The sequence below is a fragment of the Pontibacter aydingkolensis genome (assembly GCF_019443125.1).
Taxonomy (GTDB): domain Bacteria; phylum Bacteroidota; class Bacteroidia; order Cytophagales; family Hymenobacteraceae; genus Pontibacter; species Pontibacter aydingkolensis.
The window spans coordinates 1-57,671 of record NZ_JAHYXK010000010.1 but is presented as its reverse complement, the minus strand read 5'-3'; the positions used below and the strand labels follow the sequence as shown (position 1 = coordinate 57,671).

The following is a 57,671-nucleotide window of genomic DNA, read 5'->3' as shown; positions in this document are numbered from 1 at the left end:
ACGTGGAGAAAGCACAGGAGCACCGCATCTACGAGAACGAAGAGATCAAGAACATGATCACGGCGCTGGGCGTTAGCTTTGGTACTGCAGATGGCGAGAAGGCCCTGAACATGGAGAAACTGCGTTACCACCGTGTTATCATCATGACGGATGCTGACGTGGACGGATCACACATTCGTACGCTTATACTTACGTTCTTCTTCCGTTATATGAAAGAGCTGATCGAGAATGGTTATATCTACATTGCACTACCTCCGCTTTATTTAGTGAAGAAAGGCAAGGAAGAGCGTTATTGCTGGAGTGAGCAGGACCGTCTTGATGCGATCCAGGAGCTTGGCAAAGGCAAGGAGGAGAGTGTTGGCGTACAGCGTTACAAAGGTCTTGGTGAGATGAACCCGGAGCAGCTCTGGAACACGACCATGGACCCGGATACCCGTAGCTTAAAGCGTGTAACAATTGAGTCTGCTGCAGAAGCAGATCACCTGTTCTCGATGCTGATGGGTGACGAGGTAGGCCCACGTCGCGACTTTATCGAACGCAACGCCAAGTATGCACGCGTAGACGTATAAATCAAAGTATAAAATTCATACTATAGAGAAGGCCAGCTACACCAGCTGGCCTTTTTTTATAAGGATTTGCAGGGTTTAAAGATGGACGGGACTTTCTGCAACACAGTATTTACCTCACCCCAGCCCTCTCCTAATAACAGGAGAGGGAGCTTTTGCCTACTGCTTCTGCTGTCATTGCAATAGCTGCTATCTTCTTATTTATCATCTTGTAAAGATCTTGGTAGAAAGGGGTTAAACTGAATCTACAGAGCTATATTCTTGCTAAAGTAATGCCAGAGCTCCCTCTCCTGCTTTTAGGAGAGGGCTGGGGTGAGGTAGTACAGCAGAAGTCACGAAGAAAAAATCTCAAAAATCAATTTAATCCCCTTAATCTGTAGTCAAAACACTATGGATGCTTAACTGTTGGCTGTATATTTACTACAAGAGCATGATTAAAATTTATCCTTTGCTAGCGAAAACAAAATTTAAACATGCTCTAACAGTTAGTGTTAAACACAAAAGTTAATACCTAAATGATAACAACAGATATATGCATCGTAGGGGCAGGTCCGGTGGGCTTGTTTGCCGTGTTTGAAGCAGGTTTGCTGAAGATGCGCTGCCACGTGGTGGATGCCCTTCCGGTAGTAGGAGGCCAGCTGGCCGAGATATACCCTAAAAAACCTATTTACGACATACCAGGCTTCCCAAGTATAGTTGCCGGTGAGCTGGTAGATAACCTGATGAAGCAGATAGAGCCATTCCACCCGACCTTTACGCTGGGCGAACGTGTAGAAACGCTGGACAAGCAGGAGGATGGCTCTTTTGTAGTTAAAACCTCGGAGGGTACTGAAATTTCCTGTAAGGTGGTGGCGATAGCCGGTGGCCTGGGTTCGTTTGAGCCGCGCAAACCTGCCATCGAAAGCCTGGAAAGTTTCGAGGGCAAAGGTGTTTCGTATATGGTGCGCGACCCCGAAGTGTTCCGCAGCAAACGGATTGTAGTAGCCGGCGGCGGCGACTCCGCCCTCGACTGGACCATATACCTGGCCGGCCTGGCCGAAGAGCTTACGCTGGTGCACAGGGGCTCCACTTTTAGAGGCGCTCCGGAGTCTGCTGAGAAGGTGCTAAGTATGGCTGAGGAAGGGCATATAAAGCTGCTGCTGAAATCTAACGTAACTGATGTGCATGGCAACGGAAAACTGGATGCTGTTACGGTACTCATCGACAACGAAACAGAGCACAAGATCGAAGTCGATTACTTCATTCCGCTCTTCGGGTTGGTGCCAAAGCTTGGCCCGCTGGAGAACTGGGGACTTGAACTGGAGAAAGGCGCCATTGTGGTAAACACATTAGACTACTCGACCAACATAGAAGGCGTGTTTGCCATTGGCGATATTAACACCTACCCGGGTAAACTGAAGCTTATACTTTGCGGCTTCCATGAGTCGGCGTTGATGGCGCAGAGTGCCTACAACATTATTTACCCGGACAAGAAGTATGTATTAAAGTATACCACCGTTAACGGTATACAGGAACTTACCTGATGGAAGATACTATAAACATAAACGTAGAGCTGCAAGATGGCAGCCGTGTAACCCTGGAAGCCCCTACTGATATGGGCCTGTCGGTGATGGAGGTGATGAAAGCCAATGAATTGAACGTGCCTGCCATTTGCGGCGGCATGGCTATTTGCGCCACCTGCCACGTGGAGGTGTTGCAAAGCGGCGAACTCCCAGAACCCAGCGACGACGAAGCTTATATGCTGGAAACCCTGCCACACGCTACTGCTACCAGCCGCTTATCCTGCCAGTTAAAGGTAAAACCCGAACTCGATGGATTGGTAGTAAGGCTGATGCCAGAAGCGTAAAGTATAAACTGTTCAAAGTATAAAATAGCCATACCTTAATTGGGGTGTGGCTATTTGTTTTGAGAGAAGTATAATTAATTTATACTATATTAGAGTTAAAGTATTTTATGCAGGGTATAATGACACCACACATAGTGCAGATAGTGGGAGTAGGTACTCCTGTTAGCCGAAAGTTAGGTGGTATTACTTATTAATCTTAAGGATAAAGGATAAATGAAATTCACTCAATTGCCGATTAAACTTCAGAAAGCTTTTCTACTATTAGCCTTAAGTATTCTCTTTATATCCCATCCAATCAATGCACAACAGCATGAAACAATTACTCCCTTACACGAGTTCTTTCAAACAAACTACGATAGCACCATCATTTACCACAGTTGGTCCAATTGGTATAACGCACCGAACTATCTGATAGTAGCAAAGCAGAAAGATAAACTCTATTTCTTCACCTACACAAGCCCTTACAAGAATTTGCGTGGAAGGTATTTCCCAGGGAATCTTTTACAGAAATTCATGGAAGAAGAATATAAGTTTAAAAGAACGGTGCCTGACACAAACCGCTATTTACTATCTAAGGACATATTGCAGGCAGAATTAAGCAACAACTGGAATGAGTTGAAGGCAGCGAATTTGTGGAAACTGAAAGACGATAAGTATAATCTGAAGTCTACTGGCAATTGTATGATTGAAGACGGAAACACCAACACCTTCCATCTGATTAGCAAAAGAGATATTAGAATTTTAAACTTTTATGAGCCTGACTATTGGGAAGAGTGTTTGGGTAAAGACATCAACAGGCAAAAAGCAATAAAAGCAAGGGTTACGTTTAAGGGTATTTCTAGAGAAGATTAAGAATAGTAAGATCAAAATCGCCTAACAAAGTTCAGAGCCTTAACCCTTGCTCTGCATCAAGCTTCGGCTGGAAGAGTACCGTTAACCCAATGTCATCAAAAAACAACACACCTACAACTCATCCAGCGGTATTGTTCTAAGCTCCTCTACGGGCCAATCGGCCTGTTGCGCACCTGCAGTGTAGGCACTTTCTAAAAAGCTTAGCAACACTTCTCTTGGCTTATCCATCAGGCGCAGCTCCTCATAGTTTAGCATGGCCATGGGGCTACCGTTAGCGTCTACCCACTGGGCTTGTTTTGGCTGCAGCGTTTCAAGTTCGATGCCTGGCGGCGAGGGGTAAGTGTACGAGTAAAAAGCAGGGAACCGGACCTGGTCATCGCCGGGCCAGAACCCGAAACTGATCACCTCATGGGAGTAAGCGTCTTTTTCTACTACGCTGCCATTTACCGGCACAGGTATACTTTTACCAGAGAAGCGTGTAACTGTCAGGTCCATGTGGTGCCAGTACAGGTGCACGGGGCATGTTTTACCGTAAAAGCGTCCGCTAAACTCCTTTAACACCTGGTCTATAGTCACCATGGCACGCCAGTACCGGTTAACCTGTTCGGGGTTATAGGTGGCATGTTTCCGGTCTTCGGCAAATGGTATTTTACTTTTAAGGTCGTAAGGTTTGGCTAAGATCTCTACTTGTATGCCCAGAACAGCCAGGGCTTTCATCACAGAAGTATAAAAATTAGATACACTTAAACCGTCCTGCAACGCAAAACTTTCTGCTGCTCCTGTGCTGGTGCGTATCGTTAACTGGTGATCTATAAAGTCGAAATCGATCTCGAAAGTGTAAAATTTGTAGGGGATAGGGCCGGTACCCATTCCGCGAGAGGTAACATACAGCGTAATATTCCACCAGTGGTTGCGGCGCGGCATCAGTTGCAGCCTGATCTTACCTATTATCTGAAAGTATAAAAGTAACGTGTCTTTGGTAGGTTCCCATTCTTCCAGCGGCAGTGGCGGGAAATCCGGATTTTTTATCTCTGTTGTGTTTGCTGTAGCCATAATTCTGGAGCCATGTGCTTTGCCTTTATGGTACGAGGATAAGCCGCTTTTTGTGTTTCAGAGTTTACCTGCGGGTTAGTCGGGTTAAGAGATTTGCCAGGGTACGTAAGCCGGGCATATACAGCAGTCCGGATAAATAGTAGGATTTGCTGTTGAGTTTAGTTCTATACTTTTCGAAAGGGCTGGCAGTTGTTTCGTTATCCTCATTCATGGCTGCGGCATTATCTGAAACGTTGCTGAAGGTGGCTTTATACTTTTTAGAAAAAAGCAGATTATAAGGCATAAAAAGGCAGATAATGGCAACTGATGCTACCACAAAGTATATCTGGAAAAACAGCATATTCACGGTATGGAATATCAGCAGCAACAGGCCCATCCAAGGGCGGGTTGGCTGCCTGGATGCGGTAAATATGCTGGCAGATTGTATGTACAATACAACTAAAAAGCTTACCTGCCAGAAAAGCACATACTCAGTAAACAGCGGTGCCAGTGTAAAATCCAGGTCCAGGCTACGGTGACCTACAACTGCATTAACGAGCGCCGCCTGGGGGTGCAGCCAGTGTATGTCTCCGGAGTTTGTGATTAGTTTGTAAAGCAGCGAAGGGATCTTCCAGAGTCCGGATAAAGTATAGGTGAAAAGCAAGCCAGCATAAAACCAGTTTATATTTTGGTGTAAGTATACAGATGCATGTGGCAGCGATTTTTTACTTAATGGGATAAAAGTAAGCAGCAGGTGTGCCAGTAGATACAAGTGGTTAATATGGCTCAGGAAACCATATCCCCAGAGTGCCAGGTTTAGCCAGAGCAGGCCCAGCGCCAGAAGCGCCTGACAGAGTGTGTGGTTCTTTTGCCGAAGCAACTGATAAAGGTTACAGGCAGCCACCAGCGCAACTACAGTATAGAATAAAAGCGGAGCCGGCAGGGCAGGCATTACCAGGCTTGGCAGGGCATGATCGTACCAGAAAATTTTGCTTGGGCGCTGCCGCAGAAACTGGTATTTGTTTATAGTCCAGTAAAGCCATACAAACGTAAACAGGCGAAGTGCCTGCACCGCATAAAAGAAGTTGAATGTGTTGCGCAGTATAGCTTCCTGTTTATCCGGTGTTAACTGCTTTTTTAGTGTATCAGAAACGGATAACAGTAAGCGTGTCATAATGCTGTGGGTTACGGACGTATTCTAGTGGCTGGTAGGTTTCCTGCACAATTTTATAGGCAGATGCAGGAGGGGATATGTATTTTACAAAAGTAAGAAGGCGAGTATGGAAAGCAGCACTATCTGCCAAAGCGTGCTGGGTTAAACTATTCAAAGTATAAATGTACTCGTCTTTCGTATAGCTTTCAGAGCCGGAGATAACAGGCTGGCGCTGCCAGGCTGTATCGCCAATGGGTAAAGTATAAACTCTATACTCCTGGTAGTGATTTTTGCTACCAAGCGGTTGGGTAAAAAGCTTCCAGTTGGCAAAAGGGTAAAACTCTCCCAGGCCCATCATGCCCGTAAAATAAGTAAGAAACGAGCCAGCCATACTTGCTATCACCAACCACCTGGTATACTTTAGGCGCCGCTTAAAACCAAACTGCATAGAATATAATTACCTGAACCAAGGAAAAAGCCGAAACGAAAGTAGTAAAAAATTATCCAGCTGCATAACATTAAATAATTGCCTCAGTATAGAGGAATACCTATACTTTCTCGTTATATTTTGTGTTTAGTCGTAACTTAGGCTTTTTAACGTAAACCGAAGCCCTAACCATAGGAAACATGCTTATCAACAAGGTTTCTGACCAGATAAAGAAAAGTAAATACATAAGCCGCGACCTTAGCTGGCTGCGCTTTAATTACCGTGTGCTAGACCAGGCGCGCGATACGAACAAGAGTTTTTTCGACAGGCTTAAATTTCTGGCCATCACCTCGTCTAACCTGGACGAGTTTTTCATGATCAGGGTGGGCAGCTTGTACAATTACCTCGATTACGGCAAAGAGCGCCTCGACTATTCGGGGCTGCGCGAACTGCCGTTCCGTAAAAAACTGCTGGACTACGCGCACCGCTTCGTAAACGACCAGTATCTTACCTTTAACAGCGAAATAAAGCCGCTTTGCGAGAAGCACGGTTTTGATATACTGAAGATAAGTGAACTAACGGAGATAGAGCAGAAAAAGGTAGACTCATACTTTAAAAACACCATCTACCCGATGCTTACGCCGATGGTGTTTGATAACTACCATGGCTTTCCGTTGCTGATGAACCAGCTGCTTACCTTTGGCGTGGTAACCCGCACCACTGAAGAGCAGAAGGCCCAAGACAGGGTAACATTTGTGCAGATACCGCAAAACCTGGCGCGCTTTTACGAACTCAACCGAAAAGATAAGATCGTTTTTGTGCCGATTGAGGAGATCGTGCGCTGGAAGATCAAAAAGCTTTTCCGCAACGTGGATATCGTGTCGGTAAACTTGTTCCGAATAACTCGTAACGGCGACTTTACCCTGGAAGAGTCTGACGACCTGGAGGCAGACTTTGTACAGGAGATCAAATCGAAGCTGAAGACCCGTAAAAAAGGCCGCGTGGTAAGGTTGGAGATTGAGCGCAACCCGTCGCAGTTTATGCTGAAGGTGCTTAAAGAACGCTGGACTATTGACAACGCCAACATCTTTACGATAAACAACCTGATAGACCTGCGCTGCCTGTGGCAGATCATCAACCACCGCCAGTTCAAGGACAAAGGTTTTAAGCAGCCATCATCGGTGTCGCCGCTCAGCCTGCCCAGCGATGGCGTGGATATGTTTGAGTACCTGAAAGACCACGACGTACTGCTGCACCACCCATACAATAGCATGGAGCCTGTGGTAAGTTTGCTCGAACGTGCCGCTGAAGACCCGGCTGTGCTGGGCATCAAGCAAACTATTTACCGCCTGGCAGACCAAAGCAGGGTAACTGCCGCTTTACTAAAGGCCGCGGAAAACGGCAAGCACGTATCGGTACTGTTCGAGGTAAAGGCAAGGTTTGACGAAGAGCGTAACCTGCGCGAAGGCGAAAGACTGGAGAAGGCTGGCTGCTTTGTGATCTACGGTATCAGTAAGTATAAAACGCATACCAAGATGATGATGGTCATCCGGAAAGAAGGAGAGAAGGTAACGCGTTACGTGCATATTGGCAGTGGTAACTACAACGAGCAAACGGCCAGATTATACACCGACGTAAGCTTGCTTACGACCAATGAAGTGTATGCTCACGACGTGTCGGAGTTCTTTAATGTAATTACTGGCCACTCCAGACCGAACGATTACAAGTACCTGATGACCTCGCCAAAGGATATGCGTCACGACCTGATCGAGCTGATACGCCACGAAGCCAAGAATGCGAAAAAAGGCCTGAAGAGTGGTATCGTGATCAAAATAAACTCACTGGAGGATAAGGAGATCATCGATGAGATGTACAAAGCCTCAAAGGCTGGTGTGCCCATTAAACTGATCGTCCGCGGTATCTGTTGTCTGCGCCCTGGCCGCGAAGACCTGAGTGAGAATATTACGGTTAAAAGTATTGTGGGTGAGTACCTGGAGCATGCGCGTTTATACTACTTCCACAACAACGGCGAGCCCAAAGTATACGGCGGCAGCGCCGATTGTATGGTGCGCAGCTTTGACCGCAGAATAGAGGCTCTTTTTCTGATTGCTAATGAGGAGCTGAAACGAGAGTCCATCAATATACTATACTATAACCTGCTGGATAACCAGAACTCCTACATTATGCGCGAAGATGGCACGTATGTTAAAAAACGCGCCCTGGCTAACGAGGAGGTAGTGGATGTACATAAGATATTCTACAGCAAAAGCTACGTGGAAGCCCTGGTGGCAGAGCTTGTGTAGTTTGTATAAAGTATAAACCAGAAGCCGGAGCAAGTATACATTTGCTCTGGCTTTTTTGTTTATGATAGCTGGTGTTTTGGGGTCTCAAGGTAATCTTATCTTTTTAAAAGAGTACTTCACCCATTTGTCATCCTGGAAGGATCTTGATAGAAGGGAGGTTAAGCCAATACTACCAGTAACCAGGATCCTTTCAGAATAACAGCATTAAATCTTCCTCATTTTTAGAGTGCAGCAAAGTGATACAAGTGGTGAATTATAATTCACAAACACGATCAAACTGCTCCAAAATTTCGGCAAAACCATACTGTATTTCTACGTATATTTACGAGCATATCATTCACGTTAAACCCCCGGATTATTGAAGTTAGCTGCTATTGATATAGGTTCTAATGCTGTCAGATGCCAGATATCAAGTGTACTGAACCAGAACGGAACCGTGATCTTCAAAAAGGTAGAATACATCCGCTACGCCATCCGGTTTGGCGAAGATGTTTTTAACACCGGTTACATCGGCGATTACAAAATAGAAAAGTTTATTAAGCTGCTGCGCGCCCTGCAGTTGCTGATAGATGTGCACGATGTAGACCACTACATGATATGCGCTACCTCCGCCATGCGCAACTCACAGAATGCCCCTCAAATTCTGGAGCGAGTATACCAGGAAACCGGCATGGAAATTAACGTGATAGACGGTGTTGCCGAAGCTGAACTGATAAACAAGGTTATCTATAATTTCCTTGATGAGCGCAATTACCTGCACATTGACGTAGGTGGCGGCAGCACCGAATTTAACATCTATGTGAACCGCGAAAAAATGGCGTCGCAGTCGTTTGAGCAGGGTACGATCAGGCACATGCACGGCAGAGACTCCGAAGAACTCTGGAACAGCATGCGCAACTGGATAGAAACCAACTCAAAGAAATACCACTTATCACGCGCTATCGGTACAGGCGGAAACATAAACAAGATCTACGAAATAGCCGGAAAAGCAGGAGGGAAGCCGATTTTCAGAAAGCAGATAGAGGAGGTGGCAAGCCAGATAGCAAGTATGAGTATGGAAGAACGCATTAACCAGATGCTGCTAAACCCAGACCGTGCCGACGTTATACTTCCAGCCGCCGAGATTTACTTGTCTGCTATGAAGTGGGCCAAACTGGAAAGTATGATCGTGCCTTCTGTTGGTTTAAAGGATGGTATACTGCATGCCCTTTATGAACGCAATCACCCTGAACGATTTGTGATAGGCGGGATTGGGTAAAGTATAACGGTGGCTTTGTTCGTAGGGACAGGTCGCGACCTGTCCGCAGATCGGCCTATAGATGAAACAACCTCAATCAGGCGTTTTAAATTCTCAAGAAGTTATAGGATTGCCAGAAGCACCTAGTCCAACCACCCCCGCCCCTCCTTATCCAAGGCGGGGAGTCTGCTACTACTTTAGCAAAAGTATAAGCTCTGTTGCTGAAGCTTAACCTCCCTTCTGCCAAGATCTTTGCAAGATGACAAAGAGAAATGGCTAACTATTGTCATGTAAGAAAGAGGAGTAAGTAAAACTCCCCGCCTTGGATAAGGAGGGGCAGGGGTGGTTGGACCAAATGCAACATTAATCACAATCTACCTCTACAATAGTAAACTTTTCTGTACCCAACCCAACGCGCCATTCTCAGCCTTTACAAAAGTATAACCATTGTAGCCACCCAGCACAGCAACACTGCTTCCCGGGTTTAAACTGTCTTTTGCAGGGGCGTCTATACTTGCATTGTCCAGCAGATCAGTTTGAGTAGCCAACTTTTCATATTTGATAGGTTTGGTGGTAACCTCTATTAAACTGCCGGCTATATAAGCTTCTGTTCCGTTTGGCAAAACAACCCTATACCAACTGGCTGTAGCCCCGGTTACCAATAAAGGCGTATACTGTGATAATCGCCTGTAAACTCCCGATTTAACAGATGGCTGCTGGCGCACATTAGCCGACCTGGCCGCAACCCTTACCCAGTTTCCGATTTTTGAGGCATCTGCTTGTACCGGCGGCACAGGAGTATTGCTGGCGTGCAGGTAAGGGAATGGGTTTGTAGGCCCCTGACCGTAGCGGTAAATGCCAAAGTGCAGGTGTGGGTTGGTTCCCTTTGCATTACCGGTATTGCCCACAAAACCCAGCGTATCACCGATTTGTATGCGCTGGCCTGCCGTAACTGCCTGGCTATCGAGATGGGCATAATATAAGTTTTGGCGGCGTTCATAGTCTGCCAGCCATACTACCTTACCACCTCTGGGAGTAGTGCCTACCCGTGACACAATCCCTGGGCTAGAAGCCACAACGGGTGTACCGCGTTTGGCAAATACATCAACGCCTTCGTGCAGGCGCGCGCCGTTATCGCGTGGGTCGCCCCAGATACTGGCAATGTTACGGCTGGTTTTACCTGCCACCGGAAAAGCCAAGGTAGGCTCCGATTTTATGGTTAAAGTATATTGGCCACTACGCAAAAGTTCAGGCTGCACCCGAAGTACATGCTGGCTATCATCATCAACTTCATAAACCAGGTAACTTCCCGTTGTATCAGTGGTTGCCACATGGTTTGTCGCAGTATTTTCTACTTCAAACATATCCATAAATATCTGCATGTCCTTACGGGCCTTTACCTCCAGGTTAACCACAATTCGTTCGCCGCGCTTTGCATCTATCTTGTAACCTAAAGCCCTTGGTTTGTCTGCAGAAAAGTAACCGGTTTCTTTATAAGGCAGCGTGATGGTAAGCGAGTCTTGCAGTGCTTTTTCTCCGGCCCGCAGCCAATCTTGCCCGAGCCCGGTCTGGTCTAGTTTCGCATCTTTTATTTTAACAACATACCCCTCGTAAGGTGTCTGGTTCTTAAACACTGTACGCAAGGTTTGTGGTGCACCACAGCTGGTAGCCAATGCCAGAATCAGAAAGAATAAGAATAGGTTAAGATGATCTCTTTTAATAGGGTACATGTAAAGATTTTAGTTTGATTTTATTGTAACACAGGTAGATAAACAAAAACAGTGCCTTTTATAGCTTATGCTTTTCATTTGTAAGGTGGCAGGGAGCTATTAATTCATTTATCTAACCGGGCAGGCGCCAATGCGTAAAAAGGGTAGACTAAAAAGCTAAATATATGAGAAAGCCCAGATTAAGATACATACGAAGAAGGTTAGCGAAGGGCGTACTTCCATTGTTTGCACCACTTGCACTTACGCCTTTGGCAACACCTGTAGGGGTTACATCATCGGCACCTTACAACGATATAAAGCGCACCAAAGCCCGCATTACTAACTATAAAGTGATGAAGTTTAACCAGGTTGCCTTTAACCTTTACAACCACATGCATCTGCAGGAAACAGGGCTAAGGTTCGAGGTGTTCGACAAGGCGCTTACCGGCTACTACAACATGAAGCACCGCAACGAAGTTTCTGAAAAGCCTATACTTACCATCGTGGATTTTACAAAATCATCGAACGAAAAAAGGCTCTGGGTAGTAGATCTGGACAAAAAAGAAATACTGCACAATACTTACGTATCGCATGGGCGTAACTCAGGAGAAGAGTTTGCTGAGCACTTCTCTAATGAGAACAAGTCTTTTATGAGCAGCATAGGCTTTTACGTTACCCAGAACACCTACATCGGCAAGCACGGTTTGTCGCTAAAGCTGGAGGGAATGGACAAGGAGTTTAACTCCAATGCAAAAGACCGCTGTATTGTAATGCACGGAGCCGAGTATGCTACAGAAGAATTTATTGAGCAGGCAGGCAGGCTGGGCCGCAGTTTAGGTTGCCCCGCCATACCCATGGACGAACACGAGGAGATCATCGGTTCAGTGGTTGGTGGTACAGCTTTGTACATACACGCCGCCCACGACGCCTATACTTCGCAGTATCTGGACCACGTAACCGCTATGGCAGAACTTATAAATGAAAACAAGAAGGATATTCCGCCTACTGAACCCGCCACTTAATACTGCAACCTACACTTGGCTGCTGCTGCGCCTGCGGCTTTTTATTGTCGAGTAAAAGATCCAGGGCCTGCGCCAGGTCTTCGCCGGTAACAGGTACGTTGTTGTTTGGCCTGGAGCCATCGAATTGCCCATGGTACGCTAAGCGCTTGTTGCCGTCATACACAAAAAACTCTGGAGTACATGCTGCCATGTAATGGCGTGCCACCATCTGGGTCTGGTCGTACAGGTACGGAAAAGGAAACTGCATCTCATCGGCCAGCATCTTCATCTCCTCTGGCCCATCCTGGGGCTGTAACTGCACATCGTTGGAGCTGATGGCTACAAAACTTATCCCTTTCTCCTGATACTTTTTAGCCATCTCCACCAACTCTGGTAGAATGTGCTTTACATAAGGGCAATGGTTACAGATAAACATGATAACAGTAGCCTTAGTTGAGGCCACATCGTCAAGCGACACGAGCTTATCTGAGACTGTATCTAACAGAGCAAAATGATGGGCTTTTGCACCTAATTCTATCTGGGTGGTGGAGTGTGCCATAGTTCTGGGATTTGAGAGCATGTTTAAAATTCATACTTTGCGCTGCAAACTGCCCATAAAAGAACCTGACTTCACCTTTTTCTCGCCACGTAGCGCTGCTATGGGACTCTAAAAACGTTTCGCCAGAACCCTTTCTGTTCAATTTTCGCTAGCAAAAACGAAATTTAAACATGCTCTAGTCGGATGTACACCCTAAAGTATATTTTTATATCCACATTCCCAATACCTGGCTACAGATTATTAATGCTGGTTTTTTCGGGGTCGCAACGTCCATACAAAGCTGTCATTTCGTACAGGTGTTTTATCTGCTGCTGGCCAAACTGGTTTTTCTGCAGGCGCCACTCCCAATTGCCTTTTGATGTAGAGGGTATGTTCATCACAGCGTCGGCACCCAGTCGCAGCACATCCTGCACCGGAAGTATAGCCAGTTGGGCTACAGAGCCCAGTGCCAGGTGCATCATTACATCGGCTACGTTGTTTGCGTTAAGCTTGTGGTTACTGTATTCACTCAGCCTGTGCTTGTCTTCTTTGCTGGCCACTTTTTCGTACCAGCCACGGGTGGTGGTGTTATCGTGGGTGCCAGTGTATACAATACTGTTTACCGTATGGTTGTGCGGTGCATAGGGGTTCGTAGAGATATCATCCCCAAAGGCAAACAGCAGTACCAGCATGCCCGGCAGGTCAAACTTATGCATCAGGTCGCGTACCGGCTGGTCTATCTCGCCGAGGTCTTCGGCAATAATAGGCATTGGGTGATGCTTTTCTTTGATTAGCTTTAAAATCTCCATTCCCGGACTTTTAACCCACTTGCCGTTTATCGCAGTTTTCTCATCGGCAGGTACTTCCCAATAGGCAGAAAATGCACGGAAATGATCTAAGCGAAGTAAACCGAAGAGTTGCAGGTTGTGTTCGATGCGCTGCAGCCACCAGTCAAAATTATGTTTTTCCAGCGCCTCCCAGTCAAAAACAGGTGTGCCCCATAACTGGCCAGTTTTGCTGAAGTAATCAGGCGGCACACCAGAAACAGCCAGTGGTTTGCCATCTCTGTCCAGCTTAAAGTATTTAGGGTGCGCCCACACATCGGCGCTGTCGTGGCTAACGTAAAAGGGCATGTCTCCTAAAAAAGTTATTCCTTTTTTGTTCGCGTAATCTTTTAACTTTTGCCACTGCCTGTAAACCAGAAACTGCAGGTATTCCTCAAATTCTATTTGTTCGTCTAGGTCCTCGTCCAGTTCCTGCATGGCCTCTTTCTCACGAAACTTAATCGCATCGGGCCACTCTACCCAGCTTTTATGGGAAAAATGTATTTTGTAGGCAGCGAAACGGGCAAAGTCGTCGAGCCAGCTGCGATGCGTTTTCTGAAACAGCGTAAAATCTTTCCAGATGGTATCCGGCAGTTCGGACTTAAAGAAGTGGTAAGACTTTTTCAGGAGGGTAACTTTATACTTTACCACTGCTTTGTAATCTACACGATTTTCTGAAAAAGTCTTGTCTGTTTCTAGGTCTTTATCATGCAAAAGGCCATCTTTCACCAAAAGCTCTGGGCTGATGAGTAAAGGGTTACCTGCAAATGCTGAGTGGCTGCTGTAGGGCGAGTTGCCGTACTCATGCTCGGTAGGGTTTAGTGGCAGAATCTGCCAGTAACGCTGGCCTGCCTCCACCAGCAAATCGCAGAAGTTATAGGCTTCCGGACCGAGGTCGCCGATACCAAAACGGGATGGGAGAGAGGTAATGTGAAGTAGCAAACCGCTGCTGCGCTTAGGTATGATCATGATGCTGATGCCGTTAAAAAGACTACCGGGAAAGTTTTGAATAGCTCTGCCAAAGGAATTGTTCCGTTGCCCTGCCAGGTGTCTTTGCCAAATACAAAGTCCCACTGTGATGGTGCATTTTCTGGCAACTCAATGGCTGTGTCTTGCCATACTTCGGTGCCAAGCGGAAGGTTGCCTTCTGTAACAAGTTTAGTAAGCAGTAGCGGCACTACCACTACAGCCCATTGCGTTTGGTAATGGCGGGCAAAAGCCAGCGCATGGTTTTTATACTTACCTGTAACGGTTAGCGGAATATATTCTCCGTTGCTAAAAAGCTGTTGCAGGTTGCGCCTTGTATTAAGTGCCTTGTAAATCAAGTATAACTTAACCTGGCCGCTTTCCCAGTCGTGCATTAGTTCGCGGTGCAGTTCGTAGCTGTTCTGGTTTTCCTGTTGCCGGATGCGCAGCAGGTAATGCTGCCGTAGCCGGTAATCCACAGGCCGACGGTTGTCGGGGTCTACCAGGCTAAGGTCCCAAAGTTCGGTGCCCTGGTAAATATCGGGTACGCCGGGGCAGGTAATCTTCAGCAGCGTCTGGCAAAGGGCGTAAATCCAGCCGTAATGTGCTATTTTTCGAAAGAACGGCAGGAACGAATCCATAAATTCAGGATCCTGTTGCAGCAGATGTTTTACAAGTTCCTTAACAGCGTTTTCGTAAGGTTCGTTAGGCTCGGCCCAGTCTGTTTTAACCTTCGCTTCCCGAAAGGCTTTTTCAAGGTAGGTCTGCAAACGATCAACCAGTTTATAGCCTGCCTCGCCCTCCGATGGCAGCACGCCCAGTATCGTCTGGAAAATAAAGTACAGGTCGTTTTCGGTTGGCTTGGAAGTATACTTCCTGCTGATTTTTATCCAACGCTGTACATGTTCTTCCCACTCTTCTGGCAACTCGCTAAGTACGTTAAGCCGCATGCGGGCACCTTCGCCGCGCTTGGTATCGTGGGTAGCGGTGGCATTTAATGAGTGCGGATATACCCTTTGCCGGTACAGCATGCGCTCATGAAACTCGTCTGTTTCCAGGTGAAAAATGTCCGGACTGTTCCCCACTTCGTTCAGCGATATCAGGCGGTTGTAGTTGTAGAAGGTAGTATCTTCCACACCTTTGGCTGCCAACGGCCCAGTAAACTGCTGGCTGCGCATTACAAAGTATAACTTATGGTGCCTAGTGTCTGCAGTATCCTCGGGTGTCAGGGTAAACAAAGTATAAAGATGCTTTAACTCTGTCTTTAGTTTAGAGGCCTGCTCATATGCCTCGTTAAAAGCTCTGTCTATCACCTCCATCTCGTGGCCAGATAGCGGCAGGCGGTTGCCATAGATACAGTATACAGGAAAAGCTGCGAGCAAAACAGCCAGTGCCTCACGCCATACTTCTGTATTATCCAACGGAATAAGTTGGCGTTCGTGCAATACGCGCAGCAGGTTGTCCAGTTCACCCTGCATGTAACTTTTAAGGATGAACATTTTCTTGTTGTACACCAACTGCTCGTAGTTTGTAGGCGCGTTGGGTACCAGCCTACGGTAAATCTCGGTTAGTTTGCGGCGGCCGCTGCCAGACGTATACAGGTTGCTTACCCAGGCCAGAAAATCATAGCCACTGTTCCCCTGTATCGGCCATCGCTCCGGAAGCTGTTCTTCGCCTTCCAGTATTTTCTCTACAATAATATACTTATCCGGTCCGGCGAGTGCGCGTAAACGTTTCAGGTAAGTACTGGGGTCGAACAGGCCATCCACATGGTCTACGCGCAGGCCCTGCACGTAATTGTTATGGCAAAGCTGCTGTATAAACTGGTGATACTGCTCAAACACATCCTGGTTTTCCATGCGCAGGCAGATCAGGTCGTTTACCGTGAAAAAACGCCGGTAGTTAATCTTGTTCTCTGTTTCCTTCCAGTGGCAAAGTATAAAATGCTGCTGGACCAGCAACTGCCTTAGCTGTTCATCGTCTTTGTTTATTTGCCCGATCACCTCATCCAGCGCATTTCGCAGCAGCTCTGTAGTATAAAGTTTCTTCTTGTAATTTGTCCAGGAGGCTGGGTTAATCGTTTCCTCTTCCTCGAAGCGCTGCAACTCACCCAGAAACTGACCGGCCAGCGGAGTAACACCCGGCTCACTGGAGCTTTTGAGCGCTTGCTGCAGTAAAGTATGGTAGCTTGCCAGGCTTAGCAGGTATTCATTCTCAAAGTATTTTATCTTTAATCCTGCTTCGCTTAGCTCAAGTTTTAGCTGTTTTTCTTCCAGTACCTTCTCCAGCGTATCACCTAAAAAAGGCACCATTATCTGCCCGGCAAAGTCAGGGTGCTTAAAATCGATGTCGAAGAAAGTATAAAAGCCAGACTGGGGGCCTTTCTCCAAAACATCCATCAGCCATACATTTTCATGATGATAGGCCATGTGGTTGGGCACGATATCCTGTAGCCACCCCATGCCCCTGCTTTTTAGCTCTTGAGCTATTTCCTTTAGTTCTTTCTGCGTACCAACCGCAGGGTTAATGTTGTATGGTGCAGTAACATCATACCCGTGCTCACTGCCAGGCCGGGCACAGAAAACGGGGGCAGCATAAATGGTGCTTACGCCTAACTCGTGCAAGTAAGGCAGCAAGTGCAGCGTTTGTTTTAATGTGAATGCAGGCGATAACTGCAACCGATACGTAGCCGACGGAATGTATGCCATGCTTATACTTTCAGGTTAAGGTTATCGTAAAGTTTCTCGAACTTCTGGCACCAGTCAGCAGCTTCTTTGTCTCCATTCTCGCTACGTTGTTTCAGGTCCATGTAACCATTTTGCTGCATGTAGAACGCAATGTTCTGAGCCTGCCAATAATCTGCATCCAGTTTAGATCCTTCCAATACATCCAGCAGTTCTATGAGTAGGTTCATGGTATCCATATCCTTTGGCTCTCTTTGGATCTTCTCCATCATATCATCCACGCGTTTTGTAACTGCAAACTCAAGTTGGCTGTAGTTTAGCCTCACGCGCATGCGTTTCACCTCTTCCAGCAGCCTTTGTATTTCTGTTGGGTTTGGTGTGTCGCTTTCAAACTCACGCAGAAGCTTAGTGTTTACAATGTAGTCTACTGTTGTTTGCAATGGGCGCGGCAGTTTCATGCCAATGGTTTTCATGGCCGAAATAAGTGGGTAGTTGTTATCGTAGAGCTGCTGGAAATCATTTTCTACACCCTGCATGGTGGTGGCCAGCACCTGATCGAGAATTCTTTTCTGATCATCTTTAAACAAGTGCCAGAAGGAATAACTATGCGACTCAAAGTGCTTATCCAACAACATAATCACTTCACTTACATTGCCTTTTTCAAAAGCTGACTTCAATTCTTCTTTCATACTTTCATAGCTGTCAGCGTTCATAAATTCGCGCACACCGCCAAACAACTGATGGTCACCGAGGTGAAGTGCTGCAAAGGATATGGTTACTTCTTCCCAGGTAATTTTCGATTTTATAGTAGCACGCCCGGTTAATAGCTTTTGCTTTCCAGCCTCATATAGTTCGTATGCCTCTGAGGTTGCCTTAAAGCTGTACAAATCATGTTCGTTGCCAGTCTGGTTTTGGAAAAGCGAGGAGATAGCATAGTGTGCACCTACGCGCAACAGGTCGATTATGGTTGGGGCCACGTACCTGCGGTAAGCTTTAGCGGCGTTGCCCTGGTCTTTCAGGTTGCTCTTCGCTTTTTCTAACAGTTCCAGGAATGTTTGTTCATAATCGTGTCCGCTGATCTCTTTGGCGAGTTGTAAGGCACGGGCAGCATAGAATACATCCTGCATTGTTTCTATACCAGTGATCTCATCAAAAAACCAGCCGCAGCTTGTGTAAATAAGCAGGGCATGGTATTGCATTTCCATCAGCTTCAGGAACCGTATTTTTTCCTCCTTGCTTAGTTCTTTGGAAGTATGGCTTCTGATAAAATTTTCCACGTTTTCTTCAGAGCGGTCCATGATCACCTGGATATAATCATTGCGGGCTGCCCACGGGTCTGCGCCCAGTGCTCCTAACTCCTTAGCGTAAAGCGGGGCCAGTTCCTCTCTTAGCCAGTCAAAAGCTTCCCGAAGTGGTTTCCGCCACTCCTGGTTCCAGTTAGCGTGTCCGCCTGTATTACAGCCACAATTGCTGCGCCAGCGCTCCACACCATGGGCACAACTCCACGAGGTAGCCTCGATTATCTGTGCCTCATAGGTTGGGGGGTGTTTCTCGAGGTATTCGCCGTAAACAGTTATCTGTGCCAGTTCTTTTTCCTGGATGTGGTGGATGGCGTAAGATAGCGCCATTTCCCCGAACCGGTGGTGGTGGCCATAGGTCTCCCCGTCGGTAGCGATGTGCATTAGTTGCGGTTCTTTGCTTTTCTCATCCAGAGCACCCACTAACCTGTTAGCCAACGACTCACCGCTGTTCAGCAGCTTCTCGAACGCAATGCCCTGCGAAACCGGCGCATCATAAAAGAACAAAACGATCTCTTTACCTGAAGGCAACTTGCATAAGTATGGTCTTCGTGGGTTTATATTGGCTCCTTCAGCATTTTGCCACTCTTTGTCACCGATCTTACGAAACTGCTTTGCCTGGTAAGGAGAGAGTATGGTAAATTTTATACCATGGTCTGCCAGCACTTCCAGGGTGGGGGTGTCGGCAGCGGTTTCGGCCAGCCACATGCCTTCCGGGTCTCGGCCAAAGCGTTTCTTAAAGTCATAAATTCCCCAGATCACCTGCGTGTGCTTGTCGCGCTCATTTGCCAGGGGCATAATTATGTGGTTATATACCTGTGCCAGCGCAGACCCGTGACCGGAGAAATGCTCCATACTTTGCTTATCGGCCTCTAAAATAGACAGGTACGTTTCCGGCTCTTTTTTCTGCATCCACTCCAGCAGGGTAGGACCGAAGTTAAAGCTCATTTTGCTGTAATTGTTCGTGATATCTACAATCCTGTCCTTTTCATCTAAAATGCGGGAGGCGGAGTTGCGGGCATAGCACTCGTCGGTAATGCGTTCGTTCCAGTCGTGGTACGGTGCAGCAGACTCCTGCAGTTCTACTTCGTTTAACCATGGGTTATCGCGCGGCGGCTGATAAAAGTGCCCATGTATGCAAATATATTTGTTCATACTATTTCTGTTCCTGAAGTATAAGTATAGATTCGGCTGGAAGTGTTACCTCGCTTTGCCCCTGTAGTTCCTGCGGCAACTCATGCCCCGGGCCACCCCACATAGGGTCAGCGGAGGATAGCAGTACTATCCAGTTTCCTTTAAAATTTTCCTGATTGAGTTTTACTTTTTTGGGTGCGGTACTTATGTTAAATAAGCAGTATGTATACGGCGGTTTCGAGAAATGGATAAGGTGCAGTACCTTTTCGTGTTCGTCCATGTAAGCCTGCACCTTGTTTTTGTCAGGTGTGGAAAGGGCAGGGGACGACTTCCGGAGCAGGATCAGGCGTTTGTAAAACTCACGCAGGTGCAGCTGCCTCTTTCCGGAAGTATAACTGTGTTGCAGCCTGGATTTTTTGAATGTGTCTTCACTTTGCGGGTCGGGTGCCTCACCCTGCCAGGCAAACGACGAGAACTCTTCACGACGACCTTTGCGCACTGCCTCTATCAGGTCTTTGTCGCTGTGGCTCACAAAGTATAAAAACGGATTCTCCTCGCCATACTCTTCACCCATAAACAGCATAGGCAGGTAAGGAGAGAGTATAACTAATCCGGCCACCACCTTCAGCATCTCATAGCTTACCAATTGCGTAAGCCGCTCACCGAGCATGCGGTTGCCTACCTGGTCGTGGTTTTGGGAACAAACCACAAACTGGTGCGCCGGATTGTGTACCGTAGAGCTGCCAAAGGTGCGCTTCCGGTGTTCGGAATACAAACCATCGTACACAAAGGCGTGTGTCATTACTTTAGCCAGCTGTTCTGCTGTGCCAAATCCAACATAATAGCCATCCTGCTCGCCGGTTACCATCGCATGAACTACATGATGAAAGTCGTCGTTCCACTGTGCAGCAAGGCCATAACCGCCCCTTTCCACAGGATTTATCAGGCGTACGTCATTCAGGTCACTTTCAGCTATAAGTATAAACTGCCGCCCTTCCTTTTCATCCAGCTCGTGCACATGCTCCTGCAGCTCCTGCAAAAAATGCCTGGCGCTATTGTCGAAAATGGCATGTACAGCGTCCAGCCGAAGCGCGTCAATATGATAATCCCTGAACCACATCAGTGCATTCTGGAAAAAGAAGTTGCGCACCGGGTCGGAATAGGCATCGTCGTAATTTATAGCCTCGCCCCATGGGGTGTTATACTTGTTTGTGAAGTATGGGCCAAAGTCGCGGAGGTAGTTGCCTTCCGGACCAAGGTGATTGTACACAACATCAAGTACAACTGCCATGCCTTGTGTGTGGCAGGCGTTTACCAGTTTTTTAAGGCCTTCCGGGCCGCCGTAGGAGTTCTGCACCGCATAGGGGTAAACACCATCGTAACCCCAGTTGCGGCTACCGGGGAACTGTGCCACAGGCATAAGCTCAATGGCTGTAATGCCCAGGTTTTTAAGCTGCGGCAGCTTCTCAATAACTCCCTCGAAGGTGCCTTCCTCTGAAAACGTTCCCACATGCAGCTCGTAAATGATATACTGCTGCAGTGGTATACTTTTCCATTTTGTGTCTGTCCAGGCAAAAGCGGTGTGGTCCGTTACTTCTGATGCTTTGTGCACACCATCCGGCTGGTAAAGCGAAGCGGGGTCTGGCCTTTCTTTATCGTTATCCAGCACAAAAGTATAGCGCGTACCAGGCACAGCCTCTTCGGCCAGTGCTGTCCAGTACCCAAAAGCCTCGCGCTGCAGAGGTATCAGTTTATCTTTTGACAGGTGCAGCTTTACTTTTACATCTTCTGCGTTCGGTGCCCACACAGTAAACACTGTTCCTACACCGGGATTATACTTTGCTCCAATTTCTCTCAGAATAGACATACATGCACGATATTTTACAGCAGGTATTAACTCGCATTCAGGGTAATAAGTTGTAGATTTTTAGCAAAGGCTAAGGTATGTTAAGTGTAGCGCAGCAAGTGTGTTTACAAGTGCATACGGTGCGGTTACGTAGCATCAGGTATGATTTAGAATATTGTCCGTAACCTATTTTTTTGAGTGTAGTAACTAGATAACTTAAGAATGTCTTACTGCATGGAAGGATTACAAGGAACTAATCGTGTTATCATAGAGAATGTAAAACCGCAAATTAACTGTGGTAGATACCCCGCCAAACGGGTTGTGGGTGAAAAGCTAACTGTTACAGCTGATGTTTTTGCCGATGGGCACGACGAAGTAAAAGCCCAACTTGTTTACAGGCATGTCCGGAAAAAGAAGTGGGAAGAGGTACCCATGAAGTTTCTGGGCAACGATCATTGGGAAGCTTCTTTTACGCCGGACGCGATGGGCCGCTACGAGTATACCATTCAGGGGTGGATAGACCATTTCTATTCCTGGCAAAAGGGACTGAAGAAAAAGTATGAAGCTAACCAGGATATAAGTGTAGAGCTGTTGATAGGTGCGCAGCACCTTGAAAATGCAGCTGCCACCGCCAAGCCAGGCCAACAGAAACGGCTTCGGAAATGGGCTGATCAATTACAGAATGTTACCTCTGTTGCAGATGCCGTAAACCTGGTAACCGGCCCCGATGTTAGCGACCTGATGCATGCCTGCTGCGAACGTACCAATGTGAGTACCTATGATAAAATCCTGCAACTGGATGTAGAACGGCAAAAAGCACTTTTCAGCACCTGGTACGAGTTCTTTCCGAGGTCTGCAGCGCAGGAAGGCGACCGCCATGGTACGTTTAAAGATGCAGCGCGTTTATTGCCTCGTGTAGCCGAGATGGGCTTTGATACGATCTATCTGCCGCCGATACACCCCATTGGCCGCGCCTTCCGGAAGGGCAAGAACAACTCTGTAACCTCAGAACCCGGGGAGCCAGGGTCGCCGTGGGCAATTGGAGGGGCAGAAGGTGGCCATGATGCCATATTACCAGAGTTAGGCACTTTAGAGGACTTCCGGGAATTTGTACAACAGGCAAGAGAGTATGGCATAGAGATAGCCCTTGATTTTGCCATCCAGTGCTCTCCGGACCATCCCTATGTAAAAGAACATCCGCAGTGGTTTAAATGGCGACCCGATGGTACGGTACAATATGCCGAGAACCCACCCAAGAAATACCAGGATGTGCTGCCCGTAAATTTTGAGACCCAGGACTGGCAAAACCTCTGGAAAGAGCTAAGACGTGTGCTGCTGCACTGGATAGACCAGGGCGTATTTATTTTCAGGGTAGATAATCCGCATACCAAGGCCTTTGCGTTTTGGGAATGGGTAATTGCTGATATCCATAGAAACCACCCGCAGGTGATCTTTTTATCAGAGGCATTTACAAGGCCGCGTGTGATGGAACGCCTGGCAAAAATAGGGTTTACGCAAACCTATACGTACTACACCTGGCGCAATACTGCAGAAGAGCTGCGCCAGTACATGACCGAGCTTACCCAAACGGAACTGCGTGAATATTACCGCCCTAACTTCTGGCCCAATACGCCGGATATTAACCCGGTTGCACTGCAAGAGGGAGGCGAGCCGGCACATATTACCCGTGTGGTAATGGCGGCCACCATGTCATCTAACTACGGTTTGTACGGCCCGGTTTACGAGTTTGGTATTGCCACGCCTGTGCCTGGCAAGGAAGAGTACCTCGACTCTGAAAAGTATGAAGTAAAGCACTGGGATTGGGGTAAGATGACCAAGATCCGTGAGGTGATCACGCTCATCAACAAGATCCGGAAAGTAAACCCTGCCTTACAAACCACCTGGAACATTGCTTTTGGCGATACCGATAACAGCCAGATACTTTGCTATGCCAAATGGAGCGACGACTTTAAGAACAAGATGCTGATGGTAGTGAACCTTGACCCGCATAACACGCAGGCCGGTTGGGTAAAGGTACCGCTCTCACAACTTAAGATGGAAATGGGGCAGCACTACCTGGTGCACGACCTGCTTACAGAACGCAAGTATACCTGGCACGACGAATGGAATTTTGTGGAGCTGAGACCGCACGACATGCCGGTGCACGTATTCCGTATAGAAGTGGCAAACCCCGGCATGGGGCACGATAATTTAGACGATACCTGGTTACCAACCGATCACCTTACAAACGAATAAACAAAACCACCCTGTACCAACATTATGGCAGACGAAAAATTCGAACTAGACGACAACATTCATTGGTATAAAGACGCCATCATATACGAGCTCCACATCAAGGCATTTAAAGATGGCAGCGGCGACGGCATCGGCGATTTTAAAGGCCTGATGCAAAAACTGGATTACCTCGAGGATTTAGGGGTAACGGCTATCTGGCTCCTGCCTTTTTATCCGTCGCCACTCCGAGACGACGGTTACGACATTGCCGACTACCTGAGCATAAATCCGAACTACGGTAACATGCAGGATTTTAAGGCTTTTGTGAGGGAAGCCCACCGTCGTGGATTAAAAGTTATCACAGAGCTTGTTATTAACCATACATCCGACCAGCACCCCTGGTTCCAGCGGGCACGCCGTGCTAAAAAGGGCTCCAAGTACAGAGACTGGTATGTATGGAGCGACGACCCGAACAAGTATAAGGATGTACGCATCATCTTTACCGATTACGAACCCAGCAACTGGACCTGGGACCCGGTGGCAGAGCAGTACTACTGGCACCGCTTTTTCTCGCACCAACCCGACCTGAACTACGACAACCCTGCTGTGCAGAAGGAAGTGTTCAAGGTGCTGGACTACTGGTTTGACTTAGGCGTAGATGGGTTCCGTCTGGATGCTGTGCCATACTTATTTGAACGGGAAGGCACCAATGGAGAAAATCTGCCTGAAACGCACGATTTCCTGAAAAAGCTGCGCGCGCATGTAGATAAAAAGCATACAGGTAAGCTGCTGCTGGCAGAGGCTAACATGTGGCCGGAAGATTCTGCGTCATACTTTGGAGACGGAGACGAGTGCCACATGAACTACCATTTCCCGATCATGCCGCGCCTGTTCATGTCTGTGAAGATGGAAGACCGCTATCCGATCATCGACATCTTTAACCAGACACCTGCCATACCTGAAAGCTGCCAGTGGGCCATGTTTTTGCGCAACCACGATGAGTTAACGCTTGAGATGGTAACCGACGAGGAGCGCGACTACATGTATAAAGTATACACCAAAGACCCGCAGGCCCGCATTAACTTAGGTATACGTCACCGCCTGGCACCACTGCTAGGCAACGATCGTGTTAAGATAGAGTTAATGAACATCCTGCTGTTCTCTTTGCGTGGAACGCCAGTGGTATATTATGGCGATGAGATTGGCATGGGCGATAACTATTACCTGGGTGACCGTGACGGCGTGCGAACCCCAATGCAGTGGAACGACAACCGCAATGCAGGTTTTTCGGATGCCAACCCGCAGAAGTTATACTTGCCGGTTATTATAGACCCGGAGTATAAGTATGAGTCTGTAAATGTGGAAACACAGAACCACAATGCCAACTCGCTGCTCTGGTGGATGCGCCGCACCATAAACATGCGTAAGCGCTACAAAGCCTTTGGCCGCGGAAGTATAAAGTTTCTTTCTCCGGCAAACTCCAAAGTGCTGGCCTTTATACGGGAGTATGAAGACGAAACTATACTTGTAATTGCTAACCTGTCGCGTTTTCCGGAGGCTGTGGAGCTTGATCTGCATGAGTATAAAGGCTATGTGCCGGTAGAGGTGTTCAGTAAAAACAAGTTTCCGGGTATTAAAGATGAGCCATATCTGTTCACGATTGGCGGACATGGCTACTACTGGATGGAGCTTAAACCACAGGAAGCGGCCCAGGAAACATCTGAGCAACAAAGCCGCCCAGCCTACCAGGTAAGCTCCTTTAAACAGGCACTGGATAACCAAACGGTTAAACTACTGGAGAACAAAGTGCTGCCATCGTACATACTACAGCGCCGCTGGTTTGGTGGTAAAGCCCGCACAGTGCAGCGTATGCAGATCATTAACAATCTGCCCATGCCTTTTGATCGTCAGGCGGCCTCCCTGCTATTGATAGAAGTAAGCTACAACGAAGGGTTGCCAGAACTATACCAGTTGCCTGTTGCATTTGCACCCGGAGAGCAAGCCGATGAAATAAGCAATGCCAGTCCTACAGCGGTAATAGCCCGTGTAATGCAGGACAGCAAAGAAGGCATACTGTATGATGCCCTGTTTAGTGAAGAGTACCGGCAGATGCTGCTGCAGCTGCTTGCAAAACGTAAACGCTTGAAAGCAGATGGCGCAGAACTTGTCGGCTTCAGCCATCGGGGGGTGAACTCTGCTATCAACGAAGCAGGAGGCAATCTTACTTCCAGGATATTGTCTGCCGAGCAAAGCAACACTTCCATCGTTTATAATAATACCTTCTTCCTGAAAGTGTACCGTAAACTAGACCGCATCATTAACCCAGACGTGGAGGTAGTGCAATTGCTTACGGAAACTGTTGGATTTGAGCATGTGCCCCGCTTTTTAGGTGCCCTGGAAGAGCATGAGCCTGGCAAAGCTCCTATGGTGCTGATGATGTTGCAGGAACTGGTCCCTAACCAGGGGGATGCCTGGAGTTATGTAGGCGATTCGCTCAAGCGTATGTTTGAGCGTATCCGAACGCAAGCCGACAGAGTAAAAGTAAAGGCTGGGCAGGGTACTCTATCCAGACCGCTGGCTTTTACCGATATACCCGATGAGATACAGATGCAGTTGGGCGGTGCCCACGTAGAGCGTATCGAACTGCTGGGCCAGCGCACCGCCGAAATGCATCTGGCGCTAAGTAACATACATGATAACAAAGACTTTGCGCCAGACAATTTCTCGCTTCATTATCAGCGCTCTTTGTACTCCTCGCTTATTTCGCTGGTGCGCGTAAACTTCGACAGCCTTGCCAAGCACCTGAATAATTTGCCGGATCATGTTCGCCCTGAGGCAGAGGAAGTACTGCAGATGCGCAGTGAGGTACTGGAAAGGCTTAAGCTGATTTTTTCTCGCAAAATAGACACCCTCAAAATCAGAACCCATGGAGATTACCACTTGGGGCAGGTCTTGTTTACAGGTAAGGATTTCTACATCATAGATTTTGAAGGCGAACCGGCCCGTTCGTTTAGCGAGCGCAGGTTAAAACGTTCTGCCCTACGCGATGTAGCCGGCATGATTCGGTCTTTCCACTATGCTGCTTACAGTGCATACTTTCAGCAGGAGGGTTTGAGAAAAGAAGATGCAACTTACCTGGAGGCATGGGCGGAACAATGGTACCACTACGCCAGTAATTTCTTTATGCACACTTACCTGGGCAAAACCATGGGAACCGGGGTGGTGCCGCCAAACGAAGAGGACTTTGAAGTACTTATCCAGACATTTTTACTGGAGAAGGCGATATATGAACTTGGATATGAACTAAACAACCGTCCGGATTGGGTGCTTATCCCGATCAGAGGCATTAAATATATCATGAGGAAGTATAGTAATGGCTAAGAAGAAAGCAGACACAGCAACCGAGACAGGAAATATAAATACTACCAATGCAGCTGGCGCATCGGAGAAGAAACCGGCTACACGCAAAAAGAAAGAAGACACTCCGCTGGCGGAAATGGGAGCCCCTGTAACAGAATCAGAAGCTAAGAAAACGACTAAAATCAAAGCAACAAAAGAGAAGAGCAGTACAATTAAGGCAACCAAGAGCAGTAAAGCCAGCACTTCTGCGAAAGATGTGAAGGTGCCTGTTGCAGCAGGAGAGGGTGTGGTTCAAAAGCCCAAACTAAAGCAAAGTAGTACGGATAAAGCTAAAGCCGGCACTGCAAAAAAGAGTGAGGGGGCCAAAACGGCAAAGTCAAAATCAACAGGAAAAAAAGCAACTGTACCAGCCACAGCTATGCCAGAAGAGGTAGTTCCATTACAGGCTGAATCGCCGATGCAGGTACAGGAAAAAAGAGCTGTTTACCCGGTTAGCCAACTTACAGAGTTTGATGTGTACTTGTTTAAAGAAGGCAAGCACTACCAGCTCTACCAGAAATTAGGCTCACACCAAATGGAACATGCCGGGCAGCAAGGTACATACTTTGCCGTGTGGGCACCAAATGCAGAGCAGGTAGCTGTCATGGGCGACTTTAATGAGTGGAGCCGTGATAGCCACCAGTTGTATGTACGCCACGATGGCTCTGGTATTTGGGAAGGTTTTATTCCGGAAGTTACAAAGGGCATGCTGTACAAGTACCACATCAAGTCTATGTACAATATGTACCAGGTAGACAAGAGTGACCCCTTTGCCTTTGCCCGTGAAGTACCGCCACAGACGGCCTCTGTTGTAAATAACCTGGACTACCAATGGCAGGACGAAACCTGGATGCAACACCGCAAAAGTATGGAAGGGCAGCCACAGCCTTACAGCATCTATGAACTGCACGTGGGCTCCTGGCGACGCAAAGCGGAAGATAACAACAGGCCTTTAACTTACCGCGAACTGGCCGAAGAACTACCGGCTTATGTGCAAAGTATGGGTTTTACGCATGTGGAGCTCATGCCTATTATGTTTCACCCGTTCAGTGGCTCGTGGGGATACCAGGTTACTGGCTATTTTGCAGCAGCGAGCAACTATGGCTCACCCCAGGACCTTATGCACCTCATTGATGTGCTGCACCAGCATAGCATCGGCGTTATACTTGACTGGGTACCTTCGCACTTCCCGTCAGATGAGCATGGTTTAGCATACTTTGATGGCACACACTTATTTGAGCACGCCGATCCGCGCAAAGGCTACCACCCCGACTGGAATAGTTACATCTTTAACTATGGCCGCAACGAGGTACGCTCTTTCCTGATCAGCAATGCACTTTTCTGGCTCGATAAATACCATGCTGATGGTTTACGGGTAGATGCAGTTGCCTCCATGTTATACTTAGACTACAGCCGCAAAGAAGGAGAGTGGATACCAAACGAGTATGGAGGCCGCGAAAACCTGGAGGCCATCTCTTTCCTGAAGGAGTTTAACCAGGCAGTGCACCAGCAATTCCCGGATGTTCAGACCATTGCAGAAGAATCGACGGCGTGGCCTGCGGTTACGGGTAAAATAGATACCGGTGGCCTGGGCTTTAATATGAAGTGGATGATGGGTTGGATGCACGATACACTGCACTACTTCTCTAAGGATCCGATCTACCGCCGCCATCATCAGGGGGAAATAACCTTTAGTATGGTATATGCTTTTACAGAAAGGTTTATGCTGCCTTTGTCTCATGATGAGGTGGTACACGGCAAAGGAGCACTACTTCGTAAAATGCCCGGCGACGAATGGCAGCAATTTGCCAACCTGCGCGCCCTTTACGCTTGCATGTATGCCCACCCTGGCGCAAAACTGTTATTTATGGGAGGAGAGCTAGGCCAGACAAGCGAATGGAACCACGACAGCAGCCTGGATTGGCATCTACTGCAATATGGCTTTCATCAGGGCTTACAGGAAACGCTTCGCGACCTGAACGCCATATATAAAGCAGAGCCGGCACTTTATGCCCGGTCCTTTGAGCCGGAAGGTTTTGAGTGGGTTGATTTCCAGGATGCGCATAATTCAGTTATCAGCTTTATGCGGAAAGGTACCACACCAATGGAGGAGCTACTGGTAGTTTGTAACCTGACGCCTGCTTTGCACGAGCATTACAAGTTAGGTGTGCCACACCTTGGTGAGTATGTACAGGTGTTCAACAGCGACGATGGCCGTTATGGTGGCAGCAACGTGCAAAATGCCGGATCACTGCAGGCTGTGCCGGAGCCTTATCATGGACGCGACAACTCTATCACTTTAAAATTGCCTCCGCTGGGAGTGGTGTATTTTAAGTTTAGGAAGTAGAGAAGTAAAGAGGTAGAAAGGCAGAAATTACCTCATGTAAAAGACGCAACATTTTGCGTCTTTTACATTTTACATTGTAAGAAACTCTGCCGCGAGTTTAGCATGAGTGTAACTTGCGGCTATGCATGAGGCCAGTTTGTAAAGGCTTTCTGCGTGAGCAGAAAAGTATACTTTGAGAGATTTATACTTTTGAAGATTCCCCTCTTGAGAGGGGTTGGGGTGTGGTATAATTTATCGGATTTATACTTTAATGCATATTTCAAGGTATAAAGTATAGCCAAGGCCTTTAATTTTGCTTCTCCGAAGCAAAGCAGTTTCAAACTGCTGCCAAACATAGCCACAAGTTACGCTCACGCTAAACTCGCGGCAGGGGATAGGTCATGAAGTAAAAAGACGCAAAATATTGCGTCTCTATATTGCTACTTCACTACTTTAAATCATTTTCCCTTACGCAGCGGGAACAGTTTGCGGAAATCCAGACGACTGGTTGGTTCGCTCTTAGGTAAATCAAACTCAGAAACTGAGCGTACATCCTCTACAGAATAAAAAGCCTGTGGATTATAGTCCCTTATAATATCGATGACCTTGTCTAGTTTTTTGCGTTTCACGATCAGGAAAAGCAGGTTTACTTTGCCCCTGGTGCCCCTGGCATCGATGCAGGTGAGCCGGTAGCCATGGCCTTTCAGGCGATCTATCAGTTTATCGGCCGGCTCAACGGTAATTACGCGTACTACCATTTGCCCCAGTGCCAGTTTCTGCTCTACACGCAGGCCCAGGAAGTTTCCGGTTGCAAAGCCGCCGGCCCAGGCAAGGTAAGAGGCCACATTGTTTAGGTTCTCCATTACCTGTGTTATAGCTACAAGCCAGATAAGTACCTCCAGGAAACCCAGTATGGGAGCAATGATCTTGTCGCCTTTTGAGATGAAAACTATACGCAGGGTGCCTAAAGTCACATCGCAAATGCGGGCCAGAAAGATGAGCACGGGAATAATGACCCATTCAACTATGGCTGGATCTATGCCTTCAAATAAATTCATGTATACTGCTTAATTAAAGTCAGGGTGATTATACTTTCAAGTTAAGGATGTTTTGGTAAAGTATGCAAAGCAGGGTTGGTAAATTCGGTTCTTAACTTTGGTAACGATTCCGGATAATTTTGCTGAATAAACTGCACCAGTTTTTCCCGCACCAGGCAACGTAGGTCCCAGGCAGCACCTGAATTATTCGCACTCATGAGGGCACGCAGTTCCAGTGTGCGTTCTTTCGAGTCTGTTACCTGTAGCACTGCCACCTGTTTGTTCCATAGTTCGGTACCGGCAAGTATAACGTCAAACTCTTTCCGGAGTGCCTCGATGGGTATGGTGTAGTCGGTGTAAAGGTATACTGTTGCCAAAATGTCGGATCCGGTGCGGGTCCAGTTCTGGAAGGGTTGGTCTATAAAGTAATTTAGCGGTAAAATAAGGCGGCGGTTATCCCAGAGCCTCAACACCACATATGTTAATGTAATCTCTTCAACGCGGCCAAATTCATTTTCTACAACCAGCACATCATCCAGGCGAATGGGTTGTGTAAAGGCTATCTGTAGTCCCGCCAGTAGGTTAGCAATAGATTTTTGAGCAGCAATACCCACTACAATACCCACCACACCGGCAGATGTCAGCAAACCTGTTCCTAACTTCCGAACTGCATCAAAACTTAGCAAAATCATTGAAAGGGCTATAAAAGCTACCAACAGAATGGTTATTTTCCTGATAAATTGCAGTTGAGTAAAAAGCTTACGTTCCCTGTAATTGTCAGCCTTGTCTATCTGGTATTTTTGTCTTACTATGTCCCTTCCCACATTGGTTAGTTTGATCAAAGCCCAGGCAAAAACCAGAATGTCAAGTACCTCTATCACACGCTTTAATATATAAATCGTTTTATCAGAGTAAGGCAGTAGAGGTATCGAAATTGAAAGGAAAAGTAATGGTATAAGAAACGAAAGCGGTTGGTTTAAGTGCTTCGTGAGTGAACGTACCAGCAGCGGGTTTTCCTGTTTGTTATAAATGCTCAGCAATTTAAACAAGATGAGCTTTAAAACTATGCCTGTTACCAGGGCAAGCAATATAATGCCAAGACCCAGGGCAAAATCATCAAGTTGGTAAATAAATTCAGAAATTTTGTTCATGTAATCTTGTACAGCGTTTAATAATCACAGCTATTCAGTAAGCTCCGGCACCATCTTTACCTGCCATAAGCTTACCTTTTTAAAGGGATTGAGGTTGTGTTTTAGGTAAAAGCCAGTGTTATCAGGGTTGATGCGCGTTTATTTATAGTTAATCTTCTATATATAGAAAACGCTTATTACATGCTTTCCGTACTAAATAAAAGTTAAACGCTAATACAGAAACTTACTTCAAAATATAGCTTAGCAGTTACCTGCACCCCAACTGTTTAAGCAATTTTTTATTTATAAGGCTTACATGGCAAAACTGATCATTGTATCAAACAGACTTCCCGTAAAACTCCAGGAAAAGGAGGGCGAACTACAATTTAAAACAAGTGAGGGCGGGCTGGCTACAGGCTTAGGTTCTATTTATAAGCAAGACGACAACTTGTGGATAGGATGGCCGGGACAGGTAGTGGAGGAGGAAGACAAGCAGCAGCAGGTTATCACTGAACTGCGCAAAGAGAGTATGTCTCCTGTTTTTCTGAGCGAAGCCGAAATTAAAGAGTATTACGAGGGATTTAGCAACGAAACCCTTTGGCCAACCTTCCATTATTTCACGCAATATGCCGTGTATGATCAGCAAAACTGGGAGACTTATGAAAAAGTTAACCAGAAATTTTGTGATGAGATTCTAAAGCTGGCTAACCCCGACGATACGATATGGGTGCATGATTACCAGTTGCTATTACTGCCCTCTATGCTGCGTGAGAAGCTTCCCGACAGTACCATTGGCTTTTTTCAGCATATTCCGTTCCCAAGTTACGAGGTGTTCAGACTATTGCCCTGGCGAAAAGAACTATTGGAAGGAATGCTGGGTTCCGACCTGGTGGGCTTTCATACATACGATGATATGCGCCACTTCCTGAGTTCTGTAAACCGGCTGGTGGGGTACGGAAGCATGCACGGATGGATAAATACTGGCACACGTTCTTTGTTGGTCGATTCGTTTCCGATGGGGATCGACTATGAAAAGTATGCACAGACAGCTGCATCGGAAGAGGTTGAAAAACGTGAACGAATTTACCGCAGCAACCTGAAAGCTAATAAGCTGATCATCTCTATTGATAGGCTGGATTACTCTAAAGGGATACCAAAACGCCTGGAGGCCTTCGAAAAATTTCTGGAGAAATACCCCGAATTTCATGACAAAGTAACCCTGGTGATGCTGGTAGTGCCAAGTCGCGACGAGGTGGAAAAGTATAAAGAGCTGAAAGAGGAGGTAGACGAGATGGTGGGCCGTATTAACGGAAAGTATAGCCACATAGATTGGAACCCCATCCAGTATTTTTACCGCTCATACCCACTCGAGACACTATCTGCATTCTACCGCATGGCCGACATAGCCCTTGTTACACCTATGCGCGACGGCATGAACCTGGTATGTAAAGAGTATGTGGCCAGCAAGCACGATCAGACGGGAGTGCTTATACTCAGTGAGATGGCCGGTGCGTCTAAAGAGCTTTCGGATGCCTTGCTAATCAACCCAAATGATATAAACCAAATGGTGGAGGCACTTCATCAGGCGCTTGTAATGCCGGTGGAGGAGCAGAAAATTCACATGAAAAGTATGCAGGAGTCCATCAAACGATATAACATCCACCATTGGGTGTCAATGTTTATGGACAGGCTGTCCTATGTGAAGATCAAGCAGCTTTCGATGGCAACCAGTTACCTGGACAACGCTACATTCCAGGAGCTTATGCATTCGTATGCTTCTGCCAGTTCTCGTTTGTTCTTCCTGGAGTACGATGGTGCTTTAATCGATTACACTAACAGGCCGTTAATGGCAAATCCATCGGATGAATTGATAGAACTACTGGACAGACTAGGCAGTGATCCTAAAAATAAGGTAGTGGTAGTCAGCAGCCGCGACAAAGACAACATGGAAGACTGGCTAGGCCACCTGAATATCGATATTATTGCAGAGCACGGTGTCTGGATAAAACAGAAAAGTGCCGGTTGGCAAACTGTTCTGAGCTTAATGGACGACTGGAAAAGCGACATACGTCTGATTCTGGAACTTTACGTAGACCGTACCCCAGGCTCATTTATAGAGGAGAAAGATTACTCGCTGGTATGGCATTACCGCAAAGTAGAAACCGGCCTTGGCGAACTCCGTGCCCGTGAACTGGTTAGCCACCTTAATTTTTTAGCTACAAACAGTAATCTGCAGGTGCTGGACGGGCAGATGGCTGTAGAGGTAAAAGCGCAGGAGATCAACAAAGGCAAAGCAGCAAGTTACTGGCTGGGCAAATACCCACATAAGTTTGTGCTAGCCATCGGAGACGACTGGGGTGACGAAGACATCTTTAAAGCCATGCCACGCGAAGCCTATACGGTTAAGATCGGAAATGGCAGCTCTATAGCCAAGTATCATTTAGATACTTGCCAGGAAGCCCGTTGGATGCTTTCAAAACTTGTACGCCAGGCCAGTTCTGAGCAGGCTACCGATGCGATGATGACGGGTTAGATTAGACCTGTAAAGTATAAAGTATAAAGTATAAAAGCCGCTGCAAAACGATTGCAGCGGCTTTTATACTTTTGGTTGCATACCTAAGTAGATAACTATTTTTTTTTGCTGCTCTCTCGGACTTCTTTGTCCGAAAGCTTTCTAACGGGGACTTCCTAGTCCGCATCAGGCAGAGTTCCGGACAGGGATGTCCGGAATAGCATTTTGTTTATTTAACCTGGTAACATTAAAACAGCGTATTACCGCCAGTTGATGGTTTCATGTCAGTAGGTTTGGCTGGCTGTTCACAATTTTCTTCGTTGAAAACCTGGTCGATGGCTTTTTCGGCTTTTCGCAGTTTTTCTTTGCAAAGTTTGATAAGCTGCGACGAACGCTGCACCTTCTGCGTCAACTCATCCACGTCTACGGCGTCATTTTCAATAGCGCGTAGTATTTCCTCCAGCTCCTGAGTTGCTTCCCTGTAAGTCATTTCGTTTAGGTCCTTATTCATCTGTATCAATGTTTACAATTGTACTATGTAGTGTGCCATCCTGCATCCTGGTTTCTACTATATCTCCGCTTTTTACCTCTTTTATACTTTTAATAATCTTGCCGTTAAGCAAAGTTAAAGTATAACCGCGTAAAAGCAGCCTTTCCGGGTTATTGGCTCCAATGCTCATTTCCAGTAATTTCAGCCGATGGTTTTCCTGTTGCAATTTTCTTTGTGCACCGTATTCCAGTTTGTCGCTATACTTGGTGTAGGTAATCTGGTTTTTCTGCAGCGTGTCTTTCGCTTCAGTTTCCAGGCAATGCACCAGGTGGTTAAGTTCGTGCTCTTTCATGTGCAGGTAGCGCTGGCTTTTGCCTTCTACGCAAACCGATAGTTCCTGCAAATGCTTTTCGCGCTGGTGCAGCAGGTCTTTTGTTCCGGAGTTAATATCTTTCTCCAGATCGCTGATAAAGTGCCGCTGCTGTTCCAGGTATGTTTTAGGTTTCAATAGTAAACCTCTTGATAACTGCTCCAGCCTGTCTTTATTTTCCTGCAGCAGTTGTTTTGTGGTATTGTTAAACCTTAGGTTAAGGCGTTCCAGTTTGTCTTCGGTTACTTTTAATTGCTGCGCAGAAAACATGCGTATCCTTTCAAACAGGTCCTCTGCCAATTCCTCCGCCTCCCTGAATCTGTCGATCAGGAAACCGGCTACCGCTGTTGGTGTTTTCAGTCGGGTGTGTGCTACCAGGTCGGCTATACTTTCGTCGCGTTCGTGGCCTATGCCGGTAAGTACAGGCAGGGGAGAGTGGCCAATGGCAGCGGCTATTTTATAATCATCAAAACAACTTAAATCTGTTTGGGAGCCACCGCCGCGTATCAGTACAATGGCATCAAAGTTAGCTTTATACTTTGCCACCTGCGCAAATGCAGCTGCTACCGAACCAGGCGCCTCGTTGCCCTGCACTACTGCCGGGAAAAGCGTGGTTCCGAAAGTATAACCGTAACTGTTCGTTTGCAGCTGATGCACAAAGTCCTGGTAACCGGCTGCCGTTGCCGATGAAATAACAGCCAGGCGCTGTGGCACCAGGGGTAGTTCCAGTTCTTTATTGGCTTCCAACAGCCCTTCTGCATCAAGGCGCTTTAGGGTTTCCTGTCGCTGCCGGGCCAGATCGCCGATGGTATAGTTAGGGTCAATGTTGGAAATGTCGAGGCTAAGGCCGTAAAGTTCGTGAAACCGGACTGATGCCTGCATCAGCACTTTTAGTCCGGCGCGAAGTGGCTGACCTGTTTTCTCCTCGAAATAGCGACTGAGCATCTGGTAGCGCGATCCCCAGATAGTGCCTTTTGCCTGTGCCAGCATTTGCCGGGCATCGTCGCCTTTGTCCACCAGCGTAAGATAACAATGGCCTTTGCGCTTGTCTACGTTTACCTGGGCCAGCTCTGCCACCACCCAATAACTCTCCGGAAACGCAATTTCCAGTTCCTCCCTGATCTGCTGGTGCAGCTCAAAAAGTGACATGGGGGCACTTTGCTCCTCAAAAGTTATGGTTTGTCTGAAATAGATCTGGGACATGGCAACTTCTCGTCTTCTCCTGCAATGCCAGTTGGTACCGGCTCCTACAAAACGAAGATAGGATTTTTTCTATTATCAGGCTAAGTGGTCATCAGAATTTATTCTGTTTACTGGTAGTTTACACTTTCTTACCTACTCTTATAACAGGATAAAGGGAAGTATGACGAAGGGCAGAAGACCAAATGCACTTATATTTCCTGTTTACCAAATTAAAGTCATAAAAGAGAATTATTTATATTTGATGAGTTCTATACTTTCTGTTTAGCTCCAAGCTCGAAAGTAAAGGCCCAGGTTGTAGATTACGGTTTAGGGCTACTCCGTTTTAAAGCCCATGCGTTTAGCACGCTTTGCCCAGTTGTTCTTAGCCCATTCCTGCAGGTCTGCAATCTGGTCCATTTCATCAATTATCTCCATGCCTAGCAGGGTTTCTATGATATCCTCCATGGTGATAATGCCTGCCGTACCTCCGTACTCATCCACTGTAAGGGCAATCTGTACCTGTTTTTCCATAAGCAGGTTTATCAACTTTGGGATAGGCATGTGCTCTGGTACAACTGGCAAAGGTCTGGTAATAGAACTAAGCGGTTTGTTGCCTTCATTGTTAATGAGTTTAAACATTACTTCATCTTTCAGCACATAACCATTTATATCGTCGAGGGTGTTTTTATAGATGGGAATCCTGGAGAAGCGCAAATCCGGAAACTCTTTAAAGAAATTTTTGATGGACATGCTCTCGTGTGCGCAAACAATAACGGTGCGGGGCGTCATTACGTGGCGTACCAGGATGTTGTTAAACCGGAGTATGTTCTGGATGATCTCTGATTCTCCTTTCTTGAAGATGCCCTCCTTGATGCCCAGTTCTGCCATGGCTGTAAAATCTGCGCGGTTTAGTACACTGCGGTTTTTATCTGTTTTAAGCAGCCTTGTTATAAACTGCGAAAAGACAATAATAGGGTAAAGAGGTGAGTAGATAAGGATTTTAAGCGTACGGACTGTAAAAGGAGTAAGCTGTTTCCAGAAATTGGCGCCGAGTGTCTTTGGAATGATCTCTGTGAAGATCAGGATGACAAAGGTCAGTACTACAGATACAATGGTTATGTACTTATCGCCCCAAAGCAATTGTGCCTGCGCACCCACGCCTGCTGCCCCAATGGTGTGGGCAAAAGTGTTAAGGGTAAGTATGGCTGCCAGAGGTCTGTCTATGTTGTCCTTAAAATGCTGCAGGTCTTTACCGAGGTCAGGTTTATCTTTACCGATAACACTTACATAGGAGGGCGAAATGCTCAGAAGCGAAGCCTCGAGAAGTGAACATAGGAAGGAAAAAAACAAGGCAATGGCAAGGTATAAAAGCAGTAGAGCCATTTAAGTAGGATTTCTTTTGAGTTTCATTAAAACTATGCGCTTTATTAATGTACCACTCGCAGGACAGGTTCGGGGAGTTCCTGGTGTGTTTCTAGATCAACTGTAAAGTAACCCACCATACTTGGGCCATAGCCAAGGTTTATCTCCACAAACTTATTTTTTTCCGGTAACATGTTTATCACTTCCTGCTGCAGTTCCTGGTAACGCTCTAACAGTTTATTCATGCGCTGCTGATGTTCGCCAGCCTCTGTTTCTTCTGTGCCGGCGCTTGGTTGGTGGTCTGGTTGTTCCGGCTCGTCGGCAGCGGCTGCTTTGTTTTGTAGGGTAAGTATTTTTACTTCCAGCAGTCTGATCTCTTTTTCTACTTCAAGGTACTCCTGAATTTTGTTCTCCAGCGGAACAAGCGATTCATCGAGGTATGCAATCAGGTTTTCCATCGTCTTGGGGTTATCAAATGTGTGTTTGCCCTGTATACGATGGCTTGGTAAATTTATATGCAATTCAGGATAATGTACATGGTATTGAGTTGAATCTAACGATTTTTGCTGCAAACTTCAGGTACTTATCTTATGTAGATGTGCAGGCAGTATCGGCAAAGATGTACAAAGGTAGAACCATAGATGCAGGTTTTGAGTAGATGCACTGGTAAATTTGTATATTTGAAGTATAGCGCAAACCAACGCACGCTTCAGAACATAACAGCATGAAAATAATTGAATGCCCCCGCGATGCCATGCAAGGTATCAAGGACTTTATACCAACAGAAAAGAAGATTGCCTACCTGAATACCTTGCTGCAAGTAGGTTTTGATACGCTTGATTTTGGCAGCTTTGTTTCGCCTAAGGCTATACCACAAATGCGCGACACGGCAGAAGTGCTGGCCAACCTGGAATTGGATAACACCACAACCAAACTACTCGCTATTATTGCCAACGTACGTGGCGCCGAAGATGCAGCACAGCACCATCAGATTGATTACCTGGGCTTTCCGCTTTCAATTTCAGAAACGTTTCAGCAGCGCAATACAAACAAAAGTATAGCCGAGGCCATGGAGCAACTGGCACAGATACAGGATATTTGCCATAAACTCGGTAAAACGCTGGTTACCTATATTTCCATGGGTTTCGGAAATCCTTACAACGACCCCTGGAATGCTGAAACCGTTATCAGGTTTGTAGAAGAACTGCACAAGCTGGATGTAAAGATCATCTCACTTTCAGATACCATCGGGGTCTCTAACCCTGAAAACATCACATATCTTTTCGAAAGCCTTATTCCTGCCTTTAAAAGTATAGAATTTGGTGCGCACCTGCATACCACGCCAACAACCTGGCATGAAAAAGTAGAGGCTGCTTACAATGCCGGATGCAGAAGGTTTGACGGTGCCATGCGTGGTTTCGGTGGTTGCCCAATGGCCAAAGATGAACTGGTAGGTAACATGGCTACCGAAAATTTAGTCGCTTATTTCGAAAAGATTGGTTTAAATTTGAATCTCAACAAGACAGCATTCCATGCCGCGCTGGCAGAATCTGGTGCTGTGTTCTCTTAATTATGGCAAAAAGAATAATCGTAGATATTTTTATACCCTGCTTCGTAGATCAGCTTTTCCCGGAAACAGGCATGAACATGGTAAAAGTGCTGGAGAAGGTAGGCTGTGAGGTAAACTATAACCCAAACCAAACATGCTGCGGCCAGCCAGCTTTTAACGCCGGCTTTTTCGACGAAGCCCGCGAAGTAGCCAATAAGTTTCTTACTGATTTCTCGAACGAAACTTCGCATTACATTGTAGCGCCGTCTGCCTCTTGTGTGGGCATGGTGCGTAATGCCTATCAGGATATTTTCGTGAAATCGTCGAAGCTGGTTAAGTATAGGGCCATGCAGAAAAAAGTGTACGAGCTGACCGAATTCCTGACGGACGTGCTGGGCATTACTACTATTGATGGAGCAGCTTTACAGGGCAAGTACACGTACCACGACTCGTGTAGTGCGCTGCGTGAGTGCGGCATTAAAGCAGGGCCGCGCGCATTGCTGAATGGAGTGCAAGGGTTGGAACTGATCGAAATGGAAGATAGCGAGACCTGCTGTGGCTTTGGAGGTACCTTCGCTGTAAAGTTTGAGTCTATCTCAACAGCCATGGCCGAGCAAAAAGTAGAGCACGCACTTGCCACCGGTGCCGAGTTTATCATCTCTACAGACAGCAGTTGTCTGATGCACCTGCAGGCCTATATAAACAAGCAGAAGAAACCAATCAAAACCATGCACATTGCCGACGTGTTGGCAAGCGGCTGGTAAGTATAAATTGAAATATGAAAAAGCCCGCACAAGTATAAACTGTGCGGGCTTTTTTATGCGGTAAAGTATAGATCTTTAGAAATAAAAACTCAGACCAAGATTAAAGGAGCTACTGGAAAGGACAAGTTGAAATTGATTACTTTCACTGCTAGTATCTCTTGTAGTTGTTTCATTAAAAATAAGTTCTCTCCGTTGCTGCTCTTCATTATTTCTGGAATAGCTTAATTCACCATATGTCGCATTCAGACTGATTTTATCAGATAAAAAAAAGGCAATACCAGGGCGAACAGCTGCCGAAAAGTAGTTTGTTTCGGTTTTATTTTCCAGTTCATACTTACTAAAGCTGGATAGCACTTGTTTATAGCTTACATCAGAAAAATTGTAGTTAACGTCTGCCTGGCCATAAACAGCGAGGTTGTTTACCAGAAACTTGTATGCCCGTGCATAAACGCCAGCTGAATAGTTCTTTATCTCATGGTAGTTTGTATACGATGGACCCGCCATAATACTGTTTTTCTCATCATGCTCAGAATACCTGTAACCGGCCATAAGTCCAAGCTCCAGATTGTTGGTTACAAAATAGCCTATACCAGGGCTTACCTGATAGCTTTGTCTGTTTAGTTCTACATTACCACTTTTGGCTTCTTCGGTACGACTAGTATACCCCAAAGTGCCGGTTGCAGTCCAGCTGCCTTGTGGAATCTGAGCAAAACTTAACTGTACCAGCACAAAACATAGCACCGTAAAAAATATCTTTTTCATAGGTTATATCTTAACGGTTGATATAGTATCGGATTCCGATTGATGCACTGGCGGGTGAAAAGTTTAGGCCAAAATCTTCTGATACTGTTTCCTGTTTTGGTTCTGAATCATGATACGTTTGGGTGGATTTTGAGTAACCGATGTAGCCCATACTTACAGAAAAACCCAGCTTCGATGTAGCAAAATAAGTCAGGCCAGGCGCCGCCGACGCATAGAAACCTGAAGCTGAGGAGTATAGTTCTTCAGCTTCATCAGGTCGTTTTGTTCTGCTGTTTTCGTAGCCGAAACCTCCTGTGGCAGTTAGATGTAGCTTTTCGGTGATAGAGATATACTTGGTAAGGTAAGGACCTATACTATAGCTAAACGTATTGAACTTGTTACCAGAGTCCGAATTGATCTGTTTATAGGTGCTGGTGTAAAAAAGCAAACGGGAATTCAAACCTAGTTCTAACCCATCTTTAATAAAATAGCCCGCAGAAGGGGATATTGAAAACCCGGTCTGTTTACTTTCGCTATTGGTTTGATCATTAGATGCACTATAAATGCTTAAAGAGCCTCCAAGCGAAATGTTACCCTGAGAGGTTTGGGCCACAGCCCCGGTACCAATAAGTGCCAGCAGTCCTGCAAAAAATAATTTCTTCATATTTGTTTCTATAGCTTTAACAATTTACAGAACGAATATAACCAAAAATAGTTGAAAAGCTATATATAAATGTAACTGGCGCATACCTTAGCTACTGGTATGTTTACTTATCAGGCTGTTCTGGCCTGCTTTTGTATCATGCTGTTTTAAAGCATTTTATTTTCACAAAAGAACTATAAAGCCATAGAAGCTGCCCACAAAAGGAGAAAGTATAAACAGTTAAGCATGAAGCATATTTTAAGCTGAATTTCCTGATCCAAAATCTAAAATTTATCGTTTCAATAATAGATGGTTGCTAATCAGGTGGTTATGTTGGTATGGTGGAGGAGGTGAACTGGTTAACTTTTAATTTAACAAGTATATGAGTTAAACAACTACGCTTACTTTACGTTTAAAGTGCAAGTATTTGTTAAATTAATATAGTATATAGCTATGTCTAATAATTATCAGTTTGATCGAAGCGCCTACGATCCTTATGACCAGAATTATGAATCCGGTTATAGTGGACAAAGCCGCGAATACAGGGATCTGTATAACCCTTACAAAAACTTCTGGAAACAAGCTTTAAAAAGTAAATCCGGGAAACGCGCCAACATAGGCGACTTTAATGAATACAGACAGGAAAATGCTGGACGTTTTGTACCGGAAAGAGAAACGTTATACGAGCAGAATAATCAGAACAGTGGTAGCAGTATAGGCCAGCAAATGCCTAAACAGCTCCAAAGCAAAGGTGGTTATCATAGCCTGACTCAAAGAGAAGGGGAGGTGTTTGATTCTGGATACGACGTAACAAGAAGAAACACTTACGGCTATCGCACCACGGGATTTGGTCCGCGGGACTAAATTTTGCATCTGATAATTAAAAGACATCTTACATTAAAACAAAAGGCCCGTTAAACCGGGCCTTTTGTTTTGTGATTACAGCTTAAACTCAAATCAAACAGATGCTGCTTTGTTGCGTTTAAGAAGTATAAAGTATAAACCTTAACACTACACTATGGAGAATGACTTTGATAGAAGCAATGACAGGAATAGCTGGCATGCAACAGAAAGAAGAAGGTATTACGATAACCCAGCCAATAGTAACTACCATAGCGGTTACCAACCTGATGGAGATCGTGACTATCGCCAGCAGGATTATGACATGGAAAGAAATTATTACCGAAATGTAGGAAACAAGCCACACGACCTTGATAACATTCGGCAAGGGTATGGTATGTCTAGCTTTGGCAATGCACATAACGAATACAACGAATTGGAAAACATGGAGCGGGAACGAAACCAGTTGCAAAGGCAAGGCTATGGGGCCGGACGAATGGGGGGATATAGTGGCTCTGCTTTTGGTGGAGCAAACTACAGTTCGCACGGTGATTTTGGTGGATCAGAAGCATATGGCTCTATGAGCGGCCACGGCGGTAATGCCGATAGATTTGTGTCTTCTTCAGGATATGGTGGAGGCTATGGAGACAGTACTGTTCGTGCAAGCAGTGATACACCGCACTACAGGAGAGGCGCAGCATATGAAAGAGAATACCGTGGCTACACATCAGGAAATAAGTCCTATGGTAGTTCGTTCAGAAATACTGGAGGCTATGGTTTGTCGGAAGACAATTACGATAGACCACATGGCACAGGTGATAGGAATATGTACTCATCGGATAAAAGGCGACACTACGACTGGGATTAAGAGTAGTAGACAGTACAGTAAATCACAAATCTATATTCCCTTGTTCAATATAATGAACAGGGGATTTTATTTATACTTTAGGAGGTTTTGGACTGCCGTTTAATAGCTTCATAGCCTCTTCCTCATTTACAGCAGCAACAATTATTTTTTCGAGGCCAAGTATGGCAAACACATTTTTGATTTTAGGTTGAAGTCCGCAAAAAACTACTTTAGTGCTGTTCTGTTTGCAGGCATGTAAAGAAGAAAGTATAACTCCCAGGCCTGCAGAAGAAATATAGTGTAAACCGGTACAGTCAATCAGAAGAGCTTTTTCAATTGCATTAGCAATAGCTTCCTGCAAGGCATCATCTGCAGACACAGCTGTGTTTGCATCGAGTTCTCCCGTCAGCCTGACAGCAACAACACGTTCCAACTGATCTACCTCTGCTATAAACCTCTCCATCTTTTTGCTGATAATAAATCTTTAGTATTAATCAGGTTCTATTGTATACGTTTGTGTGCTTAAAACTCATAGGTTTAAGCCATAAAAGTAGTTTTTAAAGCTAAGGACTTTTTTTATATAATATATAGTTATTAGATTTTTTTTATTTGAGTTAGCTTATTTTTTTATTTTGTGGCTTTAAAAGTAGCTATTCGGGATTTTTGTAAGTTTAAACTTTAAAAATAAGGCACTTACTTAATCAAGTAGCCTATGCAAGGCTTTAAGAAATTTAGTTACGCAGGCTATGCGCGATTACCAGATTGGTAAGATGGAATTTTACACCGAGTAGCTGTCGGTAACGAGTATAAGTAAAGAAAAAGGCCTGCTGATTTGTTAAAAATCGGCAGGCCTTTTCAGTATGAAGTAAATTTACTTAACTGTGCCAGAGCAGACAAAGTTTGTACGTGGTATACCTGTTTTAGAGATAGCGCCGTAGCCTCCTTGTACATCAATTAGATTTTCAAAGCCTCGTGACTTAAGTATAGATGCCGCGATCACAGAACGGTATCCGCCTGCACAATGGATGTAAAGCGTTTCATCTGTAGGTAGGGCAGCTAAGTTATCATACAGAAAATCCAGCGGGTTGTTAACGGCAGTTTCAATATGTTCGGACTGGTACTCGCCTGGCTTGCGCACATCAATCACTTTTATACTTGCATCTTCGGCATAAAGGGCAGCAAATTCTTCAGCAGGTATGGATACAATGGAATCAACTGGTTTTCCGGCATACTGCCAGGCTGCAAAGCCACCAGCCAGGTAACCAATTGTGTTATCGTAACCAACACGTGCCAGGCGGGTTACTACTTCTTCTTCGCGACCTGCATCGGCAACAAAAAGTATAGGCTGTTTTAAATCAAGTATAAGCGCACCTACCCAGGGGGCAAAGCCACCATCTATACCAATAAAAAGTGAGTTTGGTATAAAGCGCTGGGCGAAAGCCTGTGGTTTGCGTGTATCAAGTATAAGTGCCCCGGTTTCGGAAGCGGCTGCTGCAAAAGCGTCAGGAGATAAAGCTGTAAGCCCCTGCTCCAGAATATTACTGATGCTGTTATAGCCCTCTTTGTTCAACTGTACATTGAATGGGAAGTAGTTTGGCGGCGGCATCAATCCATCCGTTACTTCACGTACAAATTCCTCTTTTGTCATGTCGGCACGCAGGGCGTAGTTTGTTGCCTTTTGGTTGCCTAATGTATCAAAGGTCTCTTTGCTCATGTTCTTGCCACAGGCTGAGCCGGCTCCGTGTGCGGGATAAACCAATACCTCATCAGCCAAAGGCATGATCTTGGTACGCAGCGAGTCGTATAAGTAACTTGCCAGTTGCTCCTGTGTCAGGTCCGATTTTGCAGCAAGGTCAGGTCGGCCCACATCACCAATAAACAGGGTGTCGCCGGTAAAAACAGCGTAGTCTTTGCCGTTCTCATCTTTTAACAGATAGGTGGTAGATTCCATAGTATGGCCGGGTGTGTGCAATACTTTAATGGTAAGCTTACCAATTTTAAATTCTTCGCCATCGGTGGCAATGTGCGCATCAAACGTTGGAGCAGCGTTTGGTCCGAATACAATTGGGGCGCCTGTAGCTTTTGCCAGGTCTACGTGCCCGGATACAAAATCGGCATGGAAATGAGTTTCTAAAACATATTTTATACTGGCACCATCTTCGGCAGCTTTATCGAGGTATGGCTTAATTTCCCGAAGCGGGTCTATGATGGCGGCCTCACCGTCGCTTTCGATGTAATAAGCGCCCTGAGCCAGGCATCCTGTATAGATCTGTTCTACTTTCATATGGTTGGGTATATGATTCGAGGGTAAATATGAAGCTTAAAATTACAAATAAAGCTGACTTAAGTCACCATCTTAAAATTTGCAGTGCTAGTACCTTTAATAATTTTAAGTGTTAAAACGTTTCGGAGTGTAAAATTAGCGGGCTAAATGCTTTGAAGGGAAAGTTAAATTCAGTTATTTAAATGTTCTGATAAATAAACCGCATAAACATGCAAAATAAAGCAGCGATATTTAGCTGGAAGATCATTCTCGGCCTTCTCCTGATAGGGCAGACATCCTGTATCACACAAAAAAAACCTGAGGTAACTGCCGAAGTATACGGGCCGGCTACCATACTGCAACAGGTGCAGGAGTCTGAGAAAAAAGTTAACCGCTTTGTAGGCTTTGCTTTATTCGACCCCGAACTAGGGAAAATGGTGGTGGAGCACAACGCAGATAAGTACTTTGTGCCTGCCTCCAACACCAAACTGTTTACTTTTTATACCAGTCTTAAAATGCTGGGCGATACCATTCCAGCACTAAAGTATACTGTACGCGGCGATTCGCTTTTATTTTGGGGTACCGGCGATCCCACGTTCGCACACATGGATCTGAAGAACTCCATTGCCTACAATTTTCTGAAAAACAGGAAAGAGAAACTGTATTACATAGAAGCTCCGTTTGCGAGCACGCCGTTTGCTGTTAACTGGGGCTGGGACGACTACAACTATTATTACCAGCCAGAGCGGAGTATTTTTCCAATTCACGGCAACATCGTAAAGTTTTACAGAAAAGAGAACAGCCCTTATACTACCACGCCAGCACATTTTAAAGCCAACGTTAAAGCAGATACTGCTACTTTGCAGCCACAAAACGATTCGTTTGTTAGGGAATGGCGTACAAACGACATTACGTTTTATCCGAAAGTAGCCAAAGCTGATTTTTCTGTAGAAGTGCCTTTTATCACCTCACCGGAAACAACGATGCAACTGCTGTCCGATACCTTAAAGCGGGAAGTAAAACTGCTAAAGCAAGCCTTACCGAAAACAGCAATAACTTTACCCGGACTGCCATCTGATAGCGTGTATAAACGTATGCTGCAGGTAAGCGATAACTTAATGGCGGAGCAACTGCTGGTGCTGAGTTCGGGCACTATTTCAGATACCTTGTCCGTAGAGAAAAGTATAAAGTATGTACTTGATAATTACCTGCAGGATTTGCCGGATAAGCCGGTTTGGGTAGACGGGTCGGGTTTATCAAGTATGAACATGTTTACACCGCGAAGTATAATTGCCTTGCTGCAGAAATTACAGCAGGAGCGGCCAAATCATAAATTATTGCCTATGCTGGCAGTAGGAGGCAGGCCGGGTACCTTCCGGAATATTTACAAGGCGGATGTTCCTTTTGTGTTCGGTAAATCGGGTACGCTGTCGCATGTGCACAACCAGAGCGGCTATATTATGACTAAAAGTGGTAAGCTGCTGCTCTTTAGCTTTATGAACAACAATTTCAGGGGTTCATCTGCAGCAGTTCGGGAGGAGATGGTCCGCATCATGACTGAAATCCACGAGAAGTATTAAACTGGCACTTCCAGAAGAATCATTTAAACAAACCATACAATGAAATTAACGATCCGATCCTTTGCCTTGCCTTTGAAGCATACCTTTACCATTTCCTATGACTCCCGCGACGTGCAGGATACCCTGATCGTTGAACTGCAGGACGGCGAACACAAAGGCTATGGCGAAGCAACCAGCAACCCATACTATGGCATGACCATAGAGGGCATGACGCAAAACCTGGAGAACATCCGGCAGCAGATCGAATCTACAGACATAACTGACCCGGCGGCTTTCTGGGAGCAGGTGCGCCCTGCCTTGCAGCACAGCTCTTTCACGCAATGCGCCCTCGATATGGCCGCTCACGATCTGTACGGTAAAAAAACAGGCAAACCCCTTTACGAGATATGGGGCCTTGATCCCAAAAATGCACCCATATCCAATTATACCATTGGCATCGACTCTATTGATAAAATGGTGCAGAAAATGAAGGAGAAGCCATGGCCGATCTATAAGATAAAACTTGGTACCAGCGAAGACCTGGATATTGTGCGTGAGCTGCGTAAGCACACCGATGCCATTTTCAGGGTAGATGCCAACTGCCATTGGGGTGTGGATGAAACCATCAACAATTCTATTGAGCTGAAGAAACTGGGAGTGGAGTTTATAGAACAGCCCATGAAAGCCGACAACCTGGAGGGGATGAAAGAAGTGTACAGGCATTCAGTACTTCCGCTGATAGCCGACGAAAGCTGTATTGTAGAGCAGGATGTCGCCAAATGCCACAACCTGTTTCATGGCGTTAACATTAAGCTGACCAAATGCGGTGGGGTAACGCCGGCATTGCGCATGATCAGAGAGGCGCGTGAACTAGGCATGAAAGTAATGATCGGCTGTATGACGGAGTCTTCAATTGGCATTTCGGCAATCGGCCACCTGGCCCCAATGCTGGACTATGTGGATATGGACGGAGCCCTGCTTTTAAAGGAAGATATTGCTACAGGTGTGGTGGTTACAGAAAATGGCCTGGTGTATCCGGATGCCAATGGTACAGGTGCTTACCTGCTACCGCAACTGGTAGCAGCTAAATAGTATGACTTATGGCTGTGGTAGAAGCCTTTACCGGCAGAACCGTTATTGTTAACGGAAAAGAGCGTTTATACTTTAGCGGCACTTCTTACCTGGGAATGAGCAAGAACAGCCGTCTGGAAGCTCTGATACATGCAGGTGGTAAACGCTATGGCACTACCTACTCCAGCTCCAGAGGATCAAATTTAAAACTAGCTGTATACGACGAGGCCGAAAGTATGCTGGCTAGTCATGCAGGTGCCGAAGGAGCCCTTACTTTTTCGTCGGGTTACCTGGCAGGGCAAGCATTGATCAGAACGCTTGATACAGGGCAGTCTTTCATCTATGCTCCTGATGCACATCCTGCCGTCTGGCGCACTGCAGCAGATGCTAACCACACAGACTATACTTCATGGGTTGAAGCCTTGCCTTCTGCCATTGCGGCGTGTTCCGGCGATGTGGTGCTTGTAATGAACTCAGTTGATCCGTTGTATGCCCGTAAGTATGCATTTAACTGGATTACAGACCTGCCTGAGGATAAGCAAATAACCTTGATTGTAGACGACTCACATGGGTTCGGTTTGCTGGGAGAGAAAGGTGCAGGCGTTTATCCTGAACTCCGTAAGCTATTAAAGCTAAATGTGGAGCTGGTAGTAGTTGCATCAATGGGAAAAGCGTTGGGTATTGCTGGCGGTGTAGTGCTTGGCTCCACAGGTTTGATAGGTTCTCTAAAAAAGTCGCCATACTTTATGGGAGGCTCTCCGGCACCACCTGCCTATCTGTATGCATACCTGCACGCTCAGAAAGTATACGAACAAGCCAGGCAACAACTTACACGTAATGTACTGCACTTTCAGCAGATGATAAGTGACACAGGCCTGTTTAACTTCTTTGATACTTACCCGGTATTTTATACAAAGCACCATGGCTTAACCTCCGCCTTAGAAGACGATATCATTATTTCCTGTTTCCCATACCCGGACCCGGACAGTGAGCCTATCACCAGAGTAGTTATTAACAGCCTCCATACTTTTGATGACATTGAGTTTCTGGCGGGGAAGATTGAGCAGTACAGGGTAGGAGTGAAGTAGGTAAGTATGATTATCCTGCATTAACCGTTCCAACCACCCCTAACCCCTCTCCCGGACTTGATTCGGGAGAGGGGTTAGGGGCAATGCCGTCAACTTAAGCTTTTCTGTCATCTCGACGAAAGGAGAGATCTTTACAGAATGCCTCCTGTACTAATTCCGGATAGATTTCTCGCGGTGCTCGAAATGACAGCCTTTTGCTTAAGTTGACGACATTGGGGGTTAGGGGTGGTTGGATAATGTACTGCAAAAACAAAAAGTCCGCTACTGTCTAATCAGCAACGGACTTCTCTATTATACTTATACTCTTCGTTTACTCATAAATAGAACTGGCGCGCAGGTCCAGCATGTTAGGGCCGGGGGCAGGGCGTTTTGTTCTTAAGTAGCGGTTGTTTTCGTAATCATCGTAATTGGCTGCATTGGGGTTCATGCTGCTGATGCGCACAAGGCCGGCAGAATGTATGAATTCTTTATCGCCTCCGATCCACATGCCCACATGCACAATACGCTCAGGCTTGCCATCTTTTGCAGGCACTCCGAAGAACAGCAGATCGCCAGGGCGAAGCTTATCCCAATTCTTATCTGTATCGACCAGTTCGCCTACATGTACCTGTTGCGAGGCGTCGCGTGGCAGTACAATGCCATTCATGAAGTATACTGTTTTGGTAAAACCACTGCAGTCTACCCCCTTAAAAGAAGTGCCGCCCCACAAGTAAGGCAGGCCCATCAGGCGCTTGCTTGTCTGTACGAGGTTTTCTCCTGTTGGCTGGCGGCTGGTGATCCACTCTTTGTATGGAATGGCTTCAGAGGAGGGGATGTAGCCCACACGTTCATCAGGTAAACTCACCTCGAAATAATCTTTGGTCTTGCCTTTGAGCACCATCACATCGCCATACACCAGGTCAGACACGGTTGCTCCTTGCTTGTCTGTGTTCGAAAGTGCAAAGCCGTATGGGTTTGTGTAGATCAGCTTTTCGCCTTTCTGCCATGTATCCAGTTCGTTTTTTGTCATCAGTTGAATACCGGCTGCGTCTACCCAGGCCAGGTAATTGTCAGGAGTCTGTACCAGGTACCAGCCGTTTTCTTTTTTCCATACTTTAAGCGGAGTACCCATAGTTGCCTGCGTTGCCAGTTCGGCAGGGTGCTTTGGCTGGGAACGGAGGTTGGCTACCGATAACCTTACTACTGCATAATGGTTTCCTTCCAGTTCTGCTTCCGGTAGCACGGTTATACTATCTGTATATGCAAGGTTGGCGGCCTGGAGCTTGCTTAACAGAGCAGCCTTAGCCTCCGGAAGTATAGTTTCGCCGGTAAGCACACTGTTTTCTTTCGCAGTTACATCAAACAGCACCGTACGTTTATCAGGGGCAAATTGCTTTCGTACCGCTTCTACGTGTGTAGTTAGCGGAGATGGTGCAGGAGTAGACGTAGTAGCTGTTTCAACCGTATTTTTAGTAGTGGTACAGGCTAGCAACGTTCCAAGTAACAGTATAGACAAACCGTTTTTCATAGTAGAAGCTTAGTATAGGTTAAATACCCTGTTGTTTCAATGTATAACTAAATTATTCAGAATATAATTCTATCAGGGGGCAACCATTTGCATCATCAGCCCTGAAAGGTAAGCGCCATAGGTACCAACGGCATAGCCAAGTATAGACAAAAGTACACCAACAGGTGCCAGCGCAGGATGAAAAGCCGCTGCCACAATAGGAGCAGAGGCGGCTCCTCCCACATTAGCCTGGCTACCAACAGCCAAGAAGAAGAACGGAGCCCTTACCAGCTTACCTATAATAAGCAACAGCAACATGTGCACCATAATCCAGATAAGGCCTACCAGGAACAGGCCCGGCTGGCTTACTATGGCCGTAATATCCATTTGCATACCAATGGTTGCCACCAGTATGTACAGGAACAGACTTCCTATGCGTGTAGCGCCAACCCCCTCCAGTTCGCGTGCTTTTGTGAAGGAAAGAAATACACCTATGGTAGTTGCTATCACCACAATCCAGAAGAAGCCGGAGGTAAGGCTAAACTTGTCCAGGTAAGGCGCATTTAATTCTATCCAGGGAGCAATAATATCGGCAAAGAAGTGGGCTACACCTGTTACACCCAGACCCACACCTGCTATCATAGCCAAATCGGCTAATGCCGGTATTTTCATGATGTTGAGCTGGTGCTGCTCTATCTTCACCTTCAGGTCATTCACGGCGGTGCTGTCGGCCTTGAAGAACCTGTCTACACGTTCGCTTATACCTGCTCCGTAAAGTAGTACAGCCATCCAGACGTTGGCCACTATAACATCTACTGCGATTACGGCAGAAAACAGGTTCGGGTCTGGTTTAAATACCTCAAACATAGCCAACTGGTTAGCACCGCCGCCAATCCAGCTGCCGGCAATGGTAGAAAGGCCTCGCCATACAGCCATAGGTCCTTCACCGCCTACTATATCCGGGGCAAAACTAGAAACGATAAGTATAGCCACCGGGCCACCTATCATAATGCCTGCTGTACCTGTTAAGAACATCAAACCGGCCTTGTGGCGTAGCTTCCAGATCTCCTTAAGGTCTAAGCTTAAAGTAAATAGCACCAAACTGGCCGGCAGCAGGTAACGCGAAGCCATATTGTACAAACCAGACTGTTCACCGGAGATGATGTTGAAGGAGTTTAGCAAGCTGGGAATAAGATAGCACAGCAGTACCGACGGCACTACGGAGTAAAACTTCCTGAAAAATGGATGGTTGCTGGATGATGTTTTAAATACGAATGCCAGTATGACTACCAGAATACCCAGTACTACGGCATCGTTGGTAATTAATGGTGCTGACGAAGAGACTTGCTCCATGCAGGTGTGATTGTGTTTAGTTAATTTTAGTTTATGCGGCAAATTGCAGAAGTCATTTGATTCCAAACTCAAAGCCGCAACACTAAACTACATTAATTTTAGCTGTATTACCAAGTTGCAAAGTATAGTTGTACCTCAATTTATACTTGTGTGGGTGTAAACCTGGATTTAGGCTGCAGAAAAGATTCTCGCTGTGTCATTACAAATTCATGACTATAGGCTCAACAAGTATACTTATACTTTAAAAGCAAAAGAGGGAAACCGAATTTACATCGATTCCCCTCTTGCTTGATCAGGCCCTTGTCAGACCTAAGTATAAATTACCAGATTCTGATTCTGTCTTCCGGCTTTTTGTAAAGTTTATCGCCTGGCTTCACATCAAATGCCTCGTACCAGGCATCCATGTTTACTAGCGGACCAAAAGTTCTGAACTCTCCAGGTGAGTGTGTATCCGTAACGATCTGCTGGGCAGCTGCCTCTGGCAAAATGTTCCCTCTCCAAACCTGTGCCCACGACAGGAAGAAACGCTGGTCTGGCGTAAAGCCGTCGATCAACTCGTTAGACTGGCCTTGCTTTGTCATTTTGAAGGCTTCGTAAGCACCGGCCAGACCACCAAGGTCACCAATATTCTCACCTAATGTAAGCTGACCGTTTACATGCACTGTGTCCAGTACAGTATAAGCGTCATACTGCTCTTTCAGCAATTTGGCTTTTGCCTTAAACTTAGCAAGGTCTTCAGGCTGCCACCAGTTACGTAATGTACCGTCTTTGTCGTACTGGCTACCAGAGTCGTCGAAACCGTGAGAAATCTCGTGGCCGATAACCGCACCAATACCACCGTAATTCACCGCATCATCCGCCTTTGGGTCGAAGAACGGGAACTGCAGGATACCTGCCGGGAACACGATCTCGTTCATTACCGGGCTATAGTAGGCGTTTACTGTTGGAGGTGTCATGCCCCAACGCTCACGGTCTACTGGCTTGCCCAACTGGTTCACCATTTTGTTGTAGCCCCATGCACCTGAGTTGCGCACGTTCGTAAAGAAAGACTTACGGGAAATATCAAGACCTTCATACGTTTCCCACTTGTCAGGGTAACCTACTTTTGGACGGAAGGCATGCAGTTTAGCAAGCGCTTTCTCTTTCGTGCCGGCACTCATCCAGTCCAGGTTGTTGATGCGGATCTCGTATGCTTTGATCAGGTTGGCGATCATCTCGTTCATGCGCGCCTTTGCCTCTGGCTTAAAGTGCTTCTGCACATAAAGCTGGCCCAGCAACTCACCAATCGTACCGTCGGTTAACTGCGACATACGCTGCCAACGCGGGGTCTGTACTTTCTGGCCAGATAAAGCCTGCGAGTAAGCAAAATTCGCGTTTACAAAATCAGAGCTCAGGTATGGCGCTGCAGATTTAAGCACGTTCCACTGCATGTACGTAGCCCAGTCTTTAGTCGGAACGCTCTTCAGCATGCCGTCCAGCTCTGTAAAAAACTTAGGATTGTTAACCAGGATAGTGTCCTGGCCGTTTACTTTCATCTTCGCCATCAGCGCCTTCCAGTCCATGTTCGGAGTGGTTTTGCTGAAATCGGCTACAGAGAATTTATTGTAGGTCTTGTACGGGTCGCGCATCTCTACACGAGCCATTTGTGCAGCGGCAAGCTTCTTCTCCAGGTTAAAGATAGTCTCAGCGTTTTGCTGTGCTTTAGCCTGTGATTCGCCTGTTAAAGTAAACAGGGTAGTGATGTAGGTTTTATAAGCGTCCTGAATTTTTTTGCTGCGGGCATCATCCTTCAGGTAGTAATCGCGGTCGGGTAGGGTAGTACCGCCCTGGCTAAGCTGAGGCACCATGTTGTTAGGGTTCTTGCGGTCCTGGCCAACATAGAAACCAAACATTGGAGAGCCTGCACCTGATGTTCTCAGGTAAGCTGCCTCGTTTAGTAAACCGTTTACGTCTTTAATCTTGCCTGTTCTTTTTAGGTCGTTTTTGATAGGCTTATAACCCAGCTTCTCGATGGCAGCGCTATCCATAGCAGCGGCATAGAAATCGCCTACACGCTTGTTAACAGAACCGGCTGCTGCGTTTTTGTCAGCAGCTGCCTCGTTCAGGATATCTTTTACCGCCTTAATATTAAAGTCGCGCAGCAGGTTAAAGCTACCCCAACGGGTTTCTTTAGCCGGAACAGGGTTGTTTCTTAGCCAGGCACCGCTGGCGTAAGTATAAAAATCATCGCCTGGCTTTACCGACAGGTCCATGTTGGCTTTATCGATAAAAGGGGACTTAGTACCGTTTTCTGGTTTATACTGTGCAGATGCTTCTGCGACAGTAAACATGGCTGCTCCAAAAAGTAAAATCCGGAGGTTGTTTTTCCAGTTGCTCCTACTTTTCATAGAATTCAGATTTGTCATAGGTTATTAGTAGTCGGTTTAGGTTTAAGTTTTGTTAGAACAGTTTGTATATTTTCGGCTATTGCTGTTTAAACAGCACAGAGGCCCTAAATGTAATAGTTTAAGATGAGATTGCAGCAAAATTTCAGAAGGCTATGTTGCCCAAAAGCTGCCTTAGCATTAGAGTGGTCAATGGCTTAAAAGTTTAAATTCCCAATATGTAGTATACAACTATCAGGCCATACAGCTGGTTCCTTTTAAGAAATTTAGATGTGCCGGTTTAGGCCTCTCAGTATAAAATCAAGCGCATGTGTTATCTCATGCAGCTATACTTTTTACCTTATTTTTGATTTTGCGGTATATATACTAAATGCCTGATACTAAACCACCTGTTCGTTGTGAAGAAACATACTTTATACTTTATACTGACTGCTTCAATGTTGCTTTTTGCATTGAATGCTGATGCACAGCGCAGTAGATCAAAGCCCCTGCACAGCAATACAAAAAAAGCTGATGTTACCTCTTATGATCAGACAAGAGACCCGGATTTTCTGGCCTGGCAGCAATCCAGGTGGGTAGACTCTGTGATGAAAACCCTGACGCCTGAAGAACGCATTGCCCAGCTCATCATGATCCCGGTATACTCTAACCGCGACCAGGCGCATATCGACTCCATCAGCAACCTGATTACGACCTACAAAGTTGGCGGCCTGATATTTTTCCAGGGCGGGCCGGTGAGGCAGGCCAAAATGACAAACCGCTACCAGCAGGAAAGCAAAGTACCATTAATGGTAACCATAGATGCTGAGTGGGGCCTTGCCATGCGCCTCGATAGTACCATTCGGTTTCCGTACCAGATGTCGTTGGGGGGGATAGAGGATGAGCAGCTGATCTATGACATGGGTGCTGAGATTGCACGCCAATGCAAGCGCCTGGGTATCCATGTGAATTTTGCCCCGGTAGTAGATGTGAACAACAATGCGAATAACCCCGTGATCGGCTTCCGTGCTTTCGGTGAAGACAAGCATAACGTTACCCGAAAGGCTATGGCCTACATGAAGGGCATGCAGGACCAGCGCGTGCTGGCAAACGCAAAACACTTTCCCGGCCACGGCGACACCAACGTAGACTCTCATGCAGATCTTCCCATCCTCAATTTCTCACGCATCAGGCTGGACTCAGTTGAGCTGTACCCGTTCCGTGAGCTGATGGAAAATGGCCTGGGTAGTTTGATGGTGGCACACATGAATATCCCTGTGCTGGATAATACGCCAAATCTTGCCTCTACCTTATCAGAGCGCATTGTAATGGACCTGTTGAAGAAAGAGCTAAAGTATAAAGGACTGGTATTTACAGATGCGTTGAACATGCAGGGCGTGGCAAAGTTTTACGAGCCGGGTATTGTGGATGTAAAGGCGCTTTTGGCTGGTAACGATGTGCTGCTGAATACGATGGATGTGAAGACGACTATCGAAGAAGTTAAAAAGGCTATACAGAACAAAGAGATCACGCAGGCAGAAATTGATGCCCGGGTACGGAAGCTACTGGCTGCCAAGCAATGGGTAGGGCTCGACAAATATAAACCTATCGAGTTGAATAACCTTATAAAGGACCTAAATAACCCATACGCTCAAAACCTGAGCCGGCAATTAACTGATGCCTCGCTCACACTGCTTCGCAACAAGGAAAACATACTTCCGCTTAATTACCTGGATACTTTGCGCATTGCTGCCCTGGCTATCGGAACCGACAAAGAAACCGAATTTCAGAGAGGACTTGCCAGATACACAAAAGTAGACACCTTCTTCCTGAAACCGACTGCTACCATTGCAGAGCTACTACAGCTAAAGGAACAGCTGGCAAAGTATAACCTGGTAATTGCAGGCGTGCACAAACTGCAGTTAAAAGCCGGCAGCAGCAATTTTGGTATCACCGCTGAAATGAACCTGTTTCTCAAAGACTTGATCCGATCCAAACCAACCATTGTGAGTGTGTTTGGCAATGTATACAGCCTGGCTAAAATAGAAAGTTTAGATAAGGCCGATGCCGTTATTGCTGCTTACCAGGAAACTCCTGTAACGCAGGATATAGCATCACAGCTGATTTTTGGCGGGATAAGTGCGAAAGGTAAATTACCGGTTGCCGTATCCAATGTTTTTAAATTAGAGGATGGCTTGATAACGCATGGTGGCATACGGCTGGCTTATAGTATGCCTGAGGGTGTTGGGCTAAAGTCGGAGCATTTTACGGGAATAGACTCTCTGGTAGCGCAGGCTATTCAGGAAAAAGCCACTCCTGGTGCTCAGGTGCTGGTGGCGAAAGAAGGCAAGGTAATCTATCAAAAATCGTTTGGTTACCATACCTATGATGAGGATACGCCTGTAATAAACACCGACCTCTACGACCTTGCGTCTATAACCAAGGTAAGCACCTCCATGGCCGCTTTTATGAAACTGAAAGGCGAGAGCCGGTTTAATGTAGATAACACCCTTGGCTCATATTTGCCTATGGTGCAGGGCACGGACCTGGAGAACCTGAAGTATAGGGATATCCTCACGCACCAGGCCCGCCTCTACGCCTGGATACCTTTCTGGAAGGAGGCGGTGAAGAAGAACGGTAAATTTAAGTGGCGCACTTTTAACGAAGATTCCACGGCGCGATTCCCTTTTAGAGTGGCTGATAACCTGTACATGCACCGAAAGTACCACAAGAAGATTTATAAAAGTATAGTAGAGTACCCGCTAAACGAAAAGCCAGGGTATGTGTACAGCGACTTGTCATTTATACTTGCTCCGAAGGTAATTGAGAACATCACCGGTGAGGATTTTCAGACGTATCTGAATGAGAACTTTTACGAATCGCTTGGAACAACTACCTTAACTTTTAACCCATACAAGAAATACCCAAGATCGCGCATTGTGCCTACGGAATTTGACCCGCACTTTAGAAAGAGCTTGCTACACGGCACCGTAAACGACGAAGGCGCCGCCATGCTGGGTGGCGTTAGCGGCCATGCCGGCTTGTTTGGTAATGCCAACGACCTGGCAAAGCTCATGCAGATGTACCTGAACGATGGCGTGTATGGTTACAAGCGCTACATTGCAGATAACGTGGTAGAGGAGTTCAGCAAGTGCCAGTTCTGCGACCAGGGCAACTACCGCGCTCTCGGCTTCGACAGACCTGCCAAACCCGGTGAGCAGAACAGCAACGCTGCCCCATCGGCACCGGTAGAGAGTTTTGGTCACTCCGGATTTACGGGTACTTACACCTGGATTGACCCGGTAAACAATCTGGTGTATGTATTCCTCTCTAACCGCGTAAACCCTAGTCGTGATAACCCGAAGCTAAGCAAGCTTAACACACGCACCAATGTGCTGCAGGTGGTATACGATGCCATTGAGAAAAGCAAAGACCAGTAAAGTATAAAATGGAAACGCCTGCTATGGTAATGGGAATAGGTGCTATTGGTTTATTTTTTATTAGGAGGAATGGAAGTCATCCTGGACTTGCAACAAAAACCCGGACACAAGATTAAGCTGCTAAAGGTTTCCTGTTTAATTTTTCTTCCATTTGTTTTGGTGTGCGGTATCCCAGGCTTGAATGGAGCCTTTCCCTGTTGTAGAA

At 46.3% G+C, this 57,671-nt stretch carries 42 protein-coding genes (1 of these 42 running past the window's edge); 19 read left to right on the top strand and 23 right to left on the bottom strand.

The features are described from left to right. The 4 genes from gyrB to K0O23_RS12850 form a co-directional block, all read left to right on the top strand. Window positions 1-569 carry the 3' portion of a DNA topoisomerase (ATP-hydrolyzing) subunit B gene (gyrB, locus tag K0O23_RS12865; protein ID WP_219877835.1) on the top strand. It extends 1,393 nt beyond the left edge of the window, so 569 of the gene's 1,962 nt are visible here — the last part of the coding sequence; its start codon lies beyond the left edge, outside the window; its stop codon occupies window positions 567-569. 512 nt (window positions 570-1,081) lie between these two features. Then, window positions 1,082-2,089 (top strand): NAD(P)/FAD-dependent oxidoreductase, encoded by a 1,008-nt coding sequence (locus K0O23_RS12860; RefSeq protein WP_219877834.1) that lies wholly within the window; start codon window positions 1,082-1,084, stop codon window positions 2,087-2,089. After that, window positions 2,089-2,412 (top strand): 2Fe-2S iron-sulfur cluster-binding protein, encoded by a 324-nt coding sequence (locus K0O23_RS12855; protein ID WP_219877833.1) that lies wholly within the window; start codon window positions 2,089-2,091, stop codon window positions 2,410-2,412. Before K0O23_RS12860 ends, K0O23_RS12855 begins: the two co-directional genes overlap by 1 nt. Before the next feature lie 213 nt (window positions 2,413-2,625). Further along, the gene (locus K0O23_RS12850) at window positions 2,626-3,264 is read left to right on the top strand and encodes a hypothetical protein (protein WP_219877832.1); all 639 of its coding nucleotides are present in this window, start codon (window positions 2,626-2,628) and stop codon (window positions 3,262-3,264) included. 111 nt (window positions 3,265-3,375) lie between these two features. Here the strand turns inward: K0O23_RS12850 and K0O23_RS12845 are convergent, their stop codons facing one another. From K0O23_RS12845 to K0O23_RS12835, 3 genes are all read right to left on the bottom strand, one after another. Then, window positions 3,376-4,317 carry a DUF5996 family protein gene (locus K0O23_RS12845; RefSeq protein WP_219877831.1) on the bottom strand — a complete coding sequence of 314 codons (942 nt, stop codon included), beginning with the start codon at window positions 4,315-4,317 and terminating at the stop codon, window positions 3,376-3,378. A gap of 64 nt (window positions 4,318-4,381) precedes the next feature. After that, window positions 4,382-5,470 (bottom strand): hypothetical protein, encoded by a 1,089-nt coding sequence (locus tag K0O23_RS12840; protein WP_219877830.1) that lies wholly within the window; start codon window positions 5,468-5,470, stop codon window positions 4,382-4,384. Further along, the gene (locus tag K0O23_RS12835) at window positions 5,442-5,897 is read right to left on the bottom strand and encodes a hypothetical protein (protein ID WP_219877829.1); all 456 of its coding nucleotides are present in this window, start codon (window positions 5,895-5,897) and stop codon (window positions 5,442-5,444) included. Before K0O23_RS12835 ends, K0O23_RS12840 begins: the two co-directional genes overlap by 29 nt. Before the next feature lie 179 nt (window positions 5,898-6,076). Here K0O23_RS12835 and ppk1 point away from each other — a divergent pair, with 179 nt between their 5' ends. After that, a complete protein-coding gene (ppk1, locus tag K0O23_RS12830; protein WP_219877828.1) occupies window positions 6,077-8,179 on the top strand; it encodes a polyphosphate kinase 1 in 2,103 nt (700 codons plus the stop codon). Between the two features lie 358 nt (window positions 8,180-8,537). Further along, the gene (locus K0O23_RS12825) at window positions 8,538-9,437 is read left to right on the top strand and encodes a Ppx/GppA phosphatase family protein (protein WP_219877827.1); all 900 of its coding nucleotides are present in this window, start codon (window positions 8,538-8,540) and stop codon (window positions 9,435-9,437) included. Between the two features lie 359 nt (window positions 9,438-9,796). Here the strand turns inward: K0O23_RS12825 and K0O23_RS12820 are convergent, their stop codons facing one another. Next, complete coding sequence (locus K0O23_RS12820) at window positions 9,797-11,146, bottom strand: peptidoglycan DD-metalloendopeptidase family protein (protein ID WP_219877826.1); 1,350 nt, start codon at window positions 11,144-11,146, stop codon at window positions 9,797-9,799. A gap of 164 nt (window positions 11,147-11,310) precedes the next feature. Here K0O23_RS12820 and K0O23_RS12815 point away from each other — a divergent pair, with 164 nt between their 5' ends. After that, the gene (locus tag K0O23_RS12815) at window positions 11,311-12,147 is read left to right on the top strand and encodes a murein L,D-transpeptidase catalytic domain family protein (RefSeq protein WP_246597087.1); all 837 of its coding nucleotides are present in this window, start codon (window positions 11,311-11,313) and stop codon (window positions 12,145-12,147) included. On the opposite strand, the gene K0O23_RS12810 is transcribed toward K0O23_RS12815, so the two are convergent. The 5 genes from K0O23_RS12810 to treZ form a co-directional block, all read right to left on the bottom strand. Then, window positions 12,128-12,706, bottom strand: a complete 579-nt coding sequence (locus K0O23_RS12810) for a thioredoxin family protein (protein ID WP_246597086.1) — start codon at window positions 12,704-12,706, stop codon at window positions 12,128-12,130. The genes K0O23_RS12815 and K0O23_RS12810 overlap by 20 nt on opposite strands. Window positions 12,707-12,915: 209 nt before the next feature. Further along, on the bottom strand, window positions 12,916-14,457 hold the full coding sequence (gene malQ, locus K0O23_RS12805) for a 4-alpha-glucanotransferase (RefSeq protein WP_219877825.1): 1,542 nt from the start codon (window positions 14,455-14,457) through the stop codon (window positions 12,916-12,918). Next, entirely contained in the window at window positions 14,454-17,162 is a 2,709-nt protein-coding gene (gene treY / locus K0O23_RS12800; RefSeq protein WP_219877824.1) for a malto-oligosyltrehalose synthase, read from the bottom strand. The genes malQ and treY overlap by 4 nt, the downstream gene beginning before the upstream one ends. 2 nt (window positions 17,163-17,164) lie before the next feature. Next, complete coding sequence (locus tag K0O23_RS12795; RefSeq protein ID WP_219877823.1) at window positions 17,165-19,591, bottom strand: DUF3536 domain-containing protein; 2,427 nt, start codon at window positions 19,589-19,591, stop codon at window positions 17,165-17,167. Between the two features lies 1 nt (window position 19,592). Then, window positions 19,593-21,437: a malto-oligosyltrehalose trehalohydrolase gene (treZ, locus tag K0O23_RS12790; RefSeq protein WP_219877822.1), complete on the bottom strand. Its 1,845-nt coding sequence runs from the start codon at window positions 21,435-21,437 to the stop codon at window positions 19,593-19,595. Between the two features lie 213 nt (window positions 21,438-21,650). Here treZ and K0O23_RS12785 point away from each other — a divergent pair, with 213 nt between their 5' ends. Genes K0O23_RS12785 through glgB form a run of 3 tightly spaced genes read left to right on the top strand, consistent with a single transcriptional unit; the run spans window position 21,651 to window position 29,397 of the window. Beyond that, on the top strand, window positions 21,651-23,672 hold the full coding sequence (locus K0O23_RS12785) for an alpha-1,4-glucan--maltose-1-phosphate maltosyltransferase (RefSeq protein WP_219877821.1): 2,022 nt from the start codon (window positions 21,651-21,653) through the stop codon (window positions 23,670-23,672). Window positions 23,673-23,696: 24 nt separating this feature from the next. Next, entirely contained in the window at window positions 23,697-27,032 is a 3,336-nt protein-coding gene (gene treS, locus K0O23_RS12780; RefSeq protein WP_219877820.1) for a maltose alpha-D-glucosyltransferase, read from the top strand. After that, window positions 27,025-29,397, top strand: a complete 2,373-nt coding sequence (gene glgB, locus K0O23_RS12775) for a 1,4-alpha-glucan branching protein GlgB (RefSeq protein ID WP_394371708.1) — start codon at window positions 27,025-27,027, stop codon at window positions 29,395-29,397. The genes treS and glgB overlap by 8 nt, the downstream gene beginning before the upstream one ends. 119 nt (window positions 29,398-29,516) lie before the next feature. Here glgB and K0O23_RS12770 read toward each other — a convergent pair whose 3' ends face one another. The 3 genes from K0O23_RS12770 to K0O23_RS12760 all read right to left on the bottom strand — a co-directional run bounded on the left by K0O23_RS12770 (window position 29,517) and on the right by K0O23_RS12760 (window position 31,564). After that, complete coding sequence (locus K0O23_RS12770) at window positions 29,517-29,660, bottom strand: hypothetical protein (RefSeq protein WP_219877819.1); 144 nt, start codon at window positions 29,658-29,660, stop codon at window positions 29,517-29,519. Between the two features lie 174 nt (window positions 29,661-29,834). Next, a complete protein-coding gene (locus K0O23_RS12765; RefSeq protein WP_219877818.1) occupies window positions 29,835-30,434 on the bottom strand; it encodes a DUF2179 domain-containing protein in 600 nt (199 codons plus the stop codon). 41 nt (window positions 30,435-30,475) lie between these two features. Further along, window positions 30,476-31,564: a mechanosensitive ion channel family protein gene (locus K0O23_RS12760; protein WP_219877817.1), complete on the bottom strand. Its 1,089-nt coding sequence runs from the start codon at window positions 31,562-31,564 to the stop codon at window positions 30,476-30,478. Between the two features lie 295 nt (window positions 31,565-31,859). Here K0O23_RS12760 and K0O23_RS12755 point away from each other — a divergent pair, with 295 nt between their 5' ends. Next, the gene (locus tag K0O23_RS12755; protein WP_219877816.1) at window positions 31,860-34,076 is read left to right on the top strand and encodes a bifunctional alpha,alpha-trehalose-phosphate synthase (UDP-forming)/trehalose-phosphatase; all 2,217 of its coding nucleotides are present in this window, start codon (window positions 31,860-31,862) and stop codon (window positions 34,074-34,076) included. A 226-nt stretch (window positions 34,077-34,302) separates the two neighbouring features. On the opposite strand, the gene xseB is transcribed toward K0O23_RS12755, so the two are convergent. The 4 genes from xseB to K0O23_RS12735 all read right to left on the bottom strand — a co-directional run bounded on the left by xseB (window position 34,303) and on the right by K0O23_RS12735 (window position 37,917). Further along, window positions 34,303-34,566: an exodeoxyribonuclease VII small subunit gene (xseB, locus tag K0O23_RS12750; protein WP_219877815.1), complete on the bottom strand. Its 264-nt coding sequence runs from the start codon at window positions 34,564-34,566 to the stop codon at window positions 34,303-34,305. Continuing rightward, on the bottom strand, window positions 34,559-36,118 hold the full coding sequence (xseA, locus tag K0O23_RS12745) for an exodeoxyribonuclease VII large subunit (RefSeq protein WP_219877814.1): 1,560 nt from the start codon (window positions 36,116-36,118) through the stop codon (window positions 34,559-34,561). The genes xseB and xseA overlap by 8 nt, the downstream gene beginning before the upstream one ends. A gap of 312 nt (window positions 36,119-36,430) precedes the next feature. Next, complete coding sequence (locus K0O23_RS12740) at window positions 36,431-37,480, bottom strand: hemolysin family protein (protein WP_219877813.1); 1,050 nt, start codon at window positions 37,478-37,480, stop codon at window positions 36,431-36,433. A gap of 44 nt (window positions 37,481-37,524) precedes the next feature. Beyond that, a complete protein-coding gene (locus K0O23_RS12735) occupies window positions 37,525-37,917 on the bottom strand; it encodes a hypothetical protein (protein ID WP_219877812.1) in 393 nt (130 codons plus the stop codon). Between the two features lie 266 nt (window positions 37,918-38,183). Between K0O23_RS12735 and K0O23_RS12730 the strand changes: the two genes are divergently transcribed. Further along, a complete protein-coding gene (locus K0O23_RS12730) occupies window positions 38,184-39,029 on the top strand; it encodes a hydroxymethylglutaryl-CoA lyase (RefSeq protein ID WP_219877811.1) in 846 nt (281 codons plus the stop codon). A gap of 2 nt (window positions 39,030-39,031) precedes the next feature. Beyond that, entirely contained in the window at window positions 39,032-39,772 is a 741-nt protein-coding gene (locus tag K0O23_RS12725; protein WP_219877810.1) for a (Fe-S)-binding protein, read from the top strand. Window positions 39,773-39,847: 75 nt separating this feature from the next. Here K0O23_RS12725 and K0O23_RS12720 read toward each other — a convergent pair whose 3' ends face one another. Then, entirely contained in the window at window positions 39,848-40,534 is a 687-nt protein-coding gene (locus K0O23_RS12720; RefSeq protein WP_219877809.1) for an outer membrane beta-barrel protein, read from the bottom strand. Between the two features lie 10 nt (window positions 40,535-40,544). Next, window positions 40,545-41,177 (bottom strand): outer membrane beta-barrel protein, encoded by a 633-nt coding sequence (locus K0O23_RS12715; protein ID WP_219877808.1) that lies wholly within the window; start codon window positions 41,175-41,177, stop codon window positions 40,545-40,547. A gap of 432 nt (window positions 41,178-41,609) precedes the next feature. Here K0O23_RS12715 and K0O23_RS12710 point away from each other — a divergent pair, with 432 nt between their 5' ends. Together K0O23_RS12710 and K0O23_RS12705 are read left to right on the top strand one after the other, a co-directional pair. Further along, entirely contained in the window at window positions 41,610-42,020 is a 411-nt protein-coding gene (locus tag K0O23_RS12710; RefSeq protein ID WP_219877807.1) for a hypothetical protein, read from the top strand. Between the two features lie 154 nt (window positions 42,021-42,174). Further along, on the top strand, window positions 42,175-42,864 hold the full coding sequence (locus K0O23_RS12705) for a hypothetical protein (RefSeq protein WP_219877806.1): 690 nt from the start codon (window positions 42,175-42,177) through the stop codon (window positions 42,862-42,864). Between the two features lie 70 nt (window positions 42,865-42,934). Here the strand turns inward: K0O23_RS12705 and K0O23_RS12700 are convergent, their stop codons facing one another. Next, on the bottom strand, window positions 42,935-43,306 hold the full coding sequence (locus K0O23_RS12700) for an STAS domain-containing protein (RefSeq protein WP_219877805.1): 372 nt from the start codon (window positions 43,304-43,306) through the stop codon (window positions 42,935-42,937). A 408-nt stretch (window positions 43,307-43,714) separates the two neighbouring features. Beyond that, complete coding sequence (locus K0O23_RS12695) at window positions 43,715-45,127, bottom strand: MBL fold metallo-hydrolase (RefSeq protein WP_219877804.1); 1,413 nt, start codon at window positions 45,125-45,127, stop codon at window positions 43,715-43,717. Between the two features lie 209 nt (window positions 45,128-45,336). Between K0O23_RS12695 and K0O23_RS12690 the strand changes: the two genes are divergently transcribed. Genes K0O23_RS12690 through K0O23_RS12680 form a run of 3 tightly spaced genes read left to right on the top strand, consistent with a single transcriptional unit; the run spans window position 45,337 to window position 48,824 of the window. Beyond that, on the top strand, window positions 45,337-46,686 hold the full coding sequence (locus K0O23_RS12690) for a D-alanyl-D-alanine carboxypeptidase (protein ID WP_219877803.1): 1,350 nt from the start codon (window positions 45,337-45,339) through the stop codon (window positions 46,684-46,686). Window positions 46,687-46,725: 39 nt separating this feature from the next. Beyond that, window positions 46,726-47,757 (top strand): dipeptide epimerase, encoded by a 1,032-nt coding sequence (locus tag K0O23_RS12685; RefSeq protein WP_219877802.1) that lies wholly within the window; start codon window positions 46,726-46,728, stop codon window positions 47,755-47,757. Between the two features lie 8 nt (window positions 47,758-47,765). Continuing rightward, window positions 47,766-48,824, top strand: a complete 1,059-nt coding sequence (locus K0O23_RS12680) for an aminotransferase class I/II-fold pyridoxal phosphate-dependent enzyme (RefSeq protein WP_219877801.1) — start codon at window positions 47,766-47,768, stop codon at window positions 48,822-48,824. Window positions 48,825-49,134: 310 nt separating this feature from the next. Here K0O23_RS12680 and K0O23_RS12675 read toward each other — a convergent pair whose 3' ends face one another. The 3 genes from K0O23_RS12675 to K0O23_RS12665 all read right to left on the bottom strand — a co-directional run bounded on the left by K0O23_RS12675 (window position 49,135) and on the right by K0O23_RS12665 (window position 53,915). Next, a complete protein-coding gene (locus K0O23_RS12675; protein ID WP_219877800.1) occupies window positions 49,135-50,331 on the bottom strand; it encodes a C40 family peptidase in 1,197 nt (398 codons plus the stop codon). 72 nt (window positions 50,332-50,403) lie between these two features. Further along, window positions 50,404-51,663: a DUF819 family protein gene (locus tag K0O23_RS12670; RefSeq protein ID WP_219877799.1), complete on the bottom strand. Its 1,260-nt coding sequence runs from the start codon at window positions 51,661-51,663 to the stop codon at window positions 50,404-50,406. Window positions 51,664-51,983: 320 nt separating this feature from the next. Beyond that, complete coding sequence (locus K0O23_RS12665) at window positions 51,984-53,915, bottom strand: M13 family metallopeptidase (RefSeq protein WP_246597098.1); 1,932 nt, start codon at window positions 53,913-53,915, stop codon at window positions 51,984-51,986. A gap of 530 nt (window positions 53,916-54,445) precedes the next feature. Between K0O23_RS12665 and K0O23_RS12660 the strand changes: the two genes are divergently transcribed. Further along, the gene (locus K0O23_RS12660) at window positions 54,446-57,466 is read left to right on the top strand and encodes a glycoside hydrolase family 3 N-terminal domain-containing protein (RefSeq protein ID WP_317195691.1); all 3,021 of its coding nucleotides are present in this window, start codon (window positions 54,446-54,448) and stop codon (window positions 57,464-57,466) included. Window positions 57,467-57,671 lie beyond the last annotated feature (205 nt).

What these genes read in the sequence shown, in the direction of transcription:
- K0O23_RS12860 (WP_219877834.1), top strand. Translation starts at nt 1,082, where the DNA reads ATGATAACAACAGATATATGCATCGTAGGGGCAGGTCCGGTGGGCTTG.
- K0O23_RS12855 (WP_219877833.1), top strand. Translation starts at nt 2,089, where the DNA reads ATGGAAGATACTATAAACATAAACGTAGAGCTGCAAGATGGCAGCCGT.
- K0O23_RS12850 (WP_219877832.1), top strand. Translation starts at nt 2,626, where the DNA reads ATGAAATTCACTCAATTGCCGATTAAACTTCAGAAAGCTTTTCTACTA.
- K0O23_RS12845 (WP_219877831.1), bottom strand. Translation starts at nt 4,317, where the DNA reads ATGGCTACAGCAAACACAACAGAGATAAAAAATCCGGATTTCCCGCCA.
- K0O23_RS12840 (WP_219877830.1), bottom strand. Translation starts at nt 5,470, where the DNA reads ATGACACGCTTACTGTTATCCGTTTCTGATACACTAAAAAAGCAGTTA.
- K0O23_RS12835 (WP_219877829.1), bottom strand. Translation starts at nt 5,897, where the DNA reads ATGCAGTTTGGTTTTAAGCGGCGCCTAAAGTATACCAGGTGGTTGGTG.
- ppk1 (WP_219877828.1), top strand. Translation starts at nt 6,077, where the DNA reads ATGCTTATCAACAAGGTTTCTGACCAGATAAAGAAAAGTAAATACATA.
- K0O23_RS12820 (WP_219877826.1), bottom strand. Translation starts at nt 11,146, where the DNA reads ATGTACCCTATTAAAAGAGATCATCTTAACCTATTCTTATTCTTTCTG.
- K0O23_RS12815 (WP_246597087.1), top strand. Translation starts at nt 11,311, where the DNA reads ATGAGAAAGCCCAGATTAAGATACATACGAAGAAGGTTAGCGAAGGGC.
- K0O23_RS12810 (WP_246597086.1), bottom strand. Translation starts at nt 12,706, where the DNA reads ATGCTCTCAAATCCCAGAACTATGGCACACTCCACCACCCAGATAGAA.
- malQ (WP_219877825.1), bottom strand. Translation starts at nt 14,457, where the DNA reads ATGATCATACCTAAGCGCAGCAGCGGTTTGCTACTTCACATTACCTCT.
- treY (WP_219877824.1), bottom strand. Translation starts at nt 17,162, where the DNA reads ATGGCATACATTCCGTCGGCTACGTATCGGTTGCAGTTATCGCCTGCA.
- K0O23_RS12795 (WP_219877823.1), bottom strand. Translation starts at nt 19,591, where the DNA reads ATGAACAAATATATTTGCATACATGGGCACTTTTATCAGCCGCCGCGC.
- treZ (WP_219877822.1), bottom strand. Translation starts at nt 21,437, where the DNA reads ATGTCTATTCTGAGAGAAATTGGAGCAAAGTATAATCCCGGTGTAGGA.
- K0O23_RS12785 (WP_219877821.1), top strand. Translation starts at nt 21,651, where the DNA reads ATGGAAGGATTACAAGGAACTAATCGTGTTATCATAGAGAATGTAAAA.
- treS (WP_219877820.1), top strand. Translation starts at nt 23,697, where the DNA reads ATGGCAGACGAAAAATTCGAACTAGACGACAACATTCATTGGTATAAA.
- glgB (WP_394371708.1), top strand. Translation starts at nt 27,025, where the DNA reads ATGGCTAAGAAGAAAGCAGACACAGCAACCGAGACAGGAAATATAAAT.
- K0O23_RS12765 (WP_219877818.1), bottom strand. Translation starts at nt 30,434, where the DNA reads ATGAATTTATTTGAAGGCATAGATCCAGCCATAGTTGAATGGGTCATT.
- K0O23_RS12760 (WP_219877817.1), bottom strand. Translation starts at nt 31,564, where the DNA reads ATGAACAAAATTTCTGAATTTATTTACCAACTTGATGATTTTGCCCTG.
- K0O23_RS12755 (WP_219877816.1), top strand. Translation starts at nt 31,860, where the DNA reads ATGGCAAAACTGATCATTGTATCAAACAGACTTCCCGTAAAACTCCAG.
- xseB (WP_219877815.1), bottom strand. Translation starts at nt 34,566, where the DNA reads ATGAATAAGGACCTAAACGAAATGACTTACAGGGAAGCAACTCAGGAG.
- xseA (WP_219877814.1), bottom strand. Translation starts at nt 36,118, where the DNA reads ATGTCCCAGATCTATTTCAGACAAACCATAACTTTTGAGGAGCAAAGT.
- K0O23_RS12740 (WP_219877813.1), bottom strand. Translation starts at nt 37,480, where the DNA reads ATGGCTCTACTGCTTTTATACCTTGCCATTGCCTTGTTTTTTTCCTTC.
- K0O23_RS12735 (WP_219877812.1), bottom strand. Translation starts at nt 37,917, where the DNA reads ATGGAAAACCTGATTGCATACCTCGATGAATCGCTTGTTCCGCTGGAG.
- K0O23_RS12730 (WP_219877811.1), top strand. Translation starts at nt 38,184, where the DNA reads ATGAAAATAATTGAATGCCCCCGCGATGCCATGCAAGGTATCAAGGAC.
- K0O23_RS12725 (WP_219877810.1), top strand. Translation starts at nt 39,032, where the DNA reads ATGGCAAAAAGAATAATCGTAGATATTTTTATACCCTGCTTCGTAGAT.
- K0O23_RS12720 (WP_219877809.1), bottom strand. Translation starts at nt 40,534, where the DNA reads ATGAAAAAGATATTTTTTACGGTGCTATGTTTTGTGCTGGTACAGTTA.
- K0O23_RS12715 (WP_219877808.1), bottom strand. Translation starts at nt 41,177, where the DNA reads ATGAAGAAATTATTTTTTGCAGGACTGCTGGCACTTATTGGTACCGGG.
- K0O23_RS12710 (WP_219877807.1), top strand. Translation starts at nt 41,610, where the DNA reads ATGTCTAATAATTATCAGTTTGATCGAAGCGCCTACGATCCTTATGAC.
- K0O23_RS12705 (WP_219877806.1), top strand. Translation starts at nt 42,175, where the DNA reads ATGGAGAATGACTTTGATAGAAGCAATGACAGGAATAGCTGGCATGCA.
- K0O23_RS12700 (WP_219877805.1), bottom strand. Translation starts at nt 43,306, where the DNA reads ATGGAGAGGTTTATAGCAGAGGTAGATCAGTTGGAACGTGTTGTTGCT.
- K0O23_RS12695 (WP_219877804.1), bottom strand. Translation starts at nt 45,127, where the DNA reads ATGAAAGTAGAACAGATCTATACAGGATGCCTGGCTCAGGGCGCTTAT.
- K0O23_RS12690 (WP_219877803.1), top strand. Translation starts at nt 45,337, where the DNA reads ATGCAAAATAAAGCAGCGATATTTAGCTGGAAGATCATTCTCGGCCTT.
- K0O23_RS12685 (WP_219877802.1), top strand. Translation starts at nt 46,726, where the DNA reads ATGAAATTAACGATCCGATCCTTTGCCTTGCCTTTGAAGCATACCTTT.
- K0O23_RS12680 (WP_219877801.1), top strand. Translation starts at nt 47,766, where the DNA reads ATGGCTGTGGTAGAAGCCTTTACCGGCAGAACCGTTATTGTTAACGGA.
- K0O23_RS12675 (WP_219877800.1), bottom strand. Translation starts at nt 50,331, where the DNA reads ATGAAAAACGGTTTGTCTATACTGTTACTTGGAACGTTGCTAGCCTGT.
- K0O23_RS12670 (WP_219877799.1), bottom strand. Translation starts at nt 51,663, where the DNA reads ATGGAGCAAGTCTCTTCGTCAGCACCATTAATTACCAACGATGCCGTA.
- K0O23_RS12665 (WP_246597098.1), bottom strand. Translation starts at nt 53,915, where the DNA reads ATGGACCTGTCGGTAAAGCCAGGCGATGATTTTTATACTTACGCCAGC.